The following is a 54184-nucleotide window of genomic DNA, read 5'->3' as shown; positions in this document are numbered from 1 at the left end:
GCTGATGAGCCGGCTGCTCGAGCGTCCGGCATTCACGCTGTGGTTCGACGACTTCCTGCCGCAGGTCGCCGACGGCGAGCCCGCGACCCTGTTCACGCCGGCGCATGTTTCCGACCGCAGCGATGGCAAGATCGCCCATCTCGATGGGCTCAACCTCAGCCGCGCCTGGTGCTGGCGAACGCTTGCGGCCGCATTGGGCGAACGCCATCCGGTCAGCGATATCGCACGGCATGTGGCGGAAAGCCATGTCGCCGCCAGCCTGCCGCATATCGCCGATGATTATATGGGCACGCACTGGCTTGCCACTTTCGCGCTGCTCGCCGCGACGACGCAGGACGATTGAGCAGCGGCATCGCGACGCGGCTTCGCGGCAAGCGATCATCCCGTTCGACCCACGGACGTTGACACCGTCGCGGGCATCGACAATAGTTCGCCAAATGGTGAAGTATCAGGCATCCGCGATCGACCGCACTTTCTCCGCGCTCGCCGATCCGACGCGGCGGGGCGTGCTGATGCGGCTGAAGGACGAACCGGGGCTTTCGGTCAGCGAGCTCGCCCGGCCGCTGTCGCTGAAACTGCCCGGGATGATGAAGCATCTCGACGTCCTGTCCGACGCCGGACTGGTCACCCGGACCAAGACCGGCCGGACCGTGGCGGTGACCCTGTCGGTGGAGCCGATGCAGGAAGCGATGGCGGGGCTCAAACGTTATGAGCGCTTCTGGACGGCGAGCATCGACCGGCTTGTCGCCTTTGTCGAAGAGGATGATGCGTGATGACCTCCAGCCTGCCCAGCGTGACCATCGTCCGCAAGGTCAAGGCCTCGCCCGCCAAGGTGTGGGCGGCGATCACCCGGCCCGAACAGATGCTGCAATGGTGGGGCCCCGATGCCGGGCCGACGCTGAAGGTCGAGGCCGATGTGCGACCGGGCGGCCGGTTCAGCATCATCTTCCGGCTGCTGAACGGGGAGGAGCATAATCCCACCGGCGTGTATCGCGACGTGCTGCCCGAGCGGAAGCTGGTGTTCACCTGGGAATGGGCCGGCATGCCCGAACGGGAATCGCTGGTGACATTCCTGCTCAGGCCGCTCGACGGCGGCACCGAGCTGACGCTGATCCACGCGCATCTGCCCGACGAAGACGCGCGTCAAAGCCATGAGCTGGGCTGGAGCGGCCTGCTCGACAAATTGCCGATTTTCCTTGGAGAGAAAGAATGAGCGACCTGACCGTCATCACCTATGACTGGGTTCCCGAGATGCCGCGCGGCTTTGTCCGCGACATCAGGTTGCGCTGGGCGCTGGAGGAAGCCGGCCTGCCCTATCGGGTCGAGAGTACGCCGTTTCGAGATCGGGGCCCGGACCATTTCGCGCACCAACCCTTTGGCCAGGTGCCGTGGCTGATCGATGGCGACCTCTCGATCTTCGAGAGCGGTGCGGGGCTGCTCCACCTCGGCGAGTTGAGCGACAAGCTGATGCCGACGGATCGGCGCGGCCGCAGCGACGCCAGGGAATGGCTGTTCGCAGCGCTCGCTTCGGTCGAGGCCGCGAGCCAGCCCTGGTCCTTCTTCAAATTCTCAGGCGACACCGAAGAAACGCCAATACGAAAGTTTTTCGATTCGTTCCTTGAAGCCCGGCTCAAGCACATGGAAACGGTCCTGGAGGGAAGCGAATGGCTGGTCGGGACCTTCTCCATCGCCGACATTCTCATGGCGGATGTGCTGCGCCTGGTCGATCGGTTCGACGGACTGGCGCCATATCCCGCCTGCCGCGCCTATGTCGCCCGCGCGACCGCCCGCCCGGCGTTCGTCAAGGCGCATGCGGACCAGATGGCGCATTTTGCCAAGGCGGATTCGGCCGCCGCGACCTAGACCCTGACAGGATTCAATGAGCCCCGTGGTTCAAGGAAGGGGCCATGAAGGATGTGCCGACGCAGCTGACGTCGACATGAACCGTCGCGATACCTTCATTCCCACTCGATCGTCGGCAGAGGATCAAGCTGTTTATAACCAATGAGAATATTGCCGTCGCAGACACGTTGAAACCTCAGAGCCTCCGAAGATTGAGCCGAACCTGGATGCCATCAAGGATGATATCCAGGCCTGCGGAAAAGCCTTCGCTTTGACGGTGCTCGGACTCGGTTTTCTCAAGCTCAATGAACAAGGCCGCAGAAAGCGGATAACTCCCGGATCTCTTGAGCGATTCGGCATATTCGGCCTGATCGGAATCCCATTGCTCTTCGGCAAGGCCTGATTGTGCGCGAGCGGCAATGTCGGCGACTTCGGAAGCGACGTAGCCACGCACATATGACGCGACCGTATCGATTATCGTCAACCGCTCGGTCAGACTTAGTTTTGTGGCCTCAAGTAGGGACAGCGATTGTTCGAGCGTCCGCATCCTGTTCGGCCCGAGGGTCGGCTTGCCTGCGAGTGCCGAACAAAGCCAGGGGTGGTCCTTGAATCGCGCCCGCAATCCCTCGGCGACCTGGCGCATATCCGCTCGCCAATCGCCGGACGACCGAGAGTCGCCACCGGCAAGCGCGCCATCGACCATCAGGTTCAGCAGATCGTCTTTGCGCGCGAAATAGCGGTAAAGCGAACTCGTACCGGTACCGATCTCGGCTGCGATACGGCGCATCGAGACGGCCGCGACGCCTTCGCGGTCGGCAATGGTGATGGCCGTTCTGGTGATCGCCTCGCGGTCACGCGAAGGCTGTGGGCCTCGGCTGCCGCGTGTTGGGCGCATCCAGATAACCGATGGAACGACGGTTTCGGCCAATGCATTTCCCCTATTGCGAACAGTGTACCCAGTATCATATATAGGATACTGCGAACACTGTATCAAGGTTCTTGAATGGACGAATCTGACGTCACAATAGCGGGAGGTCGGCCGGTCGGCTTGGCGCCAGCTCCGGAGCTGGTTCGGGCCAACGCGACGGTGGCCGTGCGCGAGGCGCGGCCGACCCGATGGTCGATCGATCACGCAACCTCGCGCGACGGCACCATTATTGGCTATCGGCAGATCGGGGTCGGTCCCGGCCTGGTTCTGCTGCCGGGCGCCATGCAGAGCAGCCTCAATTTCACGCGGCTCGCCGAGTTTTTGGCCGACCGCTTCACGCTCTATTTGCCGGACCGGCGCGGACGAGGCCTCAGCGGCCCGCCAGGAGCAAACTATGGCATCGATACCGAGGTCGACGATCTGTCGGCGGTGCTGGCGCAAACAAGCGCGCGCGACATATTCGCGCTGAGCTCGGGCGCCATCGCCACGCTGTGGACGGCGCTGCGCCATCCGCAGGCTTTCGATAGAATTGCGCTCTACGAGCCGCCGGTGCCGGTGGGGTCGCCATCGCCGCTCGATTTCGCGCCGCGCTACGAGGCCGATCTCGCGGCCGGCGACCTCGCTGGCGCCATGATTGCGGCAATGAAGGGTACCGGCGACCGGCGCGACTGGTTCACCAACCTGCCCCGGCCACTGCTCAGGTTGCTGATGCGGATGGCCCTGCGCGGCACCGGCGAGGCCGCCGCCGCCATCCGCGAGCTGGTGCCGACCGTCCATTACGACATACGGCTCGTCGCCGCCACTTCGGGTCAGGCGCAGCGCTTCGGCGCAATCGGCCTGCCGGTGCTGCTGATGGGCGGCGACAATTCCAACCAATATCTGGGCATGGCGCTCGATGCGTTGCAGCGCGAGCTGCCGCAGGCGGAGCGGGTGGCGCTCAAGGCTATCGGTCATATGGCAGCCGACAATGTCGGCAAGCCAGGGCTGGTTGCCAACGAGCTGCGGCGGTTCTTTGCGTCACCCGTCGAGAATCTGTCCAAGGCCGATAAGTTGATTGGCCGGTGACTATGCTAGAGATGGCGCTTGAGTCGCCTGGAGGCGGTTCCGGACCTGACCTTCCTTGAGCGACCGCCTCTCTTCCAACGAAGGCTATCATACCGACGCGGTGACGGCCTGCTCGCACTGCTTCACGAAGTCCGCGATCTGGTGTCGAGCCCGTCCGGCTTCGGGCAGCGGAAACAGCGGCCATACATGCAGCATGTCGGGGTATTCGAAAAATACCGGAGGATTGCCGACAGCGGTCAGCGCTGTACGGAGCGCGCGCGCATCGGGATTGAGCAGGTCCCGGGTGCCCGTGAATATGGCCACAGACGGCAACCCCCGCAGGTTTGCGAACAAGGGGCTGATCTTCGGGTCGCGAATGTCATAACTGCCGGCGTGAATTGGCCCGAGTGCACGCAAGCCGCGAAGGCTGAGAATTGGATCCACCTTGTCGATCGCAAGCTGGGCCGGATCGGAGAAGGAAAAGTCCACTCCCGGGGAAATCAGGACGATTTGGGCAGGCAACGGACTCCCCTGGTCGCGGCCGATCGTCGCCAGGACGAGCGCCAGGTTGGCGCCCGAGGAGTCCCCCATGATCGTCAGTGTGTCCGGATACTGCCGGACGAGATTTGTATAGAGCGGAACCAGGGCGGCGAGCGTATCGTCCATGCTGCATTCGGGCGCCAGCGGGTAGATCGGCACGGTCATAATGGCGTCCAGCTGGTCCGCCATTTCCCCAATGAAGCCCCAGTGAGGCTCAGTGATGGACATCACAAAACCTCCGCCATGAAGGTAGAGGATCGGTCGCCGGGCCAAGCGGCCGCTCGGGCTCAGCGTGAAAACATCCTGGCCCATGACTTGTTCTTTACGGACGACAAAGCGCCTCTCAAGGCCGGCGGAGGGCTGCGCCGCGCCTTTGCGACGGTCTTTGGAAATCGTCCGCTCGAGACGCTCCGGATCCCACATCCGCCTCACGCCGATGAGCGAAATGACGACCCCAAGAGCGCGGGCTTGAAAACTGGGCATGTTTTTCTCCGGCGGTGCCGCAACGCCCAGAGGAGGTGGCGAGAATAGCGGTTTTCCAGCACCGAAAGCGCAGGAAATCACCGTTCGCGGGCCGGCATCACCTGAAGATCAACATGCACCAGGGATCGTATCTTGTCGCGCAGGCCGGAATCACTCCCACTCGATCGTGCCCGGCGGCTTCGACGTATAGTCATAGGTCACGCGGTTGATGCCCTTCACCTCATTGACGATCCGCGTCGCGACGCGCGGCAGAAAGTCGCCGGGGAATTGATAGGCCGCCGCGGTCATGCCGTCGGTCGAGGTGACGGCGCGCAACGCGAGCACGAAGTCGTAAGTCCGTCCGTCGCCCATCACGCCCACCGTGCGCACCGGCAGCAGCACGGCGAAGGCTTGCCAGATCGCGTCGTAGAGCCCCGCGTTGCGGATTTCCTCGAGATAGATCGCATCGGCCTTGCGCAAGATGTCGCAGCGCTCGCGCGTCACTTCGCCGGGGATGCGGATCGCCAGGCCCGGCCCAGGGAAAGGATGCCGCCCGACGAACGCATCGGTCAGGCCGAGTTCGCGGCCCAGCGCGCGCACTTCGTCCTTGAACAATTCGCGCAGCGGCTCGACCAGCTTCATGTTCATGCGTTCGGGCAAGCCGCCGACATTATGGTGGCTCTTGATCGTCACCGACGGGCCGCCAGTGAAGCTCACGCTTTCGATCACGTCGGGATAAAGCGTGCCCTGAGCGAGGAATTCCGCGCCGCCGATCTTCTTCGCCTCGGCCTCGAACACATCGATGAAGGTCGCGCCGATGAATTTGCGCTTGGCCTCCGGATCGGTGATCCCGGCCAGCCCGTTCAGGAATAGCGTCTCGGCATTCACATGGACCAGCGGGATATTGTAGTGATTGCGGAACAGGCCAACGACCTGATCGGCCTCGCCCGAGCGCATCAGGCCGTGATCGACGAACACGCAGGTGAGCTGCTCGCCGATCGCCTCATGGATCAGCACCGCCGCGACCGCCGAATCGACCCCGCCGGACAGGCCGCAAATCACCTTGCCCTTGCCGACCTGCGCGCGGATCTCGGCGATCTTGGTCGCGCGGAACTCGGCCATCGTCCAGTCGCCGGTCAGGCCGCAGACATGGCGCGCGAAATTGGCGATCAACCTGCCGCCGCCCGGTGTGTGCACCACTTCCGGGTGAAACTGCATGGCGTAATAACGCCGGTCGTCATCGGCGATCACCGCATAAGGCGCGCCCGGGCTGGCGGCGACGGGCCGGAAGCCGGGGGCGAGCGCGCTGACCTTGTCGCCATGGCTCATCCACACCTGATGGCTTTCGCCCTCAGCCCATAAACCGTCGAACAGCGAGCAACGGTCGCTCACCTCGATCACCGCATGGCCGAACTCGCCGCTGTCGCCCAATGTGACGATGCCGCCCAGCTGCGCCATCAGCACTTGCTGGCCATAGCAGATGCCGAGGATCGGCAGGCCGCTGTCGAGAATCACCTGCGGCACGCGCGGGCTGTCGGCATCCAGCACCGAGGCCGGACTGCCCGACAGGATGATGCCCTTGGGCTGCATCCGCTCGAACGCCGCTTCGGCGGACTGGAACGGCGCGATCTCACTATAGACCCCCGCTTCCCGCACGCGGCGCGCGATGAGCTGAGTCACCTGGCTGCCGAAATCGACGATCAGGATGGAATCGGGGTTGAAGGGTGCTGGCTGTGTCATGACCAGCGGATAGCAGATGAGCCGCCAGAGTGAACCCCCTCCCCATGCGCGGCCAAGAGAAGGGCCGGATCAGCGGGTCGCGACGAGAGGCGGGCTGACGTCACGCTGATGCGCCGCCGGCATCCGCTCGGGTAAACATCGCGCCTTGCTAGTGATCGTGTTTGTTCAAAAACTGACCAAATGCCCCCATGAATGAACCAACCAGCTCCGCGTCCCTCCGCATCTCTATATCCGGCCGATTGTCCTTGTAGAGCGTAAGATGAACATCAATCTTGTCATCAATGTCTTTTAACTTTTTTCCATCTTCTCCCACGGCACGATATGACAAGCTTACCGTCAATGCCGTTTCCGTGCTGATGGATTTCAAATTCACCGCATTGACGGTAATATCGCCGCGACACATGGTTCCCGGGCTCGGCTGTTTCATTGTCTTGGATTGATTGCGATAAAAGGATGTTTCGCTGTCGAGTAGCGTGTCGCCATTGAAGACAATGAGGGGATCCACCATCCCCTTCAGTCGCGCCAGATCAAATCTCGACATCAATTCCACCTGACGCGCTTTCGCCAGTGAGACCGGCATCGCCGAACTATATTGTCCTTTTCTTTTGCCATGAAGGTTTGCGACCAGAATAAAGCCGAGCAGGCCGGTCGACCCGCTATCCACGGTCACGCCGAATTTGTCCGTCGGCCAGATATGCATCTCACATTTCGGCGTTATCGGCTTTGGCGTGTGATCGATCATATCGTCGAGCAAGACGATCTTGTCCTGCCCCGCGGCGGCAGCAGGCACTGGCACCAAGGCCAGTGCCGTGCCACCCATGACCGACCATATGACCCGTGGAATCACTGGATCGGCTTGACCGTCAGCCCGGTCCATTTCGCGGCAAAGGCCCAGTCATCGGCCGCTTCGGCGATGATCTTGTCGGTCGGCTTGCCGCTGCCATGGCCGGCGCGGGTCTCGATTCGGGCAAGGTGGGGCCGGTCGCCGATATCCGCCGCCTGCAGCGCTGCGGTGTATTTGAAGCTGTGTCCGGGTACGACGCGGTCGTCGGTGTCCGCCGTTGCCACCAGGATCGCCGGATAAGGCTTGCCGCCCTTCACATTATGATACGGCGAATAGGCGTAGAGCGTCCTGAAATCGGCCTCTTTCGACGGATAGCCATAATCGTCGACCCAATAACGCCCGGCGGTCCAGCGGTCGAAGCGCAGCATGTCCATTACGCCGACCGCGGGCAGCGCGGCGGCGAACAGGTCGGGGCGCTGATTGGTCACCGCGCCGACCAGCAAGCCGCCATTCGATCCGCCCTGAATGACCAGGCCGTCCTTCGACGTGAGTCCTTCGGCCTTCAGATATTCGCCCGCCGCGATGAAATCGTCGAACACATTCTGCTTCCTGGCGAGGCGGCCGCCATCATGCCATTCCTTGCCATATTCGCCCCCGCCGCGAATATTCGCGACCGCCAGCACCCCGCCCTGTTCGAGCCAGGCGATGCGCGTCGCCGAGAAACTGGGCGTCATCGAGATGTTGAAGCCGCCATAGGCGTAAAGCAGGGTCGGCGCCGGCCCGGTCACATCCTTGCGCCGTACGACGAACATCGGCACACGCGTGCCGTCCTTCGACGCATAGAAGCGCTGCGACACGTCAAAAAGCGACGGATCGAACGCGACCTTGGGTGTGGCCCAGGGCGTGGATTGGCCAGTCTTCACATCGTAGCGATAGATCGTGGTCGGCGTGGCGAAGCTGGTGAAGGAATAGAAGGTCTCGGGATCATCGGCCTCCCCGCCGAACCCGGCCGCCTTGCCGATACCGGGCAATGCCACCACGCCATCTGGCTTGCCAGCCAGGGTGAAGCGGCGGACTTCGGTCTTCACATCGGCAAGATAGGACGCGATCAGCGTGCCGCCGACGATTCCCGCACCATCAAGCACTGCCTTGTCCTGCGGCACGATCTCGACGATCGGCGGCACGGCCGAACGCGTGGCGAGGTTGGTCGACACGATGCGCGAGCGCGGGGCATCCTTGTTGGTCACCCAGAAGAAGTTGAAGCCCTGATTGCCGGCATAGCTCCATTCATTCTCGAGCCCCTTGAAGATGGTGCGCGGCGCGAGCTTCGGCGCGGTCAGGTCGATGACCGTCATTTCGTATCGATTGTCGGTGCCCTCGGTAGTGGTGATGACCAGCCACTTGCCATCATCGGTGACCTGCACCTGATGGTTGCGCCGTGGCGTTTCGGGCGTCGCATAGATCAGCGTGTCGGCGCTTTGCGCGGTGCCGAGCTTGTGGAAGTAGATTTTCTGGTTCTCGTTCAGCGCCTGGAACTTCTTTTCGCCCGTCGCGACCGGAAAGCGGGAATAATAAAAGCCCGATCCATTCTTGGCCCAGGCGAAGGCGGAGAATTTCACCCATTCGATCGTGTCGCCGGCAATCGCGCCGGTCGCGACGTCGAGCACCTTGAGCGTGCGCCAGTCGGTGCCGCCATCCTGAATCGAATAGACAATCTTGCTGCCATCCTCCGACGGGACCCATTCGGCCAGCGCGGTGGCGCCGTCCTTCGACCAGCTGTTGGGGTCGATCAGGACACGGCCTTCGCCATTCACCCCGTCCCGGACGTACAGCACGGCCTGATTCTGCAAGCCGCTGTTATGGCTGTAGAAATAGCGATTACCCTTTTTCTCCGGCAAGCCGAAGCGCTCATAATCCATCAGCTGCTTCAGGCGCTCCTTGAAGATGTCGCGGCCGGGCAAGGTGGCGAGATAGGCGTTGGTAACCTTATTCTCTGCCGCAACCCATGCCGCGACCTCCGGATCGGTGCGCACGTCATTCTCGAGCCAGCGATATGGGTCGGCGACCTTCACGCCGAATTGTTCGTCAACCTGATCGACCTTGCGGGTTTCGGGATAGGTCGGCTTCGGCATGGGGGCAGCGGTTTCCGTGGTCTGGCCGGCGGCAAAGGCGGGCGTGGTGAAAAGAAGCGGCAAAAGGGTGAGTAGCGCACGGCGCATGGGTCGCTCCCGGGAAGGACTGGATGGTGGCACCCTATCAGCCATCCGACATCACTCAACCCCCGGCACCGACCCCCCGGTACCGACCCCAATCATTCACGCCGATCGGCCGACCCAGCCCGCACAAACGAAAGGGGCCCCGCTTTCGCGGAGCCCCTGTTCATTGTCGCGATGGAAAAGCGATCAGGCGGCCTGATCATAATCCTCGTCGGTGATCACCGGACCCGAATCCTGGCCCTTGGCCGAAACGTCGCGATCGACGAATTCGATGATCGCGATCGGCGCTGCGTCCGACGCGCGGATGCCGGCCTTGATGATGCGGGTATAGCCGCCGTTACGATCGGCATAGCGCGCCGCCAGAACGTCGAACAGCTTGGTCAGCTGCGCATCGTCGAGCAGGCGAGCATGCGCGAGGCGACGGTTGGACAGGCCACCCTTCTTCGCCAGCGTGATCAGCTTTTCGACATAGGGGCGAAGCTCCTTGGCTTTCGCGACCGTCGTCGTGATCTGCTCGTGCTTGATCAGCGCTGCCGACATGTTGCGGAACAGCGCGATGCGGTGGGCCGAAGTCCGCGAAAGTTTACGACCGCCAACACCATGACGCATGATTTCATCCTTCGTTCGTTAAGGGGCCGTTTCACGGAACCCCAGACCAGGTGGGGACGGTGAGCCCACCCAAATTGCCGTCATCCCTGCATAGACAGGGATCTCCATGAGGAGCGTCCGGCCCGAACCCGAAGGTCCGGGCCGAAGCCGCTTAGCCCATGATTTCCTGTTCAAGCTTCTTAGCCATCTCTTCGATATTCTCAGGCGGCCAGCCCGGGATTTCCATCCCGAGACGCAGGCCCATGCTCGAAAGCACTTCCTTGATCTCGTTGAGCGACTTGCGGCCGAAGTTCGGCGTACGCAGCATCTCCGCTTCGGTCTTCTGAACCAGATCGCCGATATAGATGATGTTGTCGTTCTTCAGGCAGTTCGCCGAACGCACCGACAGTTCAAGCTCGTCGACCTTCTTGAGCAGGTAACGGTTGATCTGCTGCGTGTCGCCCGAGGTTTCGCCGGTCGCGGCAGGCGCCGCATGACCGATCGGCGCCGAACGCGTCATCGCCGAATCGTCGAAGTGGACGAACAGAGCGAGCTGGTCCTGCAGGATGCGGCCGGCATAAGCCACTGCGTCCTCAGGGGTCACCGTACCGTCGGTTTCGATCGTCAGGGTCAGCTTGTCGTAATCGAGTTCCTGCCCAACGCGGGTGTTCTCGACCTTGTAGCTGACCTGCTTGACCGGCGAATACAGTGCGTCGATCGGGATCAGGCCGATCGGCGCATCCGCCGGACGGTTGGCGACCGCCGCGACATAGCCCTTACCGACATCGGCGGTCAGTTCCATGTTGAGCGTCGCACCCTCATCGAGGTGGCAGATCAGCAAATCGGGGTTGAGCACTTCGATGTCGCCCGACACCGCGATGTCGCCGGCCTTCACGTCGGCCGGGCCGGTCGCGGAGAGCTGGAGACGCTTCGGGCCTTCGCCCTGCATACGCAGCGCGATCTGCTTCACATTCAGAACGATGTCGGTCACGTCCTCACGAACACCCGCCAGCGACGAGAATTCATGCAGCACGTTCTCGATCTTGATCGAGGTCACCGCAGCGCCCTGCAGCGAGGACAGCAAAACGCGCCGCAGCGCGTTGCCGAGCGTCAGGCCGAAACCACGCTCGAGCGGTTCAGCGACGAAGGTCGCCTTGCGCTTCGAATCACCACCGGCCTTTTTCTCGAGACCGTTGGGCTTCTTGAGTTCCTGCCAATTCTTTGCATTGACGGACATGGGCTTCCCCTTGGTTTTGGACCGAAGCGGGGGAGCTTCGGCCATGAGAGAATCGGCCGCGCGGCGCGATCAACCGCGCGCGGTCGAGACAAAAGTCAGACGCGGCGGCGCTTGGACGGGCGAACGCCGTTGTGCGGGATCGACGTCACGTCGCGGATCGAAGTGATCTGGAAGCCAACCGCCTGCAGCGCGCGAAGCGCCGACTCACGGCCCGAACCCGGACCCTTTACTTCCACTTCGAGCGTGCGGACGCCATGCTCGGCGGCCTTCTTGCCGGCGTCTTCCGCTGCGACCTGCGCCGCATACGGGGTCGACTTGCGTGAGCCCTTGAAGCCCATCATGCCGGCCGATGACCACGAAATCGCGTTGCCCTGGGCATCCGTGATCGTGATCATGGTGTTGTTGAAGCTCGCATTCACATGGGCGACGCCCGAAGTGATGTTCTTGCGCTCACGCCGCTTAATGCGCTGAGGTTCGCGTGCCATAGTCTCTTCCTAACCCTAAAGCTGACACCGATGGGGTTCCTTGCGGAACCGTGCCACCGGCGGCGTAAATCATCCCCTGGATGACTTACTTCTTCTTGCCGGCGATCGGCTTGGCCTTGCCCTTGCGGGTGCGCGCATTGGTATGCGTGCGCTGACCACGGACCGGGAGGCCCTTGCGATGACGCAGGCCGCGATAGCAGGCCAGATCCATCAGGCGCTTGATGTTCATCGCGACTTCGCGACGGAGATCACCCTCAACGGTGTGATCGGCGTCGATCGTTTCGCGAATCTGCAGCACTTCCTGATCGGTCAGGTCCTGGACGCGACGCTCGGAAGCGATGCCCAGCTTGGCGACGATTTCCTTGGCCTTGGTGTTGCCAATGCCGTGGATATAGGTGAGCGCGATGACAACGCGCTTGTTGGTCGGGATATTGACCCCGGCGATACGAGCCATGAACTAAATTCTCCTGCTCCACAGGGTGACATGGCAGTCACCCCATCTCATAGCGTTGCATACCGAAACGCACGACAGCGGCGAGCGCAGACAAGCGCCGCCGGGACACCGGGGTTTCGGAATGACCGTCAGGTAAGCGCGCGCCAACGCCGTGTCAAGCCGCGGGTTCCCTTAGGTCGCGAATCTTCCACCATTTTCTCAGCGCCACCGCCGCCCAGACGAGTTCAACCAGTCCGAACGGCCAGGCGCCCTGCAGAAAACCATAGGCCGACCCCATCGCACAACCTGCGGCGAATCCCAAGGTCCACCAATGACGGCCCGATTCCATCATGTAACAGATCAACATGCAGGTGACGGCGAACAGGCCGAAGGTGGTGAGCAAATCCATCGCTGGGCTATGCCTCGTCAGGCCGGGAGCCGCCAGTCCGGCCACCCCGGAGTGCGATCAGCCGGCCTCCGCCAGGATCCAGCGACGAAACGCCGCCATCGCCGGTGTGTCGGTGCGCGACTGGAGCCGGGTCAGCCAGTATTGCCCGACATCGACTTCGCAGGAGAAGGGCCGGACGAGTTGTTCGGCCAGCAACTCGCGCGCGAACATGGCCGAGGGCAACAACGCGACGCCGGCGCCCGACACCGCGGCGGCGGCCATGGCCAGCGACGAGTCGAAGACCATGCCACGCATCGCCGGCGGCGGGAGCCCTGCCGCCGCGAACCAGCGCGGCCATTCGTCCGCGCGATAGGATCGCAGCCGGGCCTCGCGTGCGAGATCCGCTGCGTCATGCAACCGCACCGCGACACCCGGCGCGCATAAGGGCGTCATCGGCGCCGCCATGATCCGCTCCGCATGAGTCCCGTGCCAGGCGCCCTCGCCAAAGCGAATCGCCATGTCGAGTCCCTCCCCGGCCAGATCGACCCGGTTGTTGTTGGTCATCAACCGCAAGTCGATCTCGGGATGCGCCTGCAGGAAGAGCGGCAGCCGACCAAGCAGCCAGCCGGTCGCGAACGTCCCCACCGCGCCGATCGTCAATACTTCCTGAAACCGCCCTTCCGAAAAACGGTCGAGCATCGCGCCGACCCGGTCGAAGGCATCGGCAACGACCGGAATCAGCGCCTGGCCCTCATCGGTCAGCGCAAGTCCGCGGGGCAGCCGACGGAACAGCGGCGCGCCGAGCAAGTCCTCCAGCGCCTTGACCTGATGGCTGATCGCCCCCTGGCTGACGCACAATTCGATCGCCGCGCGCGTAAAGCTCAGATGCCGGGCGGCCGCTTCGAACGAGCGCAGGGCATTCAGCGGCAGCCGAGATCGATCCATTGAAGTTTCATGAATTGGATTCATGCCTGTGTCGAGATCATATGCTTTGTCGCAACGCCCCACTCTCGAATATCCAGTCCATCTCAGGAGATGACGATGTTAGACAGGCGTAAATTTCTCATAGCGACAGGTGCGACATTGGTCTCGACCAGCCTGCCCGCGGCGCGCAACAATGTGGCGCCGCTGGGCGGACCGGAACTTGCGGCGGCGGTGCGGGCTTGCGAAACGGCAAGCGGCGGCCGGCTTGGCGTCGCGATCCTCGACATCGCGACGGCCGCGCGCTTTTCGCATCGCGGCGATGAGCGCTTTCCGATGTGCAGCACGGTCAAGCTGCCCCTTGCCGCCGCCATATTGCGCGCCGTTGACCAGCGGCGAACCAGGCTCGACAACAGGGTGCCGGTCAGCGCGGGAGACATTCTCGGCCATTCACCGTTCAGCGAGACCCGCGTCGGCGGTACCGCCTCGCTGGCCGAATTATGCGAGGCGACCCTGACGCTGAGCGACAACGCCGCCGCCAACCTGCTGCTGCCGGTGATCGGCGGCCTGCCCGGCCTGACGCGGTTCGCACGCACGCTTGGCGACACTGCGACCCGGTTCGATCGCAATGAGCCCGACCTCAATGAAGGGAAGCCCGGCGATCCGCGCGATACCACGACCCCGGTTGCGATGCTCGGCCTGCTCAACCGGATGCTGCTCGGATCGGCCTTGTCCAGGGCGCAGCGCGCGCGCCTGACGCGCTGGATGATCGGCAACCATACCGGCGACAACCGCTTGCGCGCCGGCCTTCCCGCCGGATGGCGGGTCGGCGACAAGACCGGCACCGGCGGTCATGGCTCCAACAACGATATCGCGATCCTGTGGCCGCCGGCGCGCGCGCCGCTGCTGGTGACCAGCTATCTCACCGGCAGTCCGCTTTCGTCCGCCGCGAGCGAGGCCATTCATGCGCGCCTCGCCCGCAGTATCGCTAGGCTCTGACAGCCGGGCCAAGCGGCCTATCCAGGCAGTACGATCGCCGCGATCAGCCCCGGGGCGTTGTCGTCCAGTTCCAGCCGTCCGCCATGCAGCCGCGCGACCGCTTCGATCAGCGCCAGCCCCAGGCCGGCTCCCGGTGTGCTGCGCGCGCTGTCGAGCCGGCCGAAACGCCGCAGCGCCTGGGCGCGGTCGTCCGCCGCGATGCCCGGGCCATGGTCCTCGACCTGTAGCCGAACTTCGCCGCCGCTATGGGACACGCGCAATGTGATCGACCCGCCCCCTGCGCCATGGCGCAGCGCATTGTCGGCCAGATTGGTGATCGCCTGCGACATCAGTTCACGGTGAAGCGGCAATGCGGGCGGGCGGGCATCGAGCGCGACGATCATGCGCATGCCGGCATCCTCGATCACCGGCGCGTACAGTTCGGCGATTTCCTCCATCAGTTCAGCCGGATCGACCAGGCTGAAACGGTCGCGCGAAATCGATTCGGCGCGGCTGATCTCGATCAGCGTGGAGAGCATGCGCATGACGATGTCGGTTTCGGCGATCAGCCCGCCCAGCGCGGCTTCACGCTGAACCGGATCCTCCATCAGCACCGCGCCTTCGGTCTTGCTGCGCAATCGGCTGAGCGGCGAGCGCAGATCATGCGCCAAGCTGTCAGTAACGAGACGCAATTCGCCCATCAGCCGCTCAACCTTGTCGAGCATTGCGTTCAACTGGATGGCGAGCCGGTCGAAGGCGTCGGCGCTGCCGGTCAGCGTTACGACCCGGCGCGACAAGTCACCGTCCGCGACTCCTTCGATCACGCTCGCGACGCCGTTCAGCCGCCGCCCGACATAGCGCGCAATGACCAGGCCGCCGCCGATCCCGAGCGCCAGCGACAGCAACACGGCGAGCGCCAGCGCCCCTTCGAGATCGCGCTGCTCCTGTTCCCAATCGTCGAGCAGCCGCCCGCTGACCAGCCGGTTTGGACCGATGGTGCGGATCGCATAGCCCGCATCTCGCTCCGACCAGGGAGCCGACGCCCCGACCCGGCCGATCTGGAAAGACGTTCCATCGGCTTCGATCGTCACGCGATCCGGCCCGGTCCCACCAATGCGGCGGCCCGACGAGTCGATCACCGCGAGGATCAGCGATTCGTCGCCCGGCGCGCGGGCTTCCTCGATAGCCCGGGTCAGCGCGGCCATGCCGCCGTTGCGCCATACCGCCACCAGCGCATCGGACTGTTCGAGCGCGTCACGCCGGAGTGCGCCGATCGCATCGTCATGGATTTGCTGCCAGACGAACCCGACCAGCGCGAGATTGGACACCAGTGCTAGCGCGATCGCGAGCAGCGCGATGCGCGCGGTGACCGATAACCGCTTCACCCGTCGGCCGACAGCCGGTATCCCGCGCCCCGCACGGTGTGGAGGATCGGCGCGGTAAAGCCCTCTTCGAGCTTGCGGCGCAGCCGACCGATATGGACATCGACCACATTCGATCCCGGATCGAAATGATAATTCCAGATCTTCTCCAGCATCATCGTACGGGTGACGACCTGGCCGGCATGGCGCGCAAGATATTCGAGCAGGTTGAATTCGCGCGCGCCGAGCAGGATCGGCCGACCCTGGCGCGACACGCTGCGCGCGAGCAAATCGATCTCCAGGTCGCCGACATTCAGCTTCACGGTCTGCTGGTCGGACGCGACACGGTCGGTGCGCCGCAGCAGCGCCTCGATCCGGGCATGGAGTTCGGCAAAGGAATAGGGTTTGACCAGATAATCGTCCGCGCCCGCTTGCAGCCCGTCGATCCGGTCATCGACCGTCGCGAGCGCGGACAGAATCAAGGCGGGCGTGGAAATTCCCGCGGCGCGAATCGCGGCGAGCATCGCCAGCCCGTCGATCCCCGGCATCATCCGGTCGGCGACGATGACGTCGAAAATGCCTTCGCTGGCGAGAAACAGGCCATCGCGGCCGTCATGGCAGATTTCGACCGAATAGCCGGCCTCGGCCAGGCCCTTGGCGATATAGTTGGCCGTCGCATGGTCGTCTTCGACGATGAGGATCTTGCGGGTCATGAGCAGGCGTCCGATGTCTGTCCCGGGACTGTACGAACGAAGCGAGCCGACGGAAAGCCTCGCCTTCCGCCGGCTCTTCCGACACCACCGGGAATATGGTGACGGATCAGTGGGCCTTTTTCACCGTGCTCGATTTGGCGACGGTGGTGGCTTTGACGTGTTTGGCGTGTCTCGGCGCGGCGCGCGCGGTCGTCGCCGATGCGACGGTGGGAATGGCGATCATCGCCATGACGGCGGCGGACAACAGGATGCGGGGGCTCATCGGCGTTCTCCTGAAAGGGCCGGCAATTCCCGCCGGCCACAGTCAGGACATTAGCCGGACACCCCATGGCTTCCGATGACGCCCGCATGAAAAGCGCGTCATGAAACATCGGAGCCGCGTCTATCTCGTCTCCGGCTTCTTTTTCTTCGGCTTGTCCTCCGACTCGGCGGCGGGCGTGGCCTCGGCAGCCGATTTGAGCCCAAGCAGCTGCACCGCCAGCACTTCATCGACCTTGGGCGCCAGCGTATCGGCGCCAGCGCGGACATAGCCGCCGACGACATAATTCATCGTCACGCGAGTCGCGTTCGATCCTTCCGGATCGAGCCGGAAGGTCAGCGTTCCGATCACTGCCTCGGCCTGGAGCGGCCCGAGCGCACCGGTCAGCCGGATCATCCGGCCCGGCGCGATATAGACGATCCGGGCATGCTCGACGCTGCCCACTGACCCGTCGGCCCCCTTCATCCGTTCGCAAAAGCATCCCGTGGCTTGCGCATCGAGATAGAGATTGGCGGAATCGTCGGAATAGGTGTGCTCCTTGCTCCACCATCTTTGCGGCGCGCGCAGCGTATCCCATGCCTGGGCGATCGGCACGTCGACGGTAACCACCTGCTTGATCTCGAACCCCGCCGGGGTGGCCTGGACGACATCGGCGGTGGCGGGCGTCGCGAAGCCGATCGCGGCGAGCGTGAAAAGGCCGGCAAAGCGCATCGATCGTCCCCCGATAATTCGAAGGATCAGTTTAGGACGACCCGCGATCAAAGCAATCCGCCAGGCGGCCGCCGACGATCCGTTTGGGCCTTAGCCGAGGATCGCCTCGATCGCCTGAGTGACATGATCGATATCGGCCATGCCATCGACACGCCGGACCAGGCCGCGCGCCTCGTAGATCGGCAGGATCGGCGCGGTCTTGGCGCGATATTCGGCCATGCGCGTACGGACCGATTCCTCATTATCGTCGGCGCGGCGCTTGAACTCGGTCGAGCCGCACACGTCGCACACGCCGGCGACCTTGGGCAGCTTGAAGCTGTCGTGATAGCCGGTGCCGCACTTTGCACAGGTGTAACGGCCGGTGATGCGCGCGACGAGCGCGTCCTCATCGACATCGAGCTCGATGACATGATCGAGCGTGCGGCCGTGCCTGGCCAGAATCTCGTCGAGCGAATAGGCCTGCGCCGCGGTGCGCGGATAGCCGTCGAAGATCGCGCCCTGATCGGCCGGCATGGTCGCCAGCTTCTCGTCGATCAGTTCGGAAACGATCTCGTCCGAGACGAGCCCGCCCGACGCCATGATCGGCGCGGCCTTCAGGCCGACGGGCGTGCCCGCATCGCGCGCGGCACGCAGCATATCGCCGGTCGACAGTTGAAGCATGCCGCGGTCTGCCACCAGATGGCTCGCCTGCGTGCCCTTCCCCGCCCCCGGGGGCCCGAGCAGGATGATATTCAAGACCGCACTCCCCTAGACTTCATATCACCCGTCTTAACGGAGGCGTCCGCCCTTCAGCTTCGCCTTCTTGATCAGGTCGCCATATTGATGCGCAAGCAAGTGGCTCTGAATCTGAGTTACCGTATCCATCGTTACGTTGACAACGATCAGCAAGCTAGTGCCGCCGAGATAGAATGGGATCGACAGCGCCGACACCAGATATTCCGGCAACAGGCAGATGATCGTCAGATAGGCCGCACCGATCACGGTGATGCGCGTCAGCACATAATCGAAATAGGTCTCGGTGTTCTTGCCCGGACGGATGCCGGGGACGAAGCCGCCATAGCGCTTCAGATTGTCCGCCGTTTCCTCCGGGTTGAACACGACCGCGGTGTAGAAGAACGAGAAGAAGATGATCCCCGCGCCGTACAGCAGCATGTACACCAGGCTGCCGTGCTGGAGATACTGATTGAGGGTGATGATGACATCGCCCCAGGTGCTTTCGCCCGCGACGCGCTGGCCGGCGAACTGCGAAATGGTCAGCGGCATCAGCAGCAACGACGACGCGAAGATCGGCGGGATCACACCGGCGGTGTTGATCTTGAGCGGCAAATGGCTGCGATCGGCCTGCATGCCGCGCTGCGTCTGGCGCTTGGGATACTGGATCAGGATGCGGCGCTGCGCGCGCTCCATGAAACAGATGAACAGCACCAGGATCACCACGGCCGCGATGATGCCGACCAGCTTGAACGAATCGAGCGAGCCCGACCGGCCGCCTTCGAACAGATTGACCAGGGTGGTCGGCAGGTTGGCGACGATGCCGGCCATGATGATCAGCGACATGCCGTTGCCGATGCCGCGCGCGGTGATCTGCTCACCCAACCACATCAGGAACATGGTGCCGCCGACCAGCGAGATGACCGCGCCGACGATGAACAGCATGCCGGGTTCGACCACCACGCCCTGACTCTGAAAGCCGAGCGCGATGAAATAGCCCTGCACGGCGGTCAGGCCGACCGTGCCGTAGCGGGTATATTGGTTGAGCCGCTTGCGCCCGCTCTCGCCGTCCTTCTTGATCGCGGCCAGCGTCGGCGACAGCGAGGTCGCGAGCTGCACCACGATCGAGGCGGTGATGTACGGCATGACGCCCAGCGCGATCAGGCTCGCGCGCTTGAGCGAGCCGCCCGAAAAAGCATTGAAGAAGTCGAGCACGCCGCCATTGGTGCGCTCGGCAAGCTGCGTGAGCGCGGTCGGGTCGATCCCGGGCAGCGGCACATAGCTGAGCAGCCGGAAAATGATCAGCACGCCGATCGTGAACCACAAGCGCTTCTTGAGGTCGGTCGCCTGCGCGAACTTCGACAGGCTGAGGCCTGAGGCCATCTGATCGGCTGCGGATGCCATTATGATTTATCGTCCCAAAAACGAACGGGGAAACAAAAAGCGGCGGGAAACGTTTTACCGCCCCGCCGCTCATATAGTCACGCAAGCGGGCTTGCCTAGCGTCTTCCCCGACTCCTGGCCGGGGAAAGCTTGGTTATGCCTTGAAGGAAGCCTTGTGAGCCTGGCGTTCCTTGTACTTTACGCCCTTCTTGGCGGCGGCCTTTTCAGCTGCGGGCACGACGTGGATCACGTCGACCTTGCCGCCGGCCTTCTCGACCGCCTCGATCGCGCCCTTTGACGCGCCGGCAACGGTGAAGGTCAGCTTAGCCGAGAATTCGCCCTTGCCGAGCAGGCGAACGCCGTCCTTGCCACCGCGCGCCAGGCCGGCGGCCTTCAGCGCAGCGTGGTCGAGGCTTGCACCAGCGGCGATCTTGCCGGCATCGACTGCCTTCTGGATCGCACCGAGATTCACTTCGGCGAAGTCCTTGGCGAAGATGTTGTTGAAGCCGCGCTTTGGCAGACGCATGTGGAGCGGCATCTGGCCACCCTCGAAGCCGGCGATCGACACGCCCTCACGGCTGGTCTGGCCCTTGATGCCGCGGCCCGAGGTCTTGCCCTTGCCGGAACCGATACCGCGGCCGACCCGCATGCGGGATTTACGGGCACCGTCGTTATCGCGGAGTTCGTTCAATTTCATGTCGTGCACTCGCTTTCGCTTTTGTCGCGCTAAGGAAATGGCCCTTCCTCATTAACGAGGAAGGGCCGGATAAAATTGTCAGCCTTCGACCGACAGCATGTGTGCGACCTTGCGGATCATGCCACGAACTTCGGGCGTGTCCTGCAATTCACGGGTCTTGTGCATCTTGTTGAGGCCCAGACCGATCAGCGTGGCGCGCTGATCCTTCTCACGACGGATCGGCGAACCGGTCTGCGTGATCTTGATCGTGCCGCCAGCGGCAGCTTCTTTCTTCTTCGCCATCTGTCTTACTCCGCAATCGCTGCGGCTTCAGCCTCGGCGGCCTGCGAGCCACCACGGCCGAGCAGGTCGGCGATCTTCTTGCCGCGACGCTGCGCGACCGACTTGGGCGAGACCTGCGAGGTCAGCGCTTCGAAGGTCGCACGGATCATGTTGTACGGGTTGGACGTGCCGACCGACTTGGTCACCACATCGGCAACGCCGAGCGATTCGAACACGGCGCGCATCGGGCCGCCGGCGATGATGCCGGTACCCTGCGGTGCCGAACGCACGGTCACGAGGCCGGCGCCGAAATGGCCCTTGCCGTCATGATGCAGCGTACGGCCGTCACGCAGCGGAACGCGAACCATGGCCTTCTTCGCGGCGGCAGTCGCCTTGGAGATGGCTTCCGGCACTTCGCGTGCCTTGCCGTGGCCGAAGCCGACCCGGCCCTTGCCGTCACCGACGACGACCAGTGCCGCAAAGCCGAAGCGCTTGCCGCCCTTCACCGTCTTCGAGACGCGGTTGATGTGAACCAGCTTCTCGATCAGCTCTTCGCCGCCATCGTCCGCACCAGGTGCGCCACGACGATTGTCGCGACCGCCGCGATTGTCGCGACCGCCACGGTTCTGACCGCCGCCGCCCGGACCGCCACGGCCACGGCCGCCACGCGGGCCACGACCAGGAGCGTCCTGCGGTGCGCCCTCGGGCGATGCAGCGGCTTCGGTCGGGATGATTTCGTCAGCCATTCTTAGAACTCCAATCCGGCTTCACGCGCGGCTTGCGCCAGCGCCTTGACACGACCGTGGAACAGGAAGCCACCGCGATCGAACACGACCTTGGTCACGCCCGCTGCCTTGGCTGCTTCCGCCACCCGCGTGCCGACCGAGGTCGCCGCGTCGATGTTCGCGCCGGACGTGCCGCGCACGTCCTTTTCCAGGGTCGATGCCGAAGCGAGCGTCTTGCCCGCCGCGTCGTCGATGATCTGGGCATAGATATGCTTGCCCGAACGATGCACCGAGAGACGGGGACGGCCAGCGGCACGACCACGCAGCGCAGTGCGGTTGCGAAGACGGCGCTTCGCGAAAAGGGAGAGACCTTTGGTGCTCATTACTTCTTTTTCCCTTCCTTGCGGAAGATGAACTCGCCGTCGTACTTGATGCCCTTGCCCTTGTACGGCTCAGGCTTGCGCCACTGGCGAATTTCGGCGGCCAGCTGGCCGACCTTCTGCTTGTCCGAACCCGAGATCTCGACCGTCGTGTTGTCCGGCGTCTTCACTTCGATGCCTTCCGGCACGTCGATGTTGACGTCGTGGCTGTAGCCGAGCTTCAGGTTCAGCGTGCGACCCGAAGCGGCGGCGCGATAGCCGACGCCGTTGATCAGCAGCTTCTTGGTGAAGCCTTCCGACACGCCCGTCACGAGGTTCTGGACCAGCGTGCGCTGCATGCCCCAGAACGCGCGAGCGCGCTTCGTGGCATTGGCCGGCTGCACCGAAATGCCGCCCTCTTCCAGCGTGTAGCTGATCTCTTCGCGCAGCGGCATTGCGAGGGTGCCCTTGGGACCCTTCACGCTGAGCTGCTGACCCTCGATCGTCGCGGTGGTACCGCTTGGGATCGTGATCGGCTTTTTACCGATGCGGCTCATCAGAATACCTCCGCCAGCACTTCGCCACCGACATTCTGCTCACGCGCTTCGGCGTCGGACAGAACGCCACGCGGCGTCGAGACGATCGTGATGCCCAGGCCGTTCATCACGCGGGGCAGATCCTGCGAACCCGAGTAGACGCGACGGCCAGGCTTCGAGACGCGCGCAACGTGCTTGATCGCGGGCTGACCCTCGAAATATTTAAGCTCGATACGGATGCCCTTTGCGGGGCCCATCTCTTCTTCGGAATATCCGCGGATATAGCCTTCGCGCTGCAGCACGTCGAGGACGCGGGCACGCAGCTTCGACGCCGGCGAAAGGACGGAGTCCTTGCGCGCGCGCTGGCCGTTACGGATGCGGGTGAGCATATCACCCAGGGGATCGGTCAATGCCATCTCGTGATCCTTACCAGCTCGACTTCGTAACGCCGGGGATGAGGCCCTTGTTGGCCAGATCGCGCAGCTGAATACGGCAGAGACGGAACTTGCGATAATAAGCGCGCGGGCGCCCGGTGGTTTCGCAACGGTTGCGAACGCGGGTCGGGTTACCGTTACGCGGAATCTGCGCCATCTTCAGGCGGGCGATCAGACGCTCGCCATCGTCGAGCGACTTGTCCGCCGCCATCGCCTTCAGCTTCGCATAGGCGGGGGCGTACTTCTTCACCATCCGCTTGCGGCGCTCGTTCTTGTTTACAGAACTGACTTTAGCCATCTTATGCTGCCTTCTTTTCGTCGTCAGCGACTTCGAGCGGGAACGGGAAACCGAACAGGCGAAGCAGCTCGCGCGCTTCATCGTCGGTCCGGGCGGTGGTGGTGACGATCACGTCCATGCCGCGCACCTTGTCGATCCGGTCATAGTTGATTTCCGGGAACACCAGCTGCTCCTTCAGGCCGCAGGCATAGTTGCCGCGTCCATCGAAGCTCTTGGGGTTCAGGCCACGGAAATCGCGAACACGGGGAAGCGCGATGGTGATGAAGCGGTCGAGAAACTCGTACATGCGCTCACGGCGAAGAGTGACCTTCACGCCGATCGGCATGCCTTCACGCAGCTTGAACTGCGCGATCGACTTCTTGGCCTTGGTGACGACGGGCTTCTGACCTGCGATCAGTTCCATTTCGCCGGCGGCCTGCTCGACCTTCTTCTTGTCCTGCGTCGCTTCGCCAACGCCCATGTTCAGGACGATCTTGTCGAGGCGCGGGACCTCCATCGCATTCTTGTAACCGAACTTCTCGGTCATCGCCTTGACGATCTTGTCGTCATAGATCTGCCGCATGCGCGGCTTGGTGTTGGCGGCTTCAGCCACTGATCTTCTCCCCGGTCTTGACGGCCACGCGGACCTTCTTTCCGTCCTGGGTTTCGAACCGGACGCGCGTCGGTTTGCCGTCGGCGGTCACATGAGCGACCTTCGAGACGTGCAACGGTGCTTCCGAACGGACCAGGCCACCCTGCGGGTCGCCCTGGCTCGGCTTGGTGTGGCGGATCGCGACATTCACGCCCGACACGATGACCTTGCCGTCACGCGGCAGGGCCTGGGTCACTTCACCGGTCTTGCCCTTGTCCTTGCCGGACAGGACGATGACGCGGTCACCCTTCTTGATTTTCGCAGCGGCCATTACAGAACCTCCGGCGCCAGGCTGATGATCTTCATGTGCTTCTTGCCGCGGAGCTCGCGCACCACTGGGCCAAAGATACGAGTGCCGATCGGCTCCTCGTTCTTGTTGACCAGCACGGCTGCGTTACCGTCGAAGCGGATGACCGAGCCATCGGCGCGGCGAATGTCCTTCGCCGTGCGCACGATGACGGCACGGTGCACGTCGCCCTTCTTCACGCGGCCACGGGGGGCTGCTTCCTTGACGCTGACGACGATAATGTCGCCAACGCCTGCGGTGCGGCGCTTGGACCCGCCAAGCACCTTGATGCACTGCACCCGCTTCGCGCCGCTATTGTCAGCGACGTCGAGATTGGACTGCATCTGGATCATCGATCCGGTTCCTTCTCACTCTGGGGCCGATTCCGACCGGACCCCGCCTCAATTACAGTGACGCTTGCGCGCCCCCATGCTTATGCGTCGACGTCGACCCGCTCAGGTGTCGCATGGGTGTTGACCCGATCGATCACCTTCCAGGTCTTCAGCTTGGAGATCGGTGCGGTCTCTTCGATCCGCACGGTTTCGCCCTGCTTGAACTCGTTCGCCTCGTCATGGGCGTGGTACTTCTTCGAACGACGAATGATCTTGCCGTAGAGCGCATGCTTGACCTTGCGTTCCACGTTCACGACCACCGTCTTGTCGCCCTTGTCCGAGACGATCAGCCCCGTCAGCACGCGCTTCGGCATGATATCGTTCCTTACTTTGCCGCAGCGTCGCGCGAACGCGCGGACTGCAGGGTCTTGATGCGAGCGATGTCGCGACGGACTTCACGAACCCGGCTCGGCTTTTCGAGCTGGTTGGTCGCGGCCTGGAAACGGAGGTTGAACGCCTCGCGCTTCAGGTTGCCGAGTTCTTCACCCAGCTGGTCCTCGGTCTTCGCGTTGAGGTCGGAGCGACGCGTGTCGATCTTGCTCATCTTATGCAACTCCCAGGTGCGAGGTGTCGCCGAGACGGGCAACGACCTTTACCTTGATCGGCAGCTTCATCGCTGCGCGGCTGAACGCCATCGCGGCGATATCGCCAGGAACCCCGTCCAGTTCGAACAGGATACGGCCGGGCTTGACCCGGGCCGCCCAATATTCAGGCGAACCCTTGCCCTTGCCCATACGGACTTCGGCCGGCTTCGACGTGACCGGCACGTCCGGGAACACGCGGATCCACAAACGCCCCTGGCGCTTGATGTGACGCGTGATCGCGCGGCGAGCCGCTTCGATCTGGCGGGCGGTGAGACGATCCGGCTCCATTGCCTTCAACCCGTACGAGCCGAAGTTCAGCGTGGTGCCGCCCTTCGCATCGCCGTGAATCCGGCCCTTGAACTGCTTGCGGAACTTGGTTTTCTTCGGTTGCAACATATCAAATGTTCCTTAGCGCGCCGGACGCACGCCGGAGGTTTGAGCCTCCATCATGATCCGGTCGGTCGCCATCGGGTCATGGCCGAGGATTTCGCCCTTGAAGATCCACACCTTCACGCCGCACACGCCATAAGCGGTGTGTGCCGTCGCTTCGGCGTAATCGACGTTCGCGCGCAGCGTGTGCAGCGGAACGCGACCTTCACGATACCATTCCGACCGTGCGATTTCGGCGCCGCCGAGACGGCCGCCGCAATTGATCCGGATGCCTTCGGCACCAAGACGCATGGCCGACTGCACCGCGCGCTTCATGGCGCGGCGGAACGCGATACGACGCTCGAGCTGATCAGCGATGCCCTGGGCAACGAGCTTCGAATCGACTTCCGGCTTGCGGATTTCGACGATGTTCAGCGACACGTCCGAGCTGGTCATCTTGCCGAGCGTCTTGCGCAGCTTTTCGATGTCCGCGCCCTTCTTGCCGATGATCACGCCGGGGCGTGCAGCGAAGATGGACACGCGGCACAGCTTGGCCGGACGCTCGATCACAACCTTGGAGATCGCGGCCTGGGGCAGCGTCTTCAGGATGTAAGCGCGCATCTTGAGGTCTTCGAGGAGGAGACGGCCGTAATCGGCGCCCTCCGCGTACCAGCGGCTGTCCCAGGTGCGGTTGATCTGAAGCCGAAGCCCGATCGGATTGCTCTTCTGACCCATTAGGCTTCTTCTTCTTGCTGTTCGCGAACGACGATGCGCAGGCGGCTGAAGGGCTTCAGGATGCGCGTCGACTTGCCGCGACCGCGCGTGGCGAACCGCTTCATGACGATCGACTTGCCAACGCTCGCTTCCGATACGACCAGCGCATCGACATCGAGATTATGGTTGTTCTCGGCATTGGCGATCGCCGAGGCGAGCACCTTGCGCGCATCGACCGCCATCGCGCGGGTCGAGAAAGCGAGGATGTTCATCGCATCGCCGACCGGCTTGTTACGGATCAGCGCAGCGACGAGACCGAGCTTCTGGGCCGAGCCGCGAATCTGCGTCCCGACCGAGAGAGCTTCCTTCTCACCGACCTTGCGGGGGGATTTCGGCTTCGACATCAGCGCTTGCCCTTCTTGTCGGCGGCGTGGCCGGGGAAGTAACGCGTCGGCGCGAACTCGCCGAGCTTCATCCCAACCATGTCCTCGTTGACCGAGACCGGCACGAACTTGCGACCGTTATAAACGGTGAAGGTCAGGCCGACGAACTGCGGCAGGATCGTCGAGCGACGCGACCAGGTCTTGATCGGCGCGCGCGCATTGGTTTCCTGCGCGGTTTCTGCCTTTTTCAGCAGATGGAGGTCCACGAACGGACCCTTCCAGACGGAACGAGCCATGGCGTTAGCCCTTCTTCTTGGCGTGACGCGACCGGATGATCATCTTGTCGGTCGACTTGTTGTGACGAGTGCGCGCACCCTTGGTCGGCTTGCCCCAAGGCGTAACCGGATGACGGCCGCCCGAGGTCCGGCCTTCACCACCGCCGTGCGGATGGTCGACCGGGTTCTTGGCGACGCCGCGGGTCAGCGGGCGCTTGCCGAGCCAGCGATTGCGGCCGGCCTTGGCGAGGTTGGTGTTGCCGTTATCCGGGTTGGACACCGCACCGACGGTCGCCATGCAGTTCGAGTGGATATAGCGCTGCTCGCCCGAATTGAGGCGAACCATCACCATGCCCTTGTCGCGGCCGACGACCTGCACATAGGTGCCTGCCGAACGGGCGATCTGGCCACCCTTGCCGGGCTTCATCTCGACATTGTGGACGATCGTGCCAACCGGCATCTGACCCAGTTCCATCGCGTTGCCGGGCTTCACGTCGGTCTTCTTCGCCGCGATCACCTTGTCGCCGACAGCGAGACGCTGCGGTGCAATGATATAGGCAATGTCTTCCTTGCCCGCATCGTCGGTGCCGTAGCTCACGAGCGCGATGAAGGCCGTGCGGTTGGGATCATATTCGATCCGCTGCACGACGCCTTCGACGTCCCACTTGCGACGCTTGAAGTCGATGATGCGATAACGCTGCTTGTGACCGCCAGCGATACCGCGCGAGGTCACATGACCCTTGTTGTTGCGGCCGCCAGTCTTGCGCTTGCCTTCGGTCAGCGCCTTGACGGGGCCGCCCTTGTGCAGACCGCTGCGGTCGACGAGGATAAGTCCGCGTCGTGCCGGGCTGGTCGGGTTATAATGCTTCAGTGCCATGGCTTAAATTCCCGTGGTCACGTCGATGGACTGGCCGTCAGCCAGCGTCACGATCGCCTTCTTCACATCGGACTTGGTGTAGGGCACGCCCTTCCACTTCTTGGTCTTGCCCTTCTGGACGATCGTATTGACCCCCAGGACCTTGACCGAGAACAGCGCCTCGACGGCAGCCTTGATCTCGGGCTTGGTGGCATCGCCGGCAACCTTGAACACGACCGCGTTATGCTCGCTGAGCAAGGTCGCCTTCTCGGTGATGTGGGGCGCAACGATCACGTCGTAATGACGCGTATCGATGTCCGCCTTCTGCTTTTTAGCCATTGAAGCGCGCCTCCAGCTTCTCGACGGCAGCGCGGGTCAGGACCAGCGTGTCGTGCTTCAGGATGTCGTAAACGTTGGCGCCGGCAGCCGGCATCACGTTGATCGTATGAAGATTGCCCGCAGCCAGCGCGAAGCTGTTGTCGACCATGTCGCCGTCAATGACGAGCGCGGTCTTGCCGAGGCCGAGCTTGGCCCAATCCGCGATCAGCGTCTTGGTCTTGCTCTCCGCAACCGCCAGGCTGTCCATGACCACCAGCGAACCCGCCTGAGCGTGGGTCGACAGTGCCATCTTCAGGCCGAGTGCGCGAATCTTCTTGTTGAGCGATGGATTGAAGTCACGGACGCGGGCGCCGTGAGCCTTACCACCACCGACGAAGATCGGCGCGCGGCGATCGCCGTGACGTGCCGTACCGCCGCCCTTCTGGCGACCGAACTTCTTGCCCGTGCGGGCGACATCGGCGCGCTCGCGCGTGCCACGCGCGGTGGCGCGGCGCTTTTCGAGCTGCCAGGTGACGACGCGGTGCAGGATATCCGGGCGCGGATCGAGGCCGAAGACCTCATCGTTGAGCTCGATGTCCGAAGCTTTCGCCTTGGCGTCGAAGGACTGAATCTTGACCTTCATGTTCAGCCCTCCTGGCCTTCGGTCGCTTCCACGGCCGGAACATCCTCAGCGGGCGTTTCAGCGGGAGCGTTGTTGCTGTTCGCGGCGGCCTTCAGACCGGCGGGGTACGGCGCATCGGCGTGACGCGCGACCTTGACCGAGTCCTTGACGAGCAACCAGCCGCCCTTCGAGCCGGGCACCGAGCCCTTGACGAAGATCAGGCCGCGCTCGACGTCGGTCGACACGATTTCGAGATTCTGCTGAGTGCGGTTCTTGTCACCCATGTGACCGGCCATCTTCTTGTTCTTGAAGACCTTGCCCGGATCCTGGCGTTGACCGGTCGAACCGAGCGAACGGTGCGAGACGGACACGCCGTGGGTGGCACGCAGACCGCCGAAGCCCCAGCGCTTCATACCGCCCTGGAAACCCTTACCCTGGGTCACGCCCTGAATGTCGACGATCTGGCCGGCAACATAATGGTCAGCCGAAATCTCGGCGCCCACTGCGAGCACGGCGTCCTCGGACACACGGAATTCTGCAAGCTTCGCCTTGGGCTCGACTTCGGCCTTGCCGAAGTGGCCGCGCTGCGGCTTGGAAACGTTTTTCGCTTTGGCAACGCCGGCGCCCAGCTGGACGGCAACATACCCATCACGATCGGCCTCGCGAACGGCCACAACCTGGTTGCCCTCAAGTGCAAGAACGGTGACGGGCACGTGGCGCCCATCATCCTTGAACAAGCGGGTCATCCCCATTTTCTTCGCGATCACGCCTGTGCGCATGATCATGCTCCTTATTACAGAGGCACGCCGGAACGATTTCCGACGTGCGTGTCAGCCCAGCGATTTTGTACGTGCCCCGTCCCGGGCTGGTGTTTCCGTGAGGAAACGTGACGGGGGACGCAGACCCCAGCAAGCTGGGCGGTATCCCTTATCAGGTGCCGCCGAAGCGGAACCGAATCTCGTGTGGAGCAGCGGCCTTTAGGCCAGCTTGATCTCCACGTCTACACCCGCTGCGAGATCGAGCTTCATCAGCGCGTCTACCGTCTGCGGGGTCGGCTGAACAATGTCCAGCATCCGCTTGTAGGTGCGAACCTCGAACTGCTCACGCGACTTCTTGTCGATGTGCGGTCCGCGGTTGACCGTGAACTTCTCGATACGCGTCGGCAAAGGGATCGGACCGCGAATAAGGGCACCAGTGCGGCGCGCCGTGTCGGCGATGTCGCCGGTCGCCTGATCGAGCACACGATGATCGAATGCCTTCAGACGAATACGGATATTCTGCGTTTCCATTTAATCCCTACCGATGCGAAAGAGCGGGTTGCCTGGCGGCAACTCTTTGGTTGTTCACGAAAATAGCAACCGCCCGACTCCCTGTCGCGAAGACAGGGAATCGGGCGGAGGCGCGTCTATATTACTTCGAGATGCCGCTGACAATACCCGAACCGACGGTCCGGCCACCTTCACGGATCGTGAAGCGCTGACCAACGTCCATCGCGATCGGCGCAATGAGCTTGACGCCCAGTGCGATGTTGTCGCCCGGCATGACCATTTCGGTGCCCTCAGGCAGCTCGACGGTGCCGGTCACGTCCGTGGTACGGAAGTAGAACTGCGGACGATAGTTGGCGAAGAACGGCGTGTGACGGCCACCTTCGTCCTTCGACAGCACATACACTTCCGACTGGAAGTCGGTGTGCGGCTTGATCGAGCCTGGCTTGCAGAGAACCTGGCCACGCTCGACTTCGTCGCGTGCAACGCCACGGATCAGCGCACCAACGTTGTCGCCAGCCTGGCCCTGGTCGAGCAGCTTGCGGAACATTTCAACGCCGGTGACGACGGTCTTGCGAACTTCCGGGTGGATGCCGACGATTTCGACTTCCTCACCGACCTTCACAACGCCGGTCTCGACGCGGCCGGTGACGACCGTGCCACGACCCGAGATCGAGAACACGTCTTCGATCGGCATCATGAACGGCTTGTCGAGCGGACGCTCGGGCTGCGGCAGATATTCGTCAACCGCTGCCATCAGCTTGAGGACGGCGTCATGGCCGATCTCAGGCGTCTTGTCTTCGAGTGCCGCAACAGCCGAGCCACGGATGACCGGAATGTTGTCGCCGTCAAAATCATACTTCGAGAGCAGCTCGCGGATTTCCATCTCGACCAGCTCGAGGATTTCCTCGTCGTCGACCAGATCGACCTTGTTCATGAACACAACCATCGTCGGCACGCCGACCTGACGAGCGAGCAGGATGTGCTCGCGAGTCTGCGGCATCGGGCCGTCGGTAGCCGACACGACCAGGATCGCGCCGTCCATCTGGGCAGCACCGGTGATCATGTTCTTCACATAATCGGCGTGGCCCGGGCAATCGACGTGCGCGTAGTGACGTGCGGTCGTCTCATACTCGACGTGTGCGGTCGAGATCGTGATGCCGCGCTCGCGCTCTTCCGGAGCCTTGTCGATGTTTGCGTAGCTGGTGAAGGTCGCACCGCCGGTTTCAGCGAGCACCTTGGTGATCGCAGCCGTCAGCGACGTCTTGCCGTGATCGACATGGCCGATCGTGCCGATGTTGAGATGCGGCTTGGTCCGCTCGAACTTTGCTTTCGCCATTTTTCCTACCTTCTAGAATCAGATTCGCGGCCTTCTGGGCGCCACGCGAACGCGGCCCCTTAACGACCTATTTCAAGTTACGCCAGCTTAGCCTTCACTTCTTCGGCAACATTCGCGGGCACTTCGTCGTAATGCGAGAACTGCATCGTGTACTGCGCCCGGCCCTGGCTGAACGAGCGGAGCTGGTTCACATAGCCGAACATGTTCGCCAACGGCACGATCGCCTCCACCGCAGTCGCGTTGCCGCGGCTGTCAGTGCCCTGGATCTGGCCACGACGGCTGTTCAGATCGCCGATCACGTCGCCGAGATAATCCTCGGGCGTCACGACCTCGACCTTCATGATCGGCTCGAGCAGTTTGATGCCGGCCTTTTGAGCCGCTTCACGCATCGCGCCACGCGCGCAGATTTCGAATGCCAGCGCCGACGAGTCGACGTCATGGTATTTACCGTCGATCAGCTGCACTTCGAAATCGATGATCGGGAAGCCGATCAGCGATCCGGTTTCAGCCGTTTCTCGCATGCCCTTCTCGACCGAAGGAATATATTCCTTCGGGACGTTGCCGCCCTTGATCTGGTCGGAGAAGACGAAGCCCGAACCGCGCTCGCCAGGAATGACCTTGATCTTGATTTCGGCGAACTGACCCGAACCACCCGACTGCTTCTTGTGGGTGTAGGACATTTCGATCGGCTTCGCGAGATACTCGCGATACGCCACCTGCGGCGCGCCGACATTCGCTTCGACCTTGAACTCGCGCTTCATGCGATCGACCAGAATCTCGAGATGGAGTTCCCCCATGCCCTTGATGATGGTCTGGCCGCTCTCGACGTCGGAGGTCACGCGGAAGGACGGATCCTCGCGGGCGAGACGATTGAGCGCGATGCCCATCTTCTCCTGGTCGGCCTTGGTCTTCGGCTCCACGGCGACCTCGATGACGGGATCCGGGAATTCCATCCGCTCAAGGATGATTGGCGCGTTGATGGCGCACAGCGTGTCACCGGTCGTAGTGTCCTTGAGGCCCGCCAAAGCGACGATGTCGCCGGCATAGGCCACCTGGATGTCCTCACGGTCATTGGCATGCATGAGCAGCATGCGGCCGACCTTTTCCTTCTTGTCCTTGACCGAGTTCATCACCTGCGAAGCGGTTTCGAGCTTGCCCGAATAGATGCGCGCAAAGGTCAGCGTGCCGACGAACGGATCGTTCATGATCTTGAACGCCAGCGCCGAGAACGGCGCGTCGTCTTCCGGCGGGCGCGTGTCGGGGGTCTCGCCGTCGAGCTTGAGCCCTTCGACGTCCTTGATGTCCAGCGGCGACGGCAGATAGTCGACCACGCCGTCGAGCAGGGGCTGCACGCCCTTGTTCTTGAACGCGGAACCGCACAGCACGGGCACGAACGAGAAGTTCAGCGTGCCCTTGCGGATCAACGCCTTGAGTTGCGCGGTGGTCGGCTCGGTGCCTTCCAGATACGCTTCCATCAGGTCGTCGTCCTGCTCGACCGCCATTTCGATCAGCTCGCTGCGCGCGGTCGCCGCTTCGTCGGCCAGTTCGGCGGGAATGTCGCGATATTCGAACTTCGCGCCCAGCGACTCTTCGAGCCAGATGATCGCGCGGTTCTCGACCAGGTCGACCAGGCCCTTGAAATCGCTCTCAAGGCCGATCGGCAGGTACAGCACCGCCGGACGCGCGCCGAGACGATCCTTGATCATCTGCACGCACATGTTGAAGTTCGCGCCGGTGCGATCGAGCTTGTTGATGAAGCACATGCGCGGCACGTGATACTTCTCGGCCTGACGCCACACCGTCTCGGACTGCGGCTCAACGCCGGCAACGCCGTCGAAGCACGCGACCGCACCGTCGAGCACGCGCAGCGAACGCTCGACTTCAATCGTGAAGTCGACGTGCCCGGGGGTGTCGATGATGTTGATGCGGTGATCGTTCCAGAAACAGGTCGTTGCCGCAGACGTGATCGTGATCCCGCGCTCCTGCTCCTGCTCCATCCAATCCATCGTCGCGGTGCCTTCATGCACTTCGCCGATCTTGTAGGACTTGCCGGTGTAATAAAGGATGCGCTCGGTGGTCGTCGTCTTGCCGGCATCAATGTGAGCCATGATGCCGATATTGCGATACATCGAGAGCGGATGGCTGCGGGCCATGATCGGTTCCTTGGGATGTGGAGAAGCCGGGGCTCACGCCCCGGCCTGTCCGATATAGGTAGTCGGTGTTACCGGCAAAAGACCGGCAACAAAGAGGTTTACCAGCGGTAGTGCGAGAAGGCGCGGTTGGCTTCGGCCATGCGATGCGTGTCTTCACGCTTCTTGACCGCGTTGCCGCGATTGTTCGCCGCATCCAGCAGCTCGCCAGACAGCCGTGCGGCCATCGTGTGCTCGCTGCGCGAGCGCGCCGCATTGATCAGCCAGCGGATCGCCAGTGCCTGAGCGCGCTCGGGGCGCACTTCGACCGGGACCTGATAGGTCGCACCACCGACACGGCGGCTGCGAACTTCGATGCCCGGCTTCACATTGGCGAGCGCGTCATGGAACACGCTGAGCGGGTCCTTCTTCGCGCGCTGCTCGACGGTTTCGAACGCACCATAGACGATCAATTCCGCAACGGACTTCTTGCCGTCGAGCATGACCGAATTCATGAACTTGGAGAGAACCTCATCACCATATTTGGGATCAGGCAGGATGATACGCTTTTCTGGGCGACGACGACGTGCCATTTCAATTTCCTTCTAAACTTCAGCCTGTTGGTCGGACGTGAGCCGACCGGCTTACTTCGGACGCTTGGCGCCGTACTTGGAACGCGACTGGCGGCGATCCTTCACGCCCTGTGTGTCGAGCACACCGCGCAGCACATGGTAGCGAACGCCGGGAAGATCGCGAACACGACCGCCGCGGATCAGCACGACCGAGTGCTCCTGCAGGTTGTGGCCTTCACCCGGGATATAGCTGATGACTTCGCGCTGGTTGGTCAGGCGAACCTTGGCAACCTTGCGGAGAGCCGAGTTCGGCTTTTTCGGGGTGGTGGTGTAGACACGGGTGCAAACGCCGCGCTTCTGCGGGTTCTGCTCCATTGCAGGGACCTTGGACTTGGCCTTCTGCGGATCGCGGCCCTTGCGGACCAGCTGGTTAATCGTCGGCATTGAAGCCTTCACCTTTCAAATGGTTACTTTGCTGGAGCCGAAGCGCCTAAGAATACAAAAAGGACCATCGGAAAGCATATCGCCTTCCTTGGCCCTGGAATGCATCCAGCAATGTTCAAGCAGCCCAGGGGGAACAGGTCCTCCGGGGCAGCGGCGCCTATACAGGCCGACTCGGGGGTGGTCAATGGCGGCGTGAGCCGAACCCGGCAACCGCGTTCCAATTCAGTCGAGCTTGTCGAAATATCGTTCTTCTTTCAAGAACAACGGCAGAGTGGCACGCGCCCTTCGACATGCGGCGGGCAAATAGCTAAGAGCGAGAACATGACAACGGTGACATATGATCTCCTCATCATCGGCGGCGGCATCAATGGCTGCGCGATCGCGCGCGAAGCCTCGCTGCTTGGGCTCAAGGTGCTGCTGGTCGAGCGCGACGATCTCGCCGCCCATACCTCATCGGCGTCGACCAAGCTGATCCATGGCGGGCTGCGCTATCTCGAATATTATGACTTCAAGCTGGTCGCCGAAGCGCTCCGGGAACGCGAGCGGCTGGTGAAGGCGGCCTCGCATATCATCCGCCCGATGCGTTTCGTGCTGCCGCAGGAAAATGCCGTGCGCCCATGGTGGATGGTGCGGCTCGGCCTGTATCTCTACGATTTCCTCGGCGGCCGGATCTCACTCGCGCGCTCGCGCGGGCTGCGCAAGAGCGATAGCGCCTATATCGCGCCGCTGCAGGGCGGTGATCGCGGCTTCGTCTATTCCGACGCGTTCGTCGACGATTCGCGCTTCACCATGCTCAACGCGATGGACGCAGCCAACAACGGCGCGGAGATCGCGGTGTGCACAGCGCTCGAGTCGGCACGGCGGGAGGGCGATCTGTGGCAAGCGACATTGTCCGACGGACGCACCGTCGCGGCGCGCGCGCTGGTCAATGCCGCAGGCCCCTGGGTACACCAGATGCTCGGCCAGCTCGGCGTCAACGCGAAGTCCGACGTGCGTCTGGTCAAGGGCAGCCATATCGTCGTGCCGCGCCTGTTCGACGGCGACCATGCCTATATGCTGCAACAGCCCGACCGGCGGATCGTCTTCGCCATCCCCTATCAGGGCAGCTTCACCGAGATCGGCACCACCGACATCCCGGTCGACCGGCCCGAGGATGCCATCATCTCGGATGATGAGATCGCCTATCTCTGCGACGCGGTGAACCGGCATTTCATCGCCCAGATCACGCCCGCCGATGTTACCTCGAACTGGTCGGGCGTGCGCCCGCTCTACGACGATGGGGCGAGCGAGGCGAAGGCAGTGACGCGCGATTATGTGCTCGAGCTCGATACTCATGGCCCCGCCTTGCTCTCGGTGTTCGGGGGCAAGATCACCACTGCACGGCATCTGGCCGAAGAGGCCCTGGGCAAGCTGGCCGACCCACTCGGATTCAAGGAGCGCCACGTCACCCGCGATCGCCTGTTTCCGGGCGCCGGCGCGCAAGGCTGGAATGCGCTCCTGGCGAGTGTCCGCGCACGCTGGCCATTCCTTGGCGAGGCACGATCAGCGCGCATGGCCCATGCCTATGGCGCGTTGCTCGACGAGATGCTCGCCGGGATTAAAGACGAACCGGGCATGGGTTCCGATCTCGGCGGCGGCCTGACTGAGGTCGAGGCGCGCTGGATGCATGATCGCGAATGGGCGCGCGCTCCCGAAGATGCGCTGATGCGCCGCAGCAAGATGGGGCTGCATTTGACGCCCGAACAGCGCCAGCATTTCGCAACATGGTGGACGAATACGTTTCCAGGTTGAATGACGTCCCGATGATTCGAGTCGCCGCCTTGTACCGCTTTGCCCGCTTCCCTGATCCTGTGGCGTTGCGCGCGCCGTTGCTCGACCTGTGCACATCGAGCGCGATCAAGGGCACATTGCTGCTCGCCCGCGAAGGAATCAACGGCACCATCGCCGGCACGCCCGACGCGATCGAGGCGGTGCTCGCGCATATCCGCACCCTCCCCGGCTGCGCCGATCTTGAGGTCAAGGACAGCCAGGCCGAGACCATGCCTTTCCATCGCATGAAAGTCCGGCTCAAGCGCGAGATCGTGACGATGGGCGAGCCCGACATCGACCCACTCACGGATGTCGGCCATTATGTGAAGCCCGCCGAGTGGAACGCGTTGATCGAGCGGCCCGACACGATCGTCATCGACACGCGCAACGATTATGAAGTCGCGATCGGCAGCTTCGCCGGCGCGATCGATCCGAAGACGCACAGCTTCAGCGAATTCCCCGCCTGGTTCCGCGCCCATCGCGACACGCTGCTTGGCGGCGGCGCGGAAAAGCCGAAGGTCGCGATGTTCTGCACCGGCGGCATCCGCTGCGAAAAGGCCACCGCTTTCCTCAAGGCCGAAGGACTGGACGAGGTCTATCACCTCCACGGCGGCATTCTCAAATATCTCGAGGACGTGCCTGCCGCCGACAGCCGCTGGGAGGGTGAATGCTTCGTCTTCGACCAGCGCGTCGCGGTGACGCACGGCCTCGACATCGGCACGCACGCGCTGTGCCATGGCTGCCGCATGCCGGTCGGCCCTGCGGATCGCCAATCACCACTCTATGTCGAAGGAGTCAGTTGCCCCGCCTGCCACGGTACACGCGACGCGGAACAGCGCGCGGGTTATGCCGAGCGGCATCGGCAGACCCTGCTCGCCCAAGGTCGTGGCGAGGCCCATGTCGGCGCGGTGCCCCCGCCCAAGCCCTAATGCGCGGGGGCCGCTTGGAATGGCCCGGCCGCCCTCACTTGTCGCGAGCGGCGCCCATCCCCGCATCGGCCGGCAGGAACAGCGCCTTGTTGGTCGGGTCGCCCTTCGCACCATGACTCGCATCGACCGCGATCCAGCCTCGCTCGAAATCCTTGGCCATGGCGGTGCCACAATTTTTGCACTGCGAGACGAATATCTCACCATCGAAATGCGCGAGCCGCCCGGCGCGCTCATGCTTGCCGACGAGACATTTCGCCCTGTTCCAAAGCATGATCCGCGCTCCTTTCGAAAGGGCCATAACGGCAAGCCGCGCATGGGGATTGGAAGAATTGGACAGGTGATGCGGCCCTGTCCCGAAAACGATCACCGGCCCAGGGTTTTGCGGCAGTCGGTGGCGATTGACGGTCGTTCCGGGGCGCGGCGCACCGCGCGCCAGCGGGCCTCAGCCGGCGCGATGCCGGCCGTCTCCGTGCGAGGCGCCGCGCGCCGGATCCGGCCGACCGCGCCGCAGCCGACTCGGCGGCAGGCCTGTGATCATCCGAGTCGCTCGCGTCATATGCGCCTGGTCCGCAAAGCCATGTTTCGCCGCGATGCCGACAAGGGCTTCGACTGAACCACGAATATCGCGCAGCGCAGCATGCGCCCGCGCATTGAACCGGAACGCGGCGGGCGTGATCCCGAACTGCTGCCGGAAGCCCCGCGCAATGCTGCTCGGATGAAGCCGCCGCGCTTCGGCCCAACATCCGATCGACAGAGTCGGATCGGCCAGCAAAGCGCCGGCAAGCAGATCGGGCCAATCCTCGACGGATGTTTCCACCGCGACCAGCTGGTTCATCAGCAGGTGCGCGGCCCCGGCGCGATCCCGCTCGGCCAGCCGCACGATCGCATCAGCATCGGTGACGCGCCCCAGCACGGGGACCAGACACCCCTCCGCCAGTGGCAGAGTGAGCACGTCCGCGCCCAGATGGTGGAAGCGATCGATATGGCTTTCCCATGCCTGGTGGATGATGACATCACCGGCGCGCACACGATGCCGCCCGGTATCGCCCGCCTCGACATAGCTTCCGGCGAGCACCAGCGCGGCAAACGCCCCGTCATGGCGGTGGCGGTCGAGCACTTGCCCGCCGGGGTGACGGATCCGCAGCGGGGGCGCGCCACCGCACGGCGCATCATGGCCGCAACGAGCATGTTCAAACGGTTCAAGACCCGGCATCGCGGATCACGCTACCAGTGGCGCATCCGAAGCAAAAGATGGTCCGCAAATGCTGATGCTCCTCGTCCTGGCCGCCACGGCTCCCTGTCCGCTTGAGTCCGATCCCGGCCGACTGCTCGACGCCAACCGCGCCGCGGTCGTTGCGACCGGCCAGGTCAACGGGACGCTCACCAGCCGCTTCGCCTATCAGGGCGGCGGCCTGACCGGCGAAGCGACGACCATGATCGACCTCGCCACCGGCAGGTTCAGCACTGACCAGCACACCGGCATCGTGACCGGCGCGGAGGGGTTCGACGGCACCGAGGCCTGGATGCGCGACCTGTCCGGCTTTGCCAGCGCACAAGCCGGCGGCGACCGGCGCGAACTGGCGGTCAATGAGGCGTTCCGCAACGCCAATCTCTGGTGGCGCAGCGATCGCGGCGGCGCGACGCTCGCCTCGATCGGGTGCGGCGCGATCCGGGTCGCGCCGAAAGGCGGCAAGCCGTTCGAAGCCTGGTTCGACCCGACGACGCGGCTGCTCGTCAGAACGCGCGAGATGCGCAGCTTCGGAACCGTGGTCGAGACGCGCTATGCGGACCATCGGCGCCACGGCAAGCTTCTGCTCCCGACCCGGATCGAGACGATCTATGGCGACGATCCGGCGAGCATGGAAACCCTGACGCTGCGCGATGCCGCCGTCACGCCCGCCCGCCCGGCCGCGGCCTTTGCCATGCCGCGCGATACCCCCGCCGACTGGCAGCTTCCCGCGGCCGGGCGCGTGACCCTGCCCTTCCGCTTGCTCAACAACCACATTGTGGTGGACGTGAAGATCGACGGCCAGGGGCCCTTCCCTTTCCTTGTCGATACCGGCGGCCACAATATCCTCACGCCCTCGACGCTGGCCGCATTGAAGCTGCAGAGCCAGGGCGATTCGCCGTCCTCCGGTGCCGGCGAGAAGACGGTCAGCAACGGCTATGCCCGGGTGCGCGAAATAGCCGCCGGCGGTGCCGTGCTGCGCGACCAGACGGTCGTCACGCTCGATTTCAGCCCGCCCGATGTCGAGGGGCTGGAACTGGGCGGCATGCTCGGCGCGGAATTCCTCGAACGCTTCGTCACGACCTTCGATTATGGCGCGGGTACAATGACCCTGATCGACCCCGCCCGCGTCACGCCGGCCGAGCGACGCGCGCTGGGAACGGCGATACCGATGCGCTTCTACATCCATATGCCGCAAGTCGATGGCGCGATCGACGGGCGCGCCGCACGCCTCGACATCGACACCGGCGCGCGCGACGAAGTCACCGTCACCAGCCCGTTCGTCGCGGCGCATGACTTGCGCAGCCGCTATCCCGGTGGCGTAACGATGACCACTGGCTGGGGCGTCGGCGGCCCCTCGCGCACCTATACTGTGCGCGCGGGTACCGTCGCGCTCGGCCCGGTCGTCATCCCCCGCCCGATCATCGGGCTCAGCGAGGCCAAACGCGGATCGTTCAGTGACCCGGCCTATGGCGGCAATGTCGGCGGCGGCCTGTTGAAGCGCTTCGTCACCACCTTCGATTATGCCCGCAAGACTCTGTACCTGAAGCCGCTGGCCCATAGCGATCCGGACACCGGCCGCTTCGACCGCACCGGCATGTGGCTCAACGCCCGTACCGACGGACTCGAGATCATGGACCTGCTGCCTGGCGGTCCAGCCGATCAGGCGGGATTGCGTACCGGCGACCGCGTGACGATGATCGGCACCGTTTCGTACAAGGGCCGATCACTGTCGGACATGCGGCGATCGTTGAAGCTCGCACCGGTCGCGAAGCCCGTGACGATCCGCTATCGCCGCGCCGGGACGGAAGGCGTCGCGACCGTCACCCCACGCGACCTCATTCCCGACTAGGTGACGCCCCTCAATAGGAGCGCCCGACCAGCACCCGCTCGACCGCCGGCTCGCCAGTGAACACGCAAGGGCCATCCGCCGCGTCGGCGTCGCTCGGCACATTGCGCACGGTGAGCTTCAGCGCCTTCAGCCGCTCGACCACCTTGTCCAGCGCGGGGCCGGTCGGCTTCGACCATTGCACCTCGACCCAGCCGGGATTCTTCACGCCCTCGGCAAAGGCGCGCTCGATCGCGGCGAAATCGGCCACGTTGCGCGTGATGTTCGCCTCCAGGCGCCCCTTCGCCTCGACATGGAGCGCGCGCTGCATGTCCTCCAATATTCCCTCCGCGGCGCCGACGAGCTCATCCCGCGCGATGACCACGCTGTCGAGCTTGCCGTCCTGGCGGTACAGCCGGTCGCGACAGATCATCGAGACATTGCCGCCAGCCATGTCGCGCCCGCCGACCTCGAGAATGACCGGCGCCCCCTTCTTGACCCAGCCCCAGCGCTTGGTCGCCGCCTTGGCCGGCTTGAGATCGAGCAGCGCACGGACCGGCTCGCCCAGCGCCGACAATTTGGCCAGATCGGCCTGCAACGCCTTGCAATAGTCGATCAGCGCGGCGTCCTCATCAGTGTCGCGCAGCATCGGTACGATCACCACCTGCCATGGCGCGATGCGCGGCGGCACGCGCAATCCGTCATCATCGCCATGCACCATGATCACGCCGCCGATCATCCGCGTTGACACGCCCCAGCTGGTCGTATGCGCAAACTCAAGCTCGCCGCCCGCATTCTGGAACCGGATATTCTGCGCATGCGCGAAATTGGTGCCGAGGAAATGGCTGGTGCCGGCCTGCAGCGCCTTGCCGTCCTGCATCATCGCCTCGATCGAATAGGTCGCGACCGCGCCGGGGAACCGCTCATGCTCCGGCTTCTCGCCCGCGACGACGGGCAGCGCCAGGCACTCCTCGGCGAAGCCGCGATAGACTTCGAGCATCTTCAGCGTCTCTTCCTGCGCCTCCCTGGCGGTGGCATGGGCGGTATGCCCTTCCTGCCACAGGAATTCGCTGGTGCGCAGGAACATGCGCGTGCGCATTTCCCAGCGTACGACGTTCGCCCATTGGTTGATCAGGACAGGCAGGTCACGCCACGACTGGATCCAGCGCGCGAACGCCGTGCCGATCACCGTCTCCGATGTCGGGCGCACGACCAACGGCTCTTCCAGCTTCGCGCTGGGATCGGGCACCAGCCCGCCCTTCCCGTCGGAAATCAGCCGGTGATGCGTGACCACCGCCATTTCCTTGGCGAAGCCCTCGACATGCTCGGCCTCTTTTTCGAAATAGGATAGCGGGATGAACAGCGGAAAATAGCAATTCTCATGGCCGGTCGCCTTGATCCGGTCGTCGAGCAGCCGCTGGATCCGTTCCCAGATGCCATAACCCCATGGCCGGATGACCATGCAGCCGCGAACGCCCGATTCCTCGGCGAGGTCGGCTTCCGCAATGACGGACTGGTACCAGGCGGAAAAATCCGCCTCACGGGTGACGGGGAGTGCGTGCTTGATCATGGGAAGGCCGGATAGCCGCATCGGAACGCGCCGTCACCCCGGGGCCTGCGGGTTTTCCGGGCCGGCAAATTCCCGTGGCTGCGCGATTTGCCGCGGGAAAATGCATTTTTGTGGGTTCTGCGGGAATTTACGGGAATTCCTGCGGGAATTTTGTTGGAGCGGCACGGCAATTTTACCGCCGTGCTGCGGGAATATCGGGAAATGTCGGGGGCAGCGGTCATGGTCGCGTCAGTTCCTGGCCTGATCGATTCAAACGATCCATCGAATGGGCTTTCACCCCTGACGCACGATCGGTGCGCCGGAGACAGGCATGACGCCGCACGAAGGCGAGTTGAATCGAACCAGGGAGGCGGGATGAAACGGGAATGGCCGTGACCATGCAGCCGCCCGCACAATCGCGCGCCGAGCCAATCCCAGCTTGTTTCACGCGCCCCGCGTCCGCATAGCCCTCGCTCACCGGCAGGCGGAAAGGGGGACATGATGGCCGAGACCAGCGACCGCATTCTCCCGGCCATTGCGATGCGCCTGCTGTCGGCGGCGCTGTTCGCGAGCATGAACGCGGTCATCAAGCTGGCCGAGGCACGCGGCGCGACACTCGGCGAGGTCCTGTTCTTCCGTCAGTTCGGTGCGGCGATCCTGCTCGTCGTGGTCATCGCCGCCGGGCCGGGGCTGAAATCGGTCGCGACCCGGCGGCTGCCCGCGCATATCGCGCGCGCCGTGCTCGGGCTCAGCGCAATGGCCTGCACCTTCACCGCGATCCTGATGCTGCCACTCGCCGAATCGACCACGATCGGCTTTTCCATGCCGATCTTCGCGACCATCCTCGGCGCGCTGATCCTGCGCGAGCCGACCGGCTGGCATCGCTGGGCGGCGGTCGCGATCGGCTTTACCGGCGTGCTGATCGTCGCCCAGCCGGGCAGCGGACATTTCCCGTTCTGGGGTGCGGTCGCCGGCCTGGTCGCGGCCTTGCTCACCGCCAGCGTCTCGATCCTGCTGCGTCAGATCTCTCGCACCGAAGGCACGATGACCACCGTGTTCTGGTTCTCCACCTTGTCGCTCATTCCGCTCGGCATCGTCTATGCCTTTGTCATGCAGCCGCATTTCTGGCTCGTCTGGATCATGCTGCTCGCGGTCGGTGTGATCGGCGGCGCGGCGCAGTTGGCGATGACGTCGGCCCTGCGCCTCGGTCCGGTTTCTGTGGTCGTCCCGATGGACTATTCCAGCCTGTTATGGGCGACCGCTTATGGCTGGCTGCTGTTCGGCGTGCTGCCGGGCAAATGGACCTGGATCGGGGCGCCGGTGATCATCCTCAGCGGCTTGTACATCGTGTGGCGCGAACATGTGCGCCGCACCCAATTGACGATTGAAACGATCGCCCAGATTTAATCGGGATAAGGCGAATGCCATCACGGCGCAGCCGACGAAATGCGCCTCGCTGTCCCAAGCAACGCGCTGCCGCAATCTGACCTAAGCCGCGTTGATCGATGCTGTCGGCCATGGGTCCTGCGCCCGCCGGCCCGAAAATGTCAGCGCCACGCGATGACGCGCAGCGCGCTGCACAGCGCCACGACCAAGGCGTCGACATTCCCCAGAAAATTTTCCGCGAAGGGCCTGTCCGGTTCGAGCGACTTTCCCCGTCTAGCCTCGTGTCAGGTTGAAAACATGGGCGGGTTTACCCGGCATGCGGGCGACAGGGCAGACGCTCTCGGCTGAACCGGGGGCGTCGGGGACAGGCGCCGAAGGCGCCGCCATCGGGGTCGATGCAGCAGTCACCAAAGGGCCGCGATTGGCCGTAAACAGGGGATTATTTCCATGCGTATCATCAACAAATTCCTCGCCACCACCGCGCCGCTGGCGCTGCTGGCGATCATCCCGACACCTGCCTGGGCCGACGCGACGCCCGAATGCAACAGCGCCAACAATGCGGGCCCCGACGGGATACCCGGCAACGCCGACGATATCACTTATACGACCGAATGCGGTGCGGACAGTAAGGCCACCGGCGACAACAGCACCGCGATCGGCGCGGCCAGCCGGGCAACTGGCTATTTAAGCACCGCAACGGGCGCAGGCAGCTTCGCTACTGGCGACAACAGCACGGCGACCGGCCAGAACAGCACAGCCAGTGGCGACAACAGCACCGCGACCGGACGGAACAGCCAGGCCACGGGCCTACGCAGCACAGCGACCGGCAATGACAGCAGTGCCTCGGGGAGCTTCAGCACCGCGACCGGGGACGGCAGCGACGCCTCTGGCGCAAACAGCACCGCGACCGGGAAGAGCAGCAGAGCCACCAACGACTTCAGCACCGCGATGGGTGTGGTCAGCGTGGCCTCGGGCAAAAACAGCACGGCGATCGGTGCGGCCAGCCGCGCCACGGGCGAAAGCAGCACCGCGACGGGCGCGGCCAGCGAAGCATCTGGAGAGAACAGCACTGCGACCGGCCAACTCAGCCAGGCCTCTGGCGACCGCAGTACCGCCACCGGGCAGAGTAGCAAAGCCACAGGCGTCAACAGCACCGCGACCGGGTGGCGCAGCCTGGCCGCAGGCTTCAGCAGCACCGCGATGGGCCTGGACAGCCAGGCCATAGGCGTCAACAGCACCGCCACCGGCGCAAGCAGCCAGGCCGTGGGCGACGGCAGTACCGCCACCGGGCAGAACAGCCAGGCCACAGGGGTCAGCAGCACCGCCACCGGAAATGACAGCGAGGCCCTGGGCCTCAACAGCACGGCGATCGGCGCGCAAAGCGATGCCCGGGGCGAAGGCACCACCGCGATCGGCTACCGTAGTTTGGCCGACAATGACTTCAGCACCGCGCTTGGCCAGAATAGCAGTGCCAGCGGCTTCAGGAGCACCGCGACCGGTGCCGGCAGCCGAGCCAACGACAATGGCACCGCAATCGGTGCCTCCGCTCGGGCAAACGCCGACAATTCCGTGGCAATCGGTACCGACTCCATCGCCGATCGTGTCGGCACGGTCTCGTTCGGCATTGCCGGCGCCGAACGCCAGCTTGTCAATGTCGCGGCGGGAACGCAGGCGACCGATGCGGTCAACAAGTCGCAACTGGATGCGTTAGCGGCAGCCGCAAATGCCACGAATCTCCGCACCCGCTTCTTTGAGGCCAACTATGCGCCAGCCGATAATTTCGCCGTCGCCGCGGGAATCTCGTCGGTCGCCGCTGGCCCCAATGCACGCGCGACTGGAAATCAGGCGGTCGCCCTGGGCGGGATGAGCGACGCCAGCCACACAAACGCCGTCGCACTGGGCTATGGGTCAGTGACGAACCGGGATAACAGCGTTTCCGTGGGCGCGGTCGGGGCCGAGCGCCAGATCACCAATGTCGCGGCGGGCACGCAGGCGACAGATGCGGTCAACAAAGGACAGCTCGATGTGGTCGAGGCCAAGGCCGACGCCGCACAGGTCACCGCCAATTCGGCGCTGACCGCCGCAGGCGCCGCGGCGGGGAGCGCAACCGTTGCACAAGCCACCGCCAATGCGGCAATCGCGAATGCCGCAGCAGCGCAGACCACCGCCAACACCGCACGGACCGAGGCGGCGACAGCACAAGGTACGGCGAACACCGCGCGCACGGAAGCCGCCGCCGCGCAGACCACCGCAACGGGCGCGGCGACCAGCGCCAACACCGCGCTGGCCCAGAATGCCGTGCAGGACGGGCGGATCACCGCGGTCGAAGACGTCAACACGGCGCAAGATTCGCAAATTGCGGCGGTCCAGACGGTCAATACGACCCAGAATGGCCGGCTGACGTCGCTCGAAACGATCACCTCGACGGCCATTCCAGCGTTGCAGGCGCTGACCACGACCCATAGCGCCCAGATCGGCGAGCTCTATGCCATCACCGATCGCGACCGCCGCGAGGCGCGGCGCGGCACCGCCACCGCCGTCGCGCTGACCGCAGCCCCGATGCCGTCGGAACCAGGCAAGACCAGCTATACCTTCAACCTCGCCACTTTCCGCGGCGAACAGGCAGCCGGGGCGTCGATCGCTCACCGGTTCGACACAGGCACGCCCTTCGCCCTTACCGCTGGCGTCTCCTACGCCGGCAGCGGCAATACGGCGGTCCGCGTGGGCGTGGCGGGAGAGTTTTGAGGCGGGCCTCAAACACTCGCGCGACGGAGCGCGCCGGTAAGATGTGACGGGGGCACGTCGTCATCGCGTCATGGGCAACCGGCGCCATTCCGTGCCAGAGAGAGCGACATCGGGGCATGGCCATCATCCCCGGTGTCGCCAGCCCCTATGTGCAGCCCGCTGTCAGTTTTGCCTTGGAGACGCCCCGCGATAGTCTTCAGATCGACAATCCGCTCGGCGGAGGCGTGTCTGACATGCACCATGTCGACGCACAGGACGGCATCCGCCCGCACGATCGGCCAATCACCTCAAGATGGAGTCGGAGCCAATGTCGTATGCCGACCGGGGGTCAGTACCCCATGCCGGTTGCCTTCAGTCCTGGCATTTGATGAGTACGATTTGAGCAAAAAAACATTCAGTTCACTTTTCCCGATTCGCACCCAATTCGGGGTACCTCTCGGCAAAGCCGTTACCGATGATCCGATTGCAGAGGCACTTGCACAGGTAAACGCAATCGTTTAATGAATAAACGATGGCGTTTATCCGATAAAACGGTAGCGTCAACACGATCTGCTTTGAGGTTTGCTCCGCCACAGATAGCGACGGAGCAATGGGACGTCCGCCGCTAGGAATGAAGCCGACCACGATCAGGCTACCTATCGAAACTCTCCGGCGCATCGAGACGCTGGTGGGTAACCGTCGGATTGCCCTGTTCATCCGTGAAGCAGTCGAAAACGAGCTTCAGCGTCGCGGGAAGGCAGCGGATGAGAGTGAAAAAAAGGGCGAAAATAGCGAAGACTGAGACGTTGGCTACTCTGCGCCTCGGGCGGCGAGGCCCCCAGCGATGGCATGGCCGGCAGCGCGGGAGGCACTATGGCCGATCGTAAACGACTCGTCCTAACCGCAACCAACCTCACGCAGCGGGCGAGCGACTTGCTTGGCGCGGCAGAGGAATATCAGGCCATACCTTATCTCCGGCAGGCCATCGCGATCATGAATGCGGAGGAAGGCGGCAAGACCGCGCCGGACAATAAAGCGGCGATGAACCTTCTGCGAATGGCACTCGTGCTGCTCGACCGCGACGGAGAGTGCGAAGCGGCCGGGGATGTTGAGGGCGCCCTTGGACGCCTCGGTGAGCCCTTCCCTGTGCTTTCCGACATCGAAGCAAGCGCGCGGATCGACTGGTGGGCATCGAGAAAGCGTGCCCGTGACACAGGACTGAGGTCAGTCAAGCGTCCTTCACTATCGTCACCATAACGCAGCGCCTTCAATCCCGGCGAAACACGAGCATCAGGTTATTGGCGGGCATCTCGACCAGCTGGTCGAAGATCAATCCATTGCCGCGCGCGGCAGCGACGACATCCTCGACCCGGCGCAGCCCCCAGTCCGGATTGCGCGCCTTCAGCGAGTCATCGAACGCCTCGTTGCTCGGCGCGGTCGCATGGCCGTCGCGGCGATAAGGTCCGTAAAGCAGCAGCGGTCCTTGCGTCGGCAGGATCTGCGCCGCCCCGGCAAGCAGGCCGAGCGTCGCTCGCCATGGGCTGATATGCACCATGTTGACGCACAGGACGGCATCCGCGCGCGCGATCGGCCACCCCTCGGCCGCGGCATCGAGATCGATCGGCGGGCGGACATTGGCTAGCCCGTGGCACCATGCCGCGATCGATGCGCGGCCGCCGGCATCGGGGTCGCTCGGCTGCCATTCGAGATGATCGAAGGCCGGGGCGAGATAAGCGCAGTGTTCGCCCGATCCACTGGCGACTTCCAGCACCAGCCCGGTCGCGGGCAGAACCTCGCGCAGCACCGCGGCGATCGCTTCACGGTTGCGCAGCGTCGCCGGCGCATGTTTGCGCGTGTCGGCGCCCGCATCCGTCACGATCCAGGGCGTTGCGTCGGTCGTTTGCGTCACTCATGTCCCTCGCATCGTTGCCCTCAGGCTGTCCGCGCCGCCTGAAGCAGCCGGGTGGCGCGCAGATACATCTCGAGCCGCTGCGCCGCGAACAGGCCAAGCGCCATCGAGATCAGTACATCGGTCACGACCAGCGTGTTGAGGTGCAGCGCCGATCCGCTCATCTGCGCCGCTTCGCGCGCGCCAAGGCGGACGACGATCAGCGCGACGATGAACAGGATCGCCGCCGGCGACGGCTGATGGTTCAGTGCATGGGTCTGGGGGTCGACGCTGATCCGCATCATCTTGCCGCGTTGCCAGCCCAGCGCCGCGCCCAGCAGCAGCGCCACGCCGCAATAGAGCCAGGTCATGGGGGCCGGCGGGAATTGCCGGAAGACGAAGATCGCGAAGAGCAGATAGATTACCGGCATGATCCACAGCCGCTCCAGGATCAGCGGCCGCGCCCGGCTCATCCGCCGGATACGGAAGAACAGGATGATCGCGACCACGACGCCGGTGATCGCATAGGTGATCAGCTGATTGGGATTGACCGTCTGAACCTGCATCTTGCCCCCGGGAAGAACATCGCTGGAGCGGTTTCGCGCTGAGTTGATCCACTCCCTTCCGTTCACCCTGAACCCGTGGAAGCGCCGTTCCTTCTGCGCAGGAAGGACCGGACTTCGACAAGCTCAGCCCGAACGGGGGGAAGGTGATTCCGCCCAAGCCGAGGTCGCTTTAATCCGCTCTACCCCGCTTGCGCAGCCCGATCCAGAGGGCAGCCGCGACGCCCGACAGCAATGCGACGAACGGGCCAATGCCGAACGCGAGGCCCATCGCCCAGCCGCCCTCGCGGTCGAACCCGCCCAGCATGACGGTCCAGAACAGATAGGCGAGGAAGCAGGTGAGATAGCCGGCGACCACGCCGCCGATAAAACCAAGGCCGACCAGGCAGCCTTTCGGCATTATTCGGCGGCTTGGGCGGAGTCAGGGGTCAGTTCGGGATCCTTCCACACCAGCACGGGCTTCCGCGCCGCGAGCGTCTCGTCGAGCCGGCTGCGCGGTGCGAAGTGCGGTGCCGATTTCAGCGCCACGTCACCCGCCTTGGCCCGCTCCGCCACCGAACGCAGCGCGCCGATGAACTGGTCGAGCGCCGCCTTGCTCTCGGTCTCGGTCGGCTCGACCAGCATCGCGCCGTGCACGACGAGCGGGAAGTACATCGTCATCGGATGATAGCCCTCGTCGATCAGCCCCTTGGCGACGTCGATGGTCGAGAAGCCCTCGGCCAGGTTCGAATCCGAGAACAGCGCCTCATGCATGCACGGCCCCGACGCCCCGAACGGCGCATCGAGCGTCGAATCGAGCGAGCGCAGGACGTAATTGGCGTTGAGCACTGCATCCTCGGCGACCTGGCGCAGCCCGTCGGCGCCATGGCTGAGGATATAGGTCAGCGCGCGGGTGAACATGCCCATCTGGCCCTGGAACGCGACCATCCGGCCAAAGCTCTGGTCATGATGTTCCTCGGCATTTTCCTCCTCGACCAGGCGGAAGCCATTGGCGGTCTGCTCGACGAACGGCAGCGGCGCATAGGCGCTGAGCGCTTCGGAGAACACCACGGGTCCCGAACCCGGTCCGCCGCCGCCGTGCGGGGTGGAGAAGGTCTTGTGCAGGTTGATGTGCATCGCATCGATGCCGAGATCGCCCGGACGGACGCGCCCGACGATCGCGTTGAAGTTCGCCCCGTCGCAATAGACCAGCCCGCCCGCCGCATGCACCGCATCGGAGATCGCGCGCATGTCGCGCTCGAACAGGCCGCAAGTATTGGGGTTGGTGATCATCACCCCCGCGACATCCGGCCCGAGCCGCGCGGTCAGCGCCGCCAGATCGACCCGGCCTTCGGCGGTTGCGGGAATATCCTCGACCGCATAGCCGGCAAAGGCCGCCGTCGCCGGGTTGGTGCCATGTGCGCTCTCCGGCACCAGGATGGTCTTGCGATGTCCTTCACCGCGCGCTTCGAGCGCGGCGCGGATCGCGAGGATGCCGCACAGCTCGCCATGCGCGCCGGCCTTGGGGCTCATCGCGACCGAATGCATGCCGGTCAGCGTGACCAGCCAGTGCGCGAGCTGGTGAATCACTTCAAGCGCACCCTGCACCGTATCGACCGGCGCGAGCGGATGGACGTCGGCAAAGCCGGGCAGCCGCGCCATCTTCTCATTGAGGCGCGGGTTATGCTTCATGGTGCAAGACCCGAGCGGGAACAGGCCGAGATCGATCGCGTAATTCTGTCGCGACAGGCGCGTATAATGGCGCACCGCCTCGGGCTCGGCGAGGCCGGGAAGCCCGATCGGTTTGGCGCGGCCCAGCGTGCCGAGACGCGAGGTCGCCTCGACCGGCGCGGCGACTTCGACGCCGGTGGTTTCGGTCGAACCGATCTCGAAGATCAGCGCCTCTTCGAGCATCAGCCCCTTGTTGCCGGTGAAGGTCGGCGCGGTCGAAATACCGGCTTCAGGCGTGGTCGGACGCCAGCCGCTTGCGTTGATCGTCATGCCCGCACCTCGTGATTGCGCGACGCCCCAACCCCGTTCGGGCTGAGCTCGTCGAAGCCCCGTCCTTCTTCGGAGATGGCAGCAAGGAAGGAGAACGGCCCTTCGACAAGCTCAGGGCGAACGGAAGAAAGGCGGATCATGCCAGCACCTCCTGCAGCGCGGTCGCCAGGGCTTCGACAGCCTCGGCCGTGGTCGTTTCGGTCACTGCCACGACCAGCCCGTTGGCGAGGTCCGTCTCGCCCGGATACAGCCGGCCAAGCGAAACACCCGCGAGGATACCGCGATCGGCGAGCGTGCGAACGATCGGACGCGCTTCCCGGGGCAGTTTGATGGTGAATTCGTTGAAGAAGGCGGGCGTCACCAGCTCGACGCCCGGTATCCGCGCCAGCCGGTCCGCCGCCGCCGACGCGCCGGCATGGTTGGTCTCGGCCAGAGCACGCAGCCCCGCTTCGCCCAGCAAGGTCATGTGGATCGAGAAGGCCAGCGCGCACAGGCCGCTATTGGTGCAGATGTTCGACGTCGCCTTTTCGCGGCGGATATGCTGCTCGCGCGTCGACAGCGTCAGCACGAAGCCGCGCCGCCCATCGGCATCGAGCGTCTCGCCGCACAGCCGTCCCGGCATCTGGCGGACGTACTTTTCCTTGCAGCCGAACAGGCCGACATAGGGACCACCGAACTGCAATCCGACGCCGATCGACTGGCCTTCGCCAACGACGATGTCGGCGTCCATCTCGCCCGGCGACTTGATCGCGCCAAGCGCGACCGGCTCGGTCACCACCGCGATCAGCAGCGCCTTCTTCGCATGGCACGCATCGGCCAGTGCGGTCAGGTCGGCAATACGGCCGAGAATGTCGGGATATTGCACCACGACGCACGACGTGTCGCCATCGATGCTCGCGATCAGCCGGTCGATATCGGTGTCGGCGGAAAGCGTCGGCGCGGCGGTGTCGAGCACGTCGCCGGTGAACTTGGCCATGGTCTTCGCGACCGAGACATAATGCGGGTGCAGCCCCGAGGAGAGCAATGCCTTGCCGCGCTTGGTGATGCGTCGCGCCATCACGATCGCCTCCCAGCAAGCGGTCGACCCGTCATACATCGACGCATTGGCGACGTCGGTGCCGAGCAGCCGCGCGACCTGCGTCTGGAACTCGAACAGCATCTGCAGCGTGCCCTGCGCGATCTCGGGCTGGTACGGCGTATAGGCGGTGAGAAACTCGCCGCGCTGGATCAGGTGATCGACCGAGGCGGGCACATGATGCTTGTACGCGCCGCAGCCGAGGAAGAAGGGCCCGTCCCCCGCCGCGACATTCTTGCGCGCCAATGCGATCATGTGCCGCTCGACCGCGAGTTCGCTCGCATGAAGCGGCAGACCATGGATCGGGCCATCGAGCTGAGCGACAGCGGGCACATCGACGAACAGCTCATCGATCGAGGCGGCGCCGATCACGGCGAGCATCGCCGCGCGGTCGGACTGGGTCAGGGGAAGATAGCGCATCGACGTTACTCCCCCCTCCCGCGTGCGGGAGGGGTTGGGGGAGGGCTAGTTCATCGGGAGGTGCCAACCGGCCCTCCCCCGGCCCCTCCCGCATGCGGGAGGGGTAAGGCTCACAGCTTCGCGACAAACGCCGCGTAGGCCGTCTCATCCATCAGACCGCTGAGCTCGCTCGGGTCCGACAGGGTGATCTTGTAGAACCAGCCATCGCCTTCCGGGTCTTCATTGACCAGGCCGGGCGTGTCGCTGAGATCGTCATTGCCCTCGAGCACCGTGCCGCTGGCCGGCGCATAGACATCGGATGCCGCCTTGACCGATTCGACCACCGCGGCCTCGTCGCCCTTGGTCAGTTCCTTGCCCTCTTCGGGCACGTCGACGAACACGATGTCGCCGAGCTGGCTCTGCGCATAATCGCTGATCCCGACGGTGCCGATATCGCCATCGACATCGATCCATTCATGGTCTTCGGTAAAGTAACGGCTCATCTCACTTGCCTCCTGTGCGGACGTAGCGGTGGGGGATAAAGGGCATTGCGGTGACGGTCGCCTGATGGACCTTGCCGCGCTGCGCGATCTGGATGGTGGTGCCCGGCGTAGCCATGGCGGTTGGAACGTACGCCATCGCGATCGGTGCCCCGACGCTCGGCGCGAAACCGCCTGATGTGACCTTGCCGACTTCCGAGCCATCGGCATCGACCACGGCGGCGCCTTCGCGCACCGGTTGGCGGCCTTCGACGCTCAGGCCGACGCGCTTGACGATCGCGCCCTGCGCCCGTTCGGTCATGATGCGGTCATGACCCATGAAGCCACCTTCCTCGCGGCGGCGCTTCGACAGCGCGAAACCGAGATCGGCCATCACCGGCGTGGTCTCGGCATCGAGGTCGTGACCGTACAATGGCAAGCCCGCTTCGAGCCGCAACGAATCGCGTGCGCCCAGACCGATCGGCTTGACCTCGGGCTCGGCGGTCAGGGCATCGGCCAGCGCGACGGCGGCGTCGGACGGCACCGAGATTTCGAAACCATCCTCGCCGGTATAGCCCGAGCGGCTGATCCACAGCGGCGTGCCGTTCCAGTCGAACCCGGCGCAGGTCATGAACACCAATGCCTCGACCCCGGGGACAATGCGGCTCAGCACCTCGACCGCTTTCGGCCCCTGCAGCGCGAGCAGCGCCTGGTCCTCCAGCAGGTTGATGGTGATGTCGTCGGGCAGATGGTCGAGCAGATAAGCGATGTCGTCGAACTTGGTCGCGCCATTGACCACCATGTACAGACCATCGGCATCGAAGCTGTTGCCCGCGGGCAAGCGCGTGACCATCAGATCGTCGAGAATGCCGCCATTCTCGGCAAGCAGCAGCGAATAGCGCATGCGCGATGCGCCCAGCCCCTTCACGTCGCCGGGCAGGACCGCCTCGAGCGCGACATCCGCGCCGTCGCCAGTGAACAGCAGCTGGCCCATATGCGAGACATCGAACAGGCCGGCGCTGTCGCGCACCCAGAGATGCTCGGCCATGATGCCGTCATACTGGATTGGCATATGATAGCCGGCGAATTCGACCATGCGCGCACCGCGGTCGCGGTGCCACGCGTCGAGCGGCAATGCCAGGATCTCGATCTCGGGCCCGTCTAAATTCAGGCCGTCCGTCTGGTCGCTCATGCCGATCTCCGTCAAAGGTCCACGGCGCACCACAGCGCCATCTTGCGCCGCAATCCGCCGCCCCCTCTGTCACGGAACCTGAGAGCTTTGACCGCGCGCCTGACGGCGATGCGGCTTACCCCTTCGGTGGTCCCCGCTTGCGCGAGAACGCTTTCCAGAGTGTCGATTCGGCCCGCGCGGTCCCGTTTGCCTGAGAGATTCCGGGGCGGTTGCTCCTTCGGCGGCCTATTGAAAGGCTCTCTCCCGCGCGTGCCCATGCCGGTTGCCCGGCATCGACGGCATGCGGTGTGACGCGGTGCAGCAACCGAGTCAACGCATCTTCGGCGTATTCCGGAATGAATCCGCCTATTGTCAGCGGTCGGCGAAGACCGTCCTCAACAAGTCCGCGAGGCGATAGCCCGCCAGCGTCACGCGCTGCTCCGCCGTCGACGTCACCGCCGCCGCATAGGCAGGCGTGGCCGGCAAGGCGGTCGCCGCCGACCGGGCCAGCGGCGCATCGGCGCGATAGGCGAGGGAAACGGCGAGCTCATGGCTTTCCGCCAGCCAGCGGCCGCTGGCATCGGGCGCCGCGACGGCCTGCGACAGCGCGGCGGCAAACTGCGTGCGCGGGAAGCGCGCCGTCAACTCATGAGCGCGGGTAAACGCCGCGGAGGCGGAACCGTCGCGGCTGACGGCATCGTCCCAATACCAGTGCAGCGACACCGGCTGGCCCGTGACCTGATCGCGCACGAACACCTTGCTCCCGCCTTCATCGCCACTCGGCCAGTCGGGGGAAACGCGTTCGGCGCTGTGCAGCGGCTGATGCAAGTCCGCCACGACATGGAGGATCCAGCACAAGGCGACAGCGCGATCCGCCGCCGGTGCGCGCGGGTCGCGCGCGACCGACAGATTGAGCGCCAACGCTTCCACCCCCGACCCCTTTGCGGCGGCATCCTTCACGCC

At 64.0% G+C, this 54184-nt stretch carries 67 protein-coding genes and 2 riboswitches (1 of these 69 cut by a window edge); of the genes, 14 read left to right on the top strand and 53 right to left on the bottom strand.

The genetic code is table 11. The features are described from left to right. From OO12_RS26385 to OO12_RS26370, 4 genes are all read left to right on the top strand, one after another. A protein-coding gene (locus OO12_RS26385) for a DUF2891 domain-containing protein (protein WP_034161680.1) crosses the window boundary here: on the top strand, positions 1–343 show its 3' end. 659 nt of this gene lie to the left of the window's left edge; the window shows 343 of its 1002 coding nt (coding positions 660–1002); its start codon lies beyond the left edge, outside the window; it ends in the stop codon at positions 341–343. Between the two features lie 94 nt (positions 344–437). After that, positions 438–773, top strand: a complete 336-nt coding sequence (locus tag OO12_RS26380) for an ArsR/SmtB family transcription factor (RefSeq protein ID WP_034161679.1) — start codon at positions 438–440, stop codon at positions 771–773. Then, positions 773–1213 carry an SRPBCC family protein gene (locus tag OO12_RS26375; RefSeq protein ID WP_034161678.1) on the top strand — a complete coding sequence of 147 codons (441 nt, stop codon included), beginning with the start codon at positions 773–775 and terminating at the stop codon, positions 1211–1213. The genes OO12_RS26380 and OO12_RS26375 overlap by 1 nt, the downstream gene beginning before the upstream one ends. Continuing rightward, positions 1210–1863, top strand: coding sequence for a glutathione S-transferase family protein (locus OO12_RS26370; protein WP_034161677.1), 654 nt, complete (start codon positions 1210–1212; stop codon positions 1861–1863). Before OO12_RS26375 ends, OO12_RS26370 begins: the two co-directional genes overlap by 4 nt. A gap of 175 nt (positions 1864–2038) precedes the next feature. Here OO12_RS26370 and OO12_RS26365 read toward each other — a convergent pair whose 3' ends face one another. Further along, positions 2039–2770: a TetR/AcrR family transcriptional regulator gene (locus tag OO12_RS26365; protein WP_152616680.1), complete on the bottom strand. Its 732-nt coding sequence runs from the start codon at positions 2768–2770 to the stop codon at positions 2039–2041. A 120-nt stretch (positions 2771–2890) separates the two neighbouring features. Between OO12_RS26365 and OO12_RS26360 the strand changes: the two genes are divergently transcribed. Continuing rightward, positions 2891–3835, top strand: a complete 945-nt coding sequence (locus tag OO12_RS26360) for an alpha/beta fold hydrolase (protein ID WP_052216294.1) — start codon at positions 2891–2893, stop codon at positions 3833–3835. A gap of 87 nt (positions 3836–3922) precedes the next feature. Here OO12_RS26360 and OO12_RS26355 read toward each other — a convergent pair whose 3' ends face one another. The 10 genes from OO12_RS26355 to OO12_RS26310 form a co-directional block, all read right to left on the bottom strand. Beyond that, positions 3923–4837, bottom strand: coding sequence for an alpha/beta hydrolase (locus OO12_RS26355; RefSeq protein WP_082006799.1), 915 nt, complete (start codon positions 4835–4837; stop codon positions 3923–3925). 150 nt (positions 4838–4987) lie between these two features. Further along, positions 4988–6556 carry a glutamine-hydrolyzing GMP synthase gene (guaA, locus tag OO12_RS26350; RefSeq protein ID WP_034161675.1) on the bottom strand — a complete coding sequence of 523 codons (1569 nt, stop codon included), beginning with the start codon at positions 6554–6556 and terminating at the stop codon, positions 4988–4990. Between the two features lie 148 nt (positions 6557–6704). Continuing rightward, positions 6705–7376 carry a hypothetical protein gene (locus OO12_RS26345; RefSeq protein WP_034161674.1) on the bottom strand — a complete coding sequence of 224 codons (672 nt, stop codon included), beginning with the start codon at positions 7374–7376 and terminating at the stop codon, positions 6705–6707. A gap of 23 nt (positions 7377–7399) precedes the next feature. Further along, positions 7400–9559: a prolyl oligopeptidase family serine peptidase gene (locus OO12_RS26340; protein WP_034161673.1), complete on the bottom strand. Its 2160-nt coding sequence runs from the start codon at positions 9557–9559 to the stop codon at positions 7400–7402. A 183-nt stretch (positions 9560–9742) separates the two neighbouring features. Beyond that, positions 9743–10165, bottom strand: coding sequence for a 50S ribosomal protein L17 (gene rplQ / locus OO12_RS26335; protein ID WP_034161672.1), 423 nt, complete (start codon positions 10163–10165; stop codon positions 9743–9745). A 151-nt stretch (positions 10166–10316) separates the two neighbouring features. Beyond that, positions 10317–11381 carry a DNA-directed RNA polymerase subunit alpha gene (locus OO12_RS26330; protein WP_034161714.1) on the bottom strand — a complete coding sequence of 355 codons (1065 nt, stop codon included), beginning with the start codon at positions 11379–11381 and terminating at the stop codon, positions 10317–10319. A gap of 95 nt (positions 11382–11476) precedes the next feature. Beyond that, positions 11477–11866, bottom strand: coding sequence for a 30S ribosomal protein S11 (gene rpsK / locus OO12_RS26325; protein ID WP_034161671.1), 390 nt, complete (start codon positions 11864–11866; stop codon positions 11477–11479). Between the two features lie 85 nt (positions 11867–11951). Next, positions 11952–12320, bottom strand: coding sequence for a 30S ribosomal protein S13 (rpsM, locus tag OO12_RS26320; RefSeq protein ID WP_034161670.1), 369 nt, complete (start codon positions 12318–12320; stop codon positions 11952–11954). Positions 12321–12474: 154 nt separating this feature from the next. After that, the gene (locus tag OO12_RS26315; RefSeq protein WP_034161669.1) at positions 12475–12708 is read right to left on the bottom strand and encodes a hypothetical protein; all 234 of its coding nucleotides are present in this window, start codon (positions 12706–12708) and stop codon (positions 12475–12477) included. Positions 12709–12765: 57 nt separating this feature from the next. Beyond that, a complete protein-coding gene (locus OO12_RS26310; protein WP_034161668.1) occupies positions 12766–13632 on the bottom strand; it encodes a LysR family transcriptional regulator in 867 nt (288 codons plus the stop codon). A gap of 96 nt (positions 13633–13728) precedes the next feature. Here OO12_RS26310 and bla point away from each other — a divergent pair, with 96 nt between their 5' ends. Next, a complete protein-coding gene (bla, locus tag OO12_RS26305; protein WP_082006803.1) occupies positions 13729–14607 on the top strand; it encodes a class A beta-lactamase in 879 nt (292 codons plus the stop codon). A 17-nt stretch (positions 14608–14624) separates the two neighbouring features. On the opposite strand, the gene OO12_RS26300 is transcribed toward bla, so the two are convergent. Beyond that, entirely contained in the window at positions 14625–15971 is a 1347-nt protein-coding gene (locus OO12_RS26300) for a sensor histidine kinase (RefSeq protein ID WP_034161666.1), read from the bottom strand. Further along, complete coding sequence (locus OO12_RS26295; RefSeq protein ID WP_034161665.1) at positions 15968–16660, bottom strand: response regulator transcription factor; 693 nt, start codon at positions 16658–16660, stop codon at positions 15968–15970. The genes OO12_RS26300 and OO12_RS26295 overlap by 4 nt, the downstream gene beginning before the upstream one ends. Before the next feature lie 95 nt (positions 16661–16755). On the opposite strand from OO12_RS26295, the gene OO12_RS29240 reads away from it, so the two are divergent. After that, positions 16756–17001 carry a hypothetical protein gene (locus OO12_RS29240; RefSeq protein ID WP_034161664.1) on the top strand — a complete coding sequence of 82 codons (246 nt, stop codon included), beginning with the start codon at positions 16756–16758 and terminating at the stop codon, positions 16999–17001. 41 nt (positions 17002–17042) lie between these two features. Here the strand turns inward: OO12_RS29240 and OO12_RS26285 are convergent, their stop codons facing one another. The 28 genes from OO12_RS26285 to rpsL form a co-directional block, all read right to left on the bottom strand. Next, positions 17043–17630 carry an SRPBCC family protein gene (locus OO12_RS26285; RefSeq protein WP_052216292.1) on the bottom strand — a complete coding sequence of 196 codons (588 nt, stop codon included), beginning with the start codon at positions 17628–17630 and terminating at the stop codon, positions 17043–17045. Between the two features lie 90 nt (positions 17631–17720). Then, on the bottom strand, positions 17721–18365 hold the full coding sequence (locus OO12_RS26280; RefSeq protein WP_034161663.1) for an adenylate kinase: 645 nt from the start codon (positions 18363–18365) through the stop codon (positions 17721–17723). Positions 18366–18398: 33 nt separating this feature from the next. Next, entirely contained in the window at positions 18399–19745 is a 1347-nt protein-coding gene (secY, locus tag OO12_RS26275) for a preprotein translocase subunit SecY (protein WP_034161662.1), read from the bottom strand. A gap of 133 nt (positions 19746–19878) precedes the next feature. Beyond that, positions 19879–20421, bottom strand: a complete 543-nt coding sequence (rplO, locus tag OO12_RS26270) for a 50S ribosomal protein L15 (protein WP_034161661.1) — start codon at positions 20419–20421, stop codon at positions 19879–19881. A gap of 78 nt (positions 20422–20499) precedes the next feature. Beyond that, entirely contained in the window at positions 20500–20703 is a 204-nt protein-coding gene (rpmD, locus tag OO12_RS26265; protein WP_034161660.1) for a 50S ribosomal protein L30, read from the bottom strand. Positions 20704–20708: 5 nt separating this feature from the next. Then, complete coding sequence (gene rpsE / locus OO12_RS26260; protein WP_034161659.1) at positions 20709–21428, bottom strand: 30S ribosomal protein S5; 720 nt, start codon at positions 21426–21428, stop codon at positions 20709–20711. A 2-nt stretch (positions 21429–21430) separates the two neighbouring features. Next, the gene (gene rplR, locus OO12_RS26255; protein ID WP_034161658.1) at positions 21431–21790 is read right to left on the bottom strand and encodes a 50S ribosomal protein L18; all 360 of its coding nucleotides are present in this window, start codon (positions 21788–21790) and stop codon (positions 21431–21433) included. Further along, positions 21790–22323 (bottom strand): 50S ribosomal protein L6, encoded by a 534-nt coding sequence (gene rplF / locus OO12_RS26250; protein ID WP_034161657.1) that lies wholly within the window; start codon positions 22321–22323, stop codon positions 21790–21792. The genes rplR and rplF overlap by 1 nt, the downstream gene beginning before the upstream one ends. Then, complete coding sequence (gene rpsH, locus OO12_RS26245; protein ID WP_034161656.1) at positions 22323–22718, bottom strand: 30S ribosomal protein S8; 396 nt, start codon at positions 22716–22718, stop codon at positions 22323–22325. Before rpsH ends, rplF begins: the two co-directional genes overlap by 1 nt. A 10-nt stretch (positions 22719–22728) precedes the next feature. Continuing rightward, on the bottom strand, positions 22729–23034 hold the full coding sequence (gene rpsN / locus OO12_RS26240; RefSeq protein ID WP_034161655.1) for a 30S ribosomal protein S14: 306 nt from the start codon (positions 23032–23034) through the stop codon (positions 22729–22731). Position 23035: 1 nt separating this feature from the next. Next, the gene (gene rplE / locus OO12_RS26235; protein WP_052216291.1) at positions 23036–23596 is read right to left on the bottom strand and encodes a 50S ribosomal protein L5; all 561 of its coding nucleotides are present in this window, start codon (positions 23594–23596) and stop codon (positions 23036–23038) included. A 22-nt stretch (positions 23597–23618) separates the two neighbouring features. After that, positions 23619–23936 (bottom strand): 50S ribosomal protein L24, encoded by a 318-nt coding sequence (rplX, locus tag OO12_RS26230; protein WP_034161653.1) that lies wholly within the window; start codon positions 23934–23936, stop codon positions 23619–23621. After that, positions 23936–24304, bottom strand: coding sequence for a 50S ribosomal protein L14 (rplN, locus tag OO12_RS26225; RefSeq protein ID WP_034161652.1), 369 nt, complete (start codon positions 24302–24304; stop codon positions 23936–23938). Before rplN ends, rplX begins: the two co-directional genes overlap by 1 nt. Before the next feature lie 80 nt (positions 24305–24384). Further along, positions 24385–24657: a 30S ribosomal protein S17 gene (rpsQ, locus tag OO12_RS26220; RefSeq protein ID WP_034161651.1), complete on the bottom strand. Its 273-nt coding sequence runs from the start codon at positions 24655–24657 to the stop codon at positions 24385–24387. An 11-nt stretch (positions 24658–24668) separates the two neighbouring features. Beyond that, positions 24669–24887, bottom strand: coding sequence for a 50S ribosomal protein L29 (gene rpmC, locus OO12_RS26215; RefSeq protein ID WP_034161650.1), 219 nt, complete (start codon positions 24885–24887; stop codon positions 24669–24671). A 1-nt stretch (position 24888) separates the two neighbouring features. Continuing rightward, positions 24889–25323, bottom strand: coding sequence for a 50S ribosomal protein L16 (rplP, locus tag OO12_RS26210; RefSeq protein ID WP_034161649.1), 435 nt, complete (start codon positions 25321–25323; stop codon positions 24889–24891). A 12-nt stretch (positions 25324–25335) separates the two neighbouring features. Continuing rightward, a complete protein-coding gene (gene rpsC / locus OO12_RS26205; RefSeq protein WP_034161648.1) occupies positions 25336–26031 on the bottom strand; it encodes a 30S ribosomal protein S3 in 696 nt (231 codons plus the stop codon). Beyond that, positions 26031–26414, bottom strand: coding sequence for a 50S ribosomal protein L22 (rplV, locus tag OO12_RS26200; protein WP_034161647.1), 384 nt, complete (start codon positions 26412–26414; stop codon positions 26031–26033). The genes rpsC and rplV overlap by 1 nt, the downstream gene beginning before the upstream one ends. Further along, positions 26414–26689: a 30S ribosomal protein S19 gene (rpsS, locus tag OO12_RS26195; protein ID WP_034161646.1), complete on the bottom strand. Its 276-nt coding sequence runs from the start codon at positions 26687–26689 to the stop codon at positions 26414–26416. The genes rplV and rpsS overlap by 1 nt, the downstream gene beginning before the upstream one ends. A gap of 4 nt (positions 26690–26693) precedes the next feature. Beyond that, the gene (gene rplB, locus OO12_RS26190) at positions 26694–27545 is read right to left on the bottom strand and encodes a 50S ribosomal protein L2 (RefSeq protein ID WP_034161645.1); all 852 of its coding nucleotides are present in this window, start codon (positions 27543–27545) and stop codon (positions 26694–26696) included. 3 nt (positions 27546–27548) lie between these two features. Continuing rightward, positions 27549–27863: a 50S ribosomal protein L23 gene (locus OO12_RS26185; RefSeq protein WP_034161644.1), complete on the bottom strand. Its 315-nt coding sequence runs from the start codon at positions 27861–27863 to the stop codon at positions 27549–27551. Next, positions 27856–28485 (bottom strand): 50S ribosomal protein L4, encoded by a 630-nt coding sequence (gene rplD, locus OO12_RS26180; protein ID WP_034161643.1) that lies wholly within the window; start codon positions 28483–28485, stop codon positions 27856–27858. Before rplD ends, OO12_RS26185 begins: the two co-directional genes overlap by 8 nt. A 2-nt stretch (positions 28486–28487) precedes the next feature. Continuing rightward, complete coding sequence (rplC, locus tag OO12_RS26175; RefSeq protein ID WP_034161712.1) at positions 28488–29243, bottom strand: 50S ribosomal protein L3; 756 nt, start codon at positions 29241–29243, stop codon at positions 28488–28490. 198 nt (positions 29244–29441) lie between these two features. Next, positions 29442–29753 (bottom strand): 30S ribosomal protein S10, encoded by a 312-nt coding sequence (rpsJ, locus tag OO12_RS26170; RefSeq protein WP_034161642.1) that lies wholly within the window; start codon positions 29751–29753, stop codon positions 29442–29444. A gap of 121 nt (positions 29754–29874) precedes the next feature. Then, positions 29875–31068: an elongation factor Tu gene (tuf, locus tag OO12_RS26165; RefSeq protein ID WP_034161641.1), complete on the bottom strand. Its 1194-nt coding sequence runs from the start codon at positions 31066–31068 to the stop codon at positions 29875–29877. Between the two features lie 77 nt (positions 31069–31145). Then, a complete protein-coding gene (gene fusA / locus OO12_RS26160) occupies positions 31146–33221 on the bottom strand; it encodes an elongation factor G (protein ID WP_034161640.1) in 2076 nt (691 codons plus the stop codon). Positions 33222–33319: 98 nt separating this feature from the next. After that, a complete protein-coding gene (gene rpsG, locus OO12_RS26155; protein WP_034161639.1) occupies positions 33320–33790 on the bottom strand; it encodes a 30S ribosomal protein S7 in 471 nt (156 codons plus the stop codon). A gap of 51 nt (positions 33791–33841) precedes the next feature. Then, complete coding sequence (gene rpsL, locus OO12_RS26150) at positions 33842–34213, bottom strand: 30S ribosomal protein S12 (protein ID WP_019516007.1); 372 nt, start codon at positions 34211–34213, stop codon at positions 33842–33844. 321 nt (positions 34214–34534) lie between these two features. Here rpsL and glpD point away from each other — a divergent pair, with 321 nt between their 5' ends. Beyond that, complete coding sequence (gene glpD / locus OO12_RS26145; protein ID WP_235365022.1) at positions 34535–36004, top strand: glycerol-3-phosphate dehydrogenase; 1470 nt, start codon at positions 34535–34537, stop codon at positions 36002–36004. A gap of 11 nt (positions 36005–36015) precedes the next feature. After that, positions 36016–36951: an oxygen-dependent tRNA uridine(34) hydroxylase TrhO gene (trhO, locus tag OO12_RS26140; RefSeq protein ID WP_034161710.1), complete on the top strand. Its 936-nt coding sequence runs from the start codon at positions 36016–36018 to the stop codon at positions 36949–36951. 34 nt (positions 36952–36985) lie between these two features. Here the strand turns inward: trhO and OO12_RS26135 are convergent, their stop codons facing one another. Both OO12_RS26135 and OO12_RS27305 read right to left on the bottom strand, forming a co-directional pair. After that, a complete protein-coding gene (locus OO12_RS26135) occupies positions 36986–37222 on the bottom strand; it encodes a hypothetical protein (RefSeq protein WP_152616679.1) in 237 nt (78 codons plus the stop codon). Between the two features lie 171 nt (positions 37223–37393). Beyond that, positions 37394–38068, bottom strand: a complete 675-nt coding sequence (locus tag OO12_RS27305) for a helix-turn-helix transcriptional regulator (RefSeq protein WP_160296921.1) — start codon at positions 38066–38068, stop codon at positions 37394–37396. Positions 38069–38213: 145 nt separating this feature from the next. Between OO12_RS27305 and OO12_RS26125 the strand changes: the two genes are divergently transcribed. Next, the gene (locus OO12_RS26125; RefSeq protein WP_034161637.1) at positions 38214–40031 is read left to right on the top strand and encodes an aspartyl protease family protein; all 1818 of its coding nucleotides are present in this window, start codon (positions 38214–38216) and stop codon (positions 40029–40031) included. A gap of 10 nt (positions 40032–40041) precedes the next feature. Here the strand turns inward: OO12_RS26125 and proS are convergent, their stop codons facing one another. Beyond that, on the bottom strand, positions 40042–41577 hold the full coding sequence (gene proS, locus OO12_RS26120; protein WP_034161636.1) for a proline--tRNA ligase: 1536 nt from the start codon (positions 41575–41577) through the stop codon (positions 40042–40044). A 477-nt stretch (positions 41578–42054) separates the two neighbouring features. Here proS and OO12_RS26115 point away from each other — a divergent pair, with 477 nt between their 5' ends. The 4 genes from OO12_RS26115 to OO12_RS26095 all read left to right on the top strand — a co-directional run bounded on the left by OO12_RS26115 (position 42055) and on the right by OO12_RS26095 (position 46923). Beyond that, positions 42055–42963 (top strand): DMT family transporter, encoded by a 909-nt coding sequence (locus OO12_RS26115; protein WP_034161635.1) that lies wholly within the window; start codon positions 42055–42057, stop codon positions 42961–42963. A gap of 426 nt (positions 42964–43389) precedes the next feature. Beyond that, entirely contained in the window at positions 43390–45687 is a 2298-nt protein-coding gene (locus tag OO12_RS26110) for a YadA-like family protein (protein ID WP_052216289.1), read from the top strand. Between the two features lie 610 nt (positions 45688–46297). Then, positions 46298–46468 (top strand): hypothetical protein, encoded by a 171-nt coding sequence (locus tag OO12_RS26100; RefSeq protein WP_235365021.1) that lies wholly within the window; start codon positions 46298–46300, stop codon positions 46466–46468. Positions 46469–46539: 71 nt separating this feature from the next. Continuing rightward, positions 46540–46923 (top strand): hypothetical protein, encoded by a 384-nt coding sequence (locus OO12_RS26095; RefSeq protein ID WP_152616677.1) that lies wholly within the window; start codon positions 46540–46542, stop codon positions 46921–46923. A gap of 10 nt (positions 46924–46933) precedes the next feature. Here OO12_RS26095 and OO12_RS26090 read toward each other — a convergent pair whose 3' ends face one another. The 9 genes from OO12_RS26090 to OO12_RS26050 all read right to left on the bottom strand — a co-directional run. Continuing rightward, on the bottom strand, positions 46934–47575 hold the full coding sequence (locus OO12_RS26090; protein ID WP_200887568.1) for a DUF938 domain-containing protein: 642 nt from the start codon (positions 47573–47575) through the stop codon (positions 46934–46936). Between the two features lie 23 nt (positions 47576–47598). Further along, the gene (locus OO12_RS26085) at positions 47599–48120 is read right to left on the bottom strand and encodes a CcdC protein domain-containing protein (RefSeq protein WP_034161632.1); all 522 of its coding nucleotides are present in this window, start codon (positions 48118–48120) and stop codon (positions 47599–47601) included. A gap of 169 nt (positions 48121–48289) precedes the next feature. Continuing rightward, positions 48290–48517 (bottom strand): hypothetical protein, encoded by a 228-nt coding sequence (locus tag OO12_RS26080; RefSeq protein WP_034161631.1) that lies wholly within the window; start codon positions 48515–48517, stop codon positions 48290–48292. After that, the gene (gene gcvPB / locus OO12_RS26075) at positions 48517–50097 is read right to left on the bottom strand and encodes an aminomethyl-transferring glycine dehydrogenase subunit GcvPB (RefSeq protein ID WP_034161630.1); all 1581 of its coding nucleotides are present in this window, start codon (positions 50095–50097) and stop codon (positions 48517–48519) included. Before gcvPB ends, OO12_RS26080 begins: the two co-directional genes overlap by 1 nt. Further along, positions 50094–50237 (bottom strand): hypothetical protein, encoded by a 144-nt coding sequence (locus tag OO12_RS28825; protein WP_160296920.1) that lies wholly within the window; start codon positions 50235–50237, stop codon positions 50094–50096. Before OO12_RS28825 ends, gcvPB begins: the two co-directional genes overlap by 4 nt. Then, on the bottom strand, positions 50234–51592 hold the full coding sequence (gcvPA, locus tag OO12_RS26070) for an aminomethyl-transferring glycine dehydrogenase subunit GcvPA (RefSeq protein ID WP_034161629.1): 1359 nt from the start codon (positions 51590–51592) through the stop codon (positions 50234–50236). Before gcvPA ends, OO12_RS28825 begins: the two co-directional genes overlap by 4 nt. A 110-nt stretch (positions 51593–51702) precedes the next feature. Next, positions 51703–52074: a glycine cleavage system protein GcvH gene (gene gcvH / locus OO12_RS26065; protein WP_034161628.1), complete on the bottom strand. Its 372-nt coding sequence runs from the start codon at positions 52072–52074 to the stop codon at positions 51703–51705. Between the two features lies 1 nt (position 52075). Continuing rightward, positions 52076–53242: a glycine cleavage system aminomethyltransferase GcvT gene (gcvT, locus tag OO12_RS26060; protein ID WP_052216303.1), complete on the bottom strand. Its 1167-nt coding sequence runs from the start codon at positions 53240–53242 to the stop codon at positions 52076–52078. 57 nt (positions 53243–53299) lie between these two features. Further along, positions 53300–53409, bottom strand: a riboswitch (glycine riboswitch). After that, positions 53410–53498, bottom strand: a riboswitch (glycine riboswitch). A gap of 95 nt (positions 53499–53593) precedes the next feature. Beyond that, a partial coding sequence (locus OO12_RS26050; protein ID WP_034161626.1) for a S1/P1 nuclease occupies positions 53594–54184 on the bottom strand: 591 nt, incomplete at its 5' end.

Origin of the sequence: Sphingomonas sp. ERG5, from assembly GCF_000803065.1 — a bacterium.
GTDB lineage: Bacteria > Pseudomonadota > Alphaproteobacteria > Sphingomonadales > Sphingomonadaceae > Sphingomonas.
The sequence above is the reverse complement of the archived record's forward strand: the minus strand, read 5'-3'. Positions and strand labels throughout refer to the sequence as shown.

Excerpts from the sequence above, each read along its gene's own strand:
- OO12_RS26380 (WP_034161679.1), top strand. The coding sequence starts at position 438 with ATGGTGAAGTATCAGGCATCCGCGATCGACCGCACTTTCTCCGCGCTC.
- OO12_RS26375 (WP_034161678.1), top strand. The coding sequence starts at position 773 with ATGACCTCCAGCCTGCCCAGCGTGACCATCGTCCGCAAGGTCAAGGCC.
- OO12_RS26370 (WP_034161677.1), top strand. The coding sequence starts at position 1,210 with ATGAGCGACCTGACCGTCATCACCTATGACTGGGTTCCCGAGATGCCG.
- OO12_RS26355 (WP_082006799.1), bottom strand. The coding sequence starts at position 4,837 with ATGCCCAGTTTTCAAGCCCGCGCTCTTGGGGTCGTCATTTCGCTCATC.
- guaA (WP_034161675.1), bottom strand. The coding sequence starts at position 6,556 with ATGACACAGCCAGCACCCTTCAACCCCGATTCCATCCTGATCGTCGAT.
- OO12_RS26345 (WP_034161674.1), bottom strand. The coding sequence starts at position 7,376 with ATGGGTGGCACGGCACTGGCCTTGGTGCCAGTGCCTGCTGCCGCCGCG.
- OO12_RS26340 (WP_034161673.1), bottom strand. The coding sequence starts at position 9,559 with ATGCGCCGTGCGCTACTCACCCTTTTGCCGCTTCTTTTCACCACGCCC.
- rplQ (WP_034161672.1), bottom strand. The coding sequence starts at position 10,165 with ATGCGTCATGGTGTTGGCGGTCGTAAACTTTCGCGGACTTCGGCCCAC.
- OO12_RS26330 (WP_034161714.1), bottom strand. The coding sequence starts at position 11,381 with ATGTCCGTCAATGCAAAGAATTGGCAGGAACTCAAGAAGCCCAACGGT.
- rpsK (WP_034161671.1), bottom strand. The coding sequence starts at position 11,866 with ATGGCACGCGAACCTCAGCGCATTAAGCGGCGTGAGCGCAAGAACATC.
- rpsM (WP_034161670.1), bottom strand. The coding sequence starts at position 12,320 with ATGGCTCGTATCGCCGGGGTCAATATCCCGACCAACAAGCGCGTTGTC.
- OO12_RS26315 (WP_034161669.1), bottom strand. The coding sequence starts at position 12,708 with ATGGATTTGCTCACCACCTTCGGCCTGTTCGCCGTCACCTGCATGTTG.
- OO12_RS26310 (WP_034161668.1), bottom strand. The coding sequence starts at position 13,632 with ATGGATCGATCTCGGCTGCCGCTGAATGCCCTGCGCTCGTTCGAAGCG.
- bla (WP_082006803.1), top strand. The coding sequence starts at position 13,729 with ATGTTAGACAGGCGTAAATTTCTCATAGCGACAGGTGCGACATTGGTC.
- OO12_RS26295 (WP_034161665.1), bottom strand. The coding sequence starts at position 16,660 with ATGACCCGCAAGATCCTCATCGTCGAAGACGACCATGCGACGGCCAAC.
- OO12_RS29240 (WP_034161664.1), top strand. The coding sequence starts at position 16,756 with ATGGTGACGGATCAGTGGGCCTTTTTCACCGTGCTCGATTTGGCGACG.
- OO12_RS26285 (WP_052216292.1), bottom strand. The coding sequence starts at position 17,630 with ATGCGCTTTGCCGGCCTTTTCACGCTCGCCGCGATCGGCTTCGCGACG.
- secY (WP_034161662.1), bottom strand. The coding sequence starts at position 19,745 with ATGGCATCCGCAGCCGATCAGATGGCCTCAGGCCTCAGCCTGTCGAAG.
- rplO (WP_034161661.1), bottom strand. The coding sequence starts at position 20,421 with ATGAAATTGAACGAACTCCGCGATAACGACGGTGCCCGTAAATCCCGC.
- rpmD (WP_034161660.1), bottom strand. The coding sequence starts at position 20,703 with ATGGCGAAGAAGAAAGAAGCTGCCGCTGGCGGCACGATCAAGATCACG.
- rpsE (WP_034161659.1), bottom strand. The coding sequence starts at position 21,428 with ATGGCTGACGAAATCATCCCGACCGAAGCCGCTGCATCGCCCGAGGGC.
- rplR (WP_034161658.1), bottom strand. The coding sequence starts at position 21,790 with ATGAGCACCAAAGGTCTCTCCCTTTTCGCGAAGCGCCGTCTTCGCAAC.
- rplF (WP_034161657.1), bottom strand. The coding sequence starts at position 22,323 with ATGAGCCGCATCGGTAAAAAGCCGATCACGATCCCAAGCGGTACCACC.
- rpsH (WP_034161656.1), bottom strand. The coding sequence starts at position 22,718 with ATGGCATTGACCGATCCCCTGGGTGATATGCTCACCCGCATCCGTAAC.
- rpsN (WP_034161655.1), bottom strand. The coding sequence starts at position 23,034 with ATGGCTAAAGTCAGTTCTGTAAACAAGAACGAGCGCCGCAAGCGGATG.
- rplE (WP_052216291.1), bottom strand. The coding sequence starts at position 23,596 with ATGCGGCAGATCTATGACGACAAGATCGTCAAGGCGATGACCGAGAAG.
- rplX (WP_034161653.1), bottom strand. The coding sequence starts at position 23,936 with ATGGCCGCTGCGAAAATCAAGAAGGGTGACCGCGTCATCGTCCTGTCC.
- rplN (WP_034161652.1), bottom strand. The coding sequence starts at position 24,304 with ATGATCCAGATGCAGTCCAATCTCGACGTCGCTGACAATAGCGGCGCG.
- rpsQ (WP_034161651.1), bottom strand. The coding sequence starts at position 24,657 with ATGCCGAAGCGCGTGCTGACGGGGCTGATCGTCTCGGACAAGGGCGAC.
- rpmC (WP_034161650.1), bottom strand. The coding sequence starts at position 24,887 with ATGAGCAAGATCGACACGCGTCGCTCCGACCTCAACGCGAAGACCGAG.
- rplP (WP_034161649.1), bottom strand. The coding sequence starts at position 25,323 with ATGTTGCAACCGAAGAAAACCAAGTTCCGCAAGCAGTTCAAGGGCCGG.
- rpsC (WP_034161648.1), bottom strand. The coding sequence starts at position 26,031 with ATGGGTCAGAAGAGCAATCCGATCGGGCTTCGGCTTCAGATCAACCGC.
- rplV (WP_034161647.1), bottom strand. The coding sequence starts at position 26,414 with ATGTCGAAGCCGAAATCCCCCCGCAAGGTCGGTGAGAAGGAAGCTCTC.
- rpsS (WP_034161646.1), bottom strand. The coding sequence starts at position 26,689 with ATGGCTCGTTCCGTCTGGAAGGGTCCGTTCGTGGACCTCCATCTGCTG.
- rplB (WP_034161645.1), bottom strand. The coding sequence starts at position 27,545 with ATGGCACTGAAGCATTATAACCCGACCAGCCCGGCACGACGCGGACTT.
- OO12_RS26185 (WP_034161644.1), bottom strand. The coding sequence starts at position 27,863 with ATGGCTAAAAAGCAGAAGGCGGACATCGATACGCGTCATTACGACGTG.
- rplD (WP_034161643.1), bottom strand. The coding sequence starts at position 28,485 with ATGAAGGTCAAGATTCAGTCCTTCGACGCCAAGGCGAAAGCTTCGGAC.
- rplC (WP_034161712.1), bottom strand. The coding sequence starts at position 29,243 with ATGCGCACAGGCGTGATCGCGAAGAAAATGGGGATGACCCGCTTGTTC.
- rpsJ (WP_034161642.1), bottom strand. The coding sequence starts at position 29,753 with ATGGAAACGCAGAATATCCGTATTCGTCTGAAGGCATTCGATCATCGT.
- tuf (WP_034161641.1), bottom strand. The coding sequence starts at position 31,068 with ATGGCGAAAGCAAAGTTCGAGCGGACCAAGCCGCATCTCAACATCGGC.
- fusA (WP_034161640.1), bottom strand. The coding sequence starts at position 33,221 with ATGGCCCGCAGCCATCCGCTCTCGATGTATCGCAATATCGGCATCATG.
- rpsG (WP_034161639.1), bottom strand. The coding sequence starts at position 33,790 with ATGGCACGTCGTCGTCGCCCAGAAAAGCGTATCATCCTGCCTGATCCC.
- rpsL (WP_019516007.1), bottom strand. The coding sequence starts at position 34,213 with ATGCCGACGATTAACCAGCTGGTCCGCAAGGGCCGCGATCCGCAGAAG.
- glpD (WP_235365022.1), top strand. The coding sequence starts at position 34,535 with ATGACAACGGTGACATATGATCTCCTCATCATCGGCGGCGGCATCAAT.
- trhO (WP_034161710.1), top strand. The coding sequence starts at position 36,016 with ATGATTCGAGTCGCCGCCTTGTACCGCTTTGCCCGCTTCCCTGATCCT.
- OO12_RS26135 (WP_152616679.1), bottom strand. The coding sequence starts at position 37,222 with ATGCTTTGGAACAGGGCGAAATGTCTCGTCGGCAAGCATGAGCGCGCC.
- OO12_RS26125 (WP_034161637.1), top strand. The coding sequence starts at position 38,214 with ATGCTGATGCTCCTCGTCCTGGCCGCCACGGCTCCCTGTCCGCTTGAG.
- proS (WP_034161636.1), bottom strand. The coding sequence starts at position 41,577 with ATGATCAAGCACGCACTCCCCGTCACCCGTGAGGCGGATTTTTCCGCC.
- OO12_RS26115 (WP_034161635.1), top strand. The coding sequence starts at position 42,055 with ATGATGGCCGAGACCAGCGACCGCATTCTCCCGGCCATTGCGATGCGC.
- OO12_RS26110 (WP_052216289.1), top strand. The coding sequence starts at position 43,390 with ATGCGTATCATCAACAAATTCCTCGCCACCACCGCGCCGCTGGCGCTG.
- OO12_RS26100 (WP_235365021.1), top strand. The coding sequence starts at position 46,298 with ATGAAGCCGACCACGATCAGGCTACCTATCGAAACTCTCCGGCGCATC.
- OO12_RS26095 (WP_152616677.1), top strand. The coding sequence starts at position 46,540 with ATGGCCGATCGTAAACGACTCGTCCTAACCGCAACCAACCTCACGCAG.
- OO12_RS26085 (WP_034161632.1), bottom strand. The coding sequence starts at position 48,120 with ATGCAGGTTCAGACGGTCAATCCCAATCAGCTGATCACCTATGCGATC.
- OO12_RS26080 (WP_034161631.1), bottom strand. The coding sequence starts at position 48,517 with ATGCCGAAAGGCTGCCTGGTCGGCCTTGGTTTTATCGGCGGCGTGGTC.
- gcvPB (WP_034161630.1), bottom strand. The coding sequence starts at position 50,097 with ATGACGATCAACGCAAGCGGCTGGCGTCCGACCACGCCTGAAGCCGGT.
- OO12_RS28825 (WP_160296920.1), bottom strand. The coding sequence starts at position 50,237 with ATGATCCGCCTTTCTTCCGTTCGCCCTGAGCTTGTCGAAGGGCCGTTC.
- gcvPA (WP_034161629.1), bottom strand. The coding sequence starts at position 51,592 with ATGCGCTATCTTCCCCTGACCCAGTCCGACCGCGCGGCGATGCTCGCC.
- gcvH (WP_034161628.1), bottom strand. The coding sequence starts at position 52,074 with ATGAGCCGTTACTTTACCGAAGACCATGAATGGATCGATGTCGATGGC.
- gcvT (WP_052216303.1), bottom strand. The coding sequence starts at position 53,242 with ATGAGCGACCAGACGGACGGCCTGAATTTAGACGGGCCCGAGATCGAG.